This window comes from Streptomyces sp. 4N509B (assembly GCF_052245655.1).
In the GTDB taxonomy this organism is placed as follows: Bacteria; Actinomycetota; Actinomycetes; order Streptomycetales; family Streptomycetaceae; genus Streptomyces.
This window is the reverse complement of record NZ_JBQQBZ010000003.1, coordinates 53,819-109,210: the sequence shown is the minus strand read 5'-3', so window position 1 is coordinate 109,210 and position 55,392 is coordinate 53,819. Positions and strand designations below refer to the sequence as shown.

Sequence of the window (55,392 nt, the reverse complement as noted above, 5' to 3'; positions counted from 1 at the left end):
GTCGGCCGCATCGCCGACGCGGAACGGCTGGCCGCCGCACGCAGCGCGCTCGCCCGACTGCGGCCACGCGAGCGCGAGGTGGTGATGCTGTGCGTCTGGTCGGGCCTGAGCTACGCCGAGGCCGCCGAGGCGCTCGGCGTGCGCGTGGGCACCGTCCGCTCCCGCCTCTCGCGCGCCCGCGACCGGCTGCGCCGCCTGACGGACGAGGAGCTGTCCCGCGCCACGGCCCCTGCGCCGGCCTCCACGCGAACCCCCAGGTCGACCCGCGGGTCGACTACCGGGTCGAACCGCGCCACGACCCCGACCCCCACCACGGATCCCGGCGTGGAACCCCCCGTCCGTGCCGGACAAGTACGAGGTGACCGCCGGCTGTTGGCGGTCCGGTTGAGTGAGGAGAACCGCGGATGACCCGCAACCGCAACCTCTGGTGGCGACGGCGGCATGAGCACGTCGGCCACGAGGAGCTGACGACCCTGCTGCCGCCCCCGGGCGAACCGGTGCTCCCCGACGACCGTGCCCATCGGATCGAGGAGCACCTCATGAACGAGATCACCCGCGAGCCGGCCGGCGAGGGCGAGCGCGCCCCCGCAGGCCAGGGCCGTCGCCCGGCCCGTTTCCCCGCCCGTCGGCTCTCGGTGCTCGCGGCACCGCTGGCCGTCGCCGCCGTCGTCGGCGGCGTCGTCCTCTCCGGCCTGTCCTCGGACGGCTCGGGCGGCGGCCTGGAACGGGACGGCGACGCGCCCGTCAACGGGCCGCTGACGCTGGAGCTCGCCTCGCACCACATCGCCAGGGCGGCGGCCGCGCAGGACGTCCCCGTGCCGGGGCCCGACCAGTACGTCTTCCACGAGGCCCGCGCCAACTCGCTGATCGGAGTGCAGGAGAGGGGTGAGGAGGAGCTCACCTGGTCGATGGAGGAGTGGGGCGACAACGCGCTCTGGATAAGCCTCGACGGCTGGGACGGCATGTCGGCGGGCGGCAGGGAGGAGGACGAGGAGTTCTGCTTCCGCGTCGGATCCCGGTGGGAGACCGAGACGGACGACGTGGCCGTGGTGGTGAACCGAGCCCCGGGCTGTGACGAGACCCCGGGTCCCGACGAGGGCGAGCCCAGGCCGGACGAGCCGGCCTACGGCTCCTACGACTGGGCCGCGTCGCTGCCGACCGACCCCGAGGCCCTGCTCGACGAGCTGTACGAGTGGACCGAGGAGGAGGCCGCCGAGGGTGAGAACACCGACTCGTACCACCACCAGCTGGTGTTCAAGGAGATCTCCCGCCTGGTCACGGACACGCTGATGCCGGCGGCGCAGACCGCGGCCATGTTCGAGGCCGCGGCGCTCGTTCCGGGCGTCGAACTCGTCGAGGACACCACGGACTCCGAGGGCCGGGACGCCATCGCCCTCGCCCGCGACCTGCCGGCCTGGAACGAGCGCGGCGAGCTGCTGTTCGACGCGGAGAGCTACCTGTCCATGGGGTCGCGCAGCTTCTACCTCCAGGATGAGGGCGAGTTCGAGGCCGGCGACCTGATCAGCGAGAGCACCGTCCTTGAGTGGGCCGTGACCGACGAGCTCGGGGAGCGGCCGGGCGCCACCAGCTGACCCGACGACGCACGAGGCGTGTCCGCACGGTCCGGCCCGGCCAGCCGCGACCGTGCGGACACCGCCGTGCGGGCGCCGCCGTGCGCGTACCGTGCGCGGTGCCGTGCTCGGTGCCGTGCACGCGTCCTCGGCCGGCCCTCGCGGCCGCCCGCCCGCTCAGCCGCCCGCGAGTTCGCGGGCGGCCTCGGTCAGGTCCTTGGCGGTGTCGATGGCCCGCCAGTACGCGCCCTGCGGGATCGGGAAGCCCGCCAGCCGGCGCTCCCTCGCGAGGCGGGGGAACGTGGTGCGCTCGTGGTCGCCCCGCTCGGGCAGCAGCCCGGTGAACTCGGCGGCGAAGACGTAGACGCCCGCGTTGATGAGGTACGGGGACGGCGGCGCCTCGATGAAGTCGAGCACGTGCCCGAACCGGTCGGTCTCCACCGCGCCCCACGGGATGCGGGGCCTGGCCAGCGCCAGTGTCGCCGTCGCGTCGCGCTCGGCGTGGAAGGCGGCCATCTCGCGCAGCGAGAAGCGGGTCCAGATGTCCCCGTTGGTGGCGAACCACGGCTCGTCGGGGCGGGGGAGGGCGGCGGCGGCGTACCGCAGGCCGCCGCCGCGTCCCAGGGGCTCCCGCTCGACGACGGTCGTGACCTTCAGCGGCAGCTCGGCGCCGTCGAGCCAGACCTGGAGCACCTCCGCGAGGTGCCCGCAGGAGATGACGGCGTCGGTGACGCCCTCCGCGGCCAGCCACGCCAGCTGGTGGCCGATGATCGGGACGCCGGTGCCGGGGATCTCGACCATCGGCTTGGGCCGGTCGTCGGTGTAGGGCCGCAGCCGGGAGCCCTGGCCGCCGGCCAGGACCACCGCCTGCGTGGGCCCGGCGTCCCCGGAGCCGATGCCTGGCGGATGCTCGCTCGCGCTCATGACCGCAGCCTACGAGACCGGTCCGCGCGGGCGGGGCGCGGGCCGCGCCACCCCGGGCGGCCCCGACGGGCGGCCCGCCCCGGCGGCATCGCCGCTGACCGGGGCGTCAGTTGGCGCGCGCGACGCCCGAGGCGTAGGCCGTGTCGCAGACCGGGCGGGCGTGGCTCTGGGCGCGCTCGGCGCTGCCGTACTTCTCGACCGCGGCCTCGCCGAGGGCCCGCGCGATGTCCTGGCAGTGCGGCGCCAGGGACGGGTCGCGGGTCACGGCCTCCTGGAGGCCGGTCAGCGCGGCCGTCGGGTCCTCGCGGCGGAGGGTGGTGACCAGCTGCTCCTGGAGTGCCGCCTGGGGCGAGAGCGCGGCGCGTTCGGCGGCGGCGGTCAGCACCGGGGCGTCGGCCGGGGCGCCGACCCACGGCACGTTGGCCACGGCGAGTGTCCCGGACAGCACCAGGACGACCGGGAGGACGATGGCGAGACTTCTGCCGAGGTGGCGGATGGCCTTGATCACTGAAGGTCTTCCTCGCGTGATGAGACGGGCGTTGGGAGAAGACGATCGTAGCGAGGAGTAGTGATTTGGTGACATTTGGCCACTCTATTGGGGGACGTGTCGCCGCGGCTTTCCGCAGGGAGGTTGACGTCCGGGTTGACGTCGGGGGTGACGTGGCGGTGTTCGCGGGCCGGCGTCGGGCGTCGGTGGCGAGCACGGCGTCGACGAGGGAACGACCGAGGGCCGGCCCTCCGCCACCCGGTGGTGTGCGGGGAGCCGGCCCTCGGCCGGTGTGTCCGTGTGTCCGTGTGATCCGTCTGATCGGTGAGTCCGTGGCGAGCCGGGGCTCGCTCGGGCGCCGGTCAGTCGCTCAGGCGTGCGCCCGTGCTGGTGGAGAAGACGTGGGTCTCGCCCGGCCGCGGCACGACGTGCAGCGTGGCGCCCTTCTCCGGGATCTCCCGGCCGCCGACGCGGATGACCAGGTCCTTGACCTCGCCGCCGACCTCGGCCGTGCCGTAGACGTACGCGTCGGCGCCCAGCTCCTCGACGACGTTGACGCTGACCGCGAGGCCCGCGGTCTGGTCCTTGTCGGTCTTGGTCAGGCCGGCGGCGCTCTCGCCGTTGACCAGGTCGAAGTGCTCGGGACGGCAGCCGACGACCACGGAGGTGTCGCCCTTGGCCTGCGCCTCGCTCAGCGCCGCGCGCTCGACGGCGACCACGCTGTTGCCGAACTTCACGCCGCCGTCGGTGATCGGCACCTCGACCAGGTTCATGGCGGGGGAGCCGATGAAGCCGGCGACGAAGAGGTTGGCCGGCTTGTCGTACATGGCGCGCGGGGTGTCGATCTGCTGGAGCAGACCCTTGTCGAGCACCGCCACCCGGTCGCCCATGGTCATGGCCTCGACCTGGTCGTGCGTGACGTAGACCGTGGTGACGCCGAGGCGGCGCTGGAGGCCGGCGATCTGCGTACGGGTCTGGACGCGGAGCTTGGCGTCGAGGTTCGACAGCGGCTCGTCCATGAGGAACACCTGGGGCTCACGGACGATGGCGCGGCCCATCGCGACACGCTGGCGCTGACCACCGGAGAGCGCCTTCGGCTTCCGGTCGAGGTACTCCGTGAGGTCGAGGATCTTGGCGGCCTCCTCGACCTTCTTGCGGATGTCCACCTTGTTCACGCCGGCGATCTTGAGCGCGAAGCCCATGTTCTGCGCGACGGTCATGTGCGGGTACAGCGCGTAGTTCTGGAACACCATCGCGATGTCCCGGTCCTTCGGAGGCAGGTGGGTGACGTCACGGTCACCGATGCGGATGGCGCCGCCGTTCACGTCCTCCAGGCCGGCGAGCATCCGGAGGGAGGTGGACTTGCCACAGCCGGAGGGGCCGACGAGGACGAGGAACTCGCCGTCGGCGATCTCGATCTCCAGCTGGTCGACGGCGGGGACCTCGGAGCCGGGGTAGACCCGGGTCGCCTTGTCGTAGGTGACCGTAGCCATGTTTCGTTTTCTCCTTCTACCGGCAGGAACGTGCCGGACGATCCGAGTAGGAAGGTGGTCTGGACCCTTCTGAGGGGGCCGAGGGCGAACCTAACTCGTGGGGATAGCGTTTGTCACGAGGCTGTGCCGAACGCCATGCCGGCGTCCCGGCCCGCTCGTCCGCCGACCCGGGGCGCGTCCAGCCCCGGACCCGTCTCCGTGGCCCGCCCCGGACACCCCGGGCCGTCCCCGACCGCATCCGAAGGATCACGACACGTGCACGACACCTGGGAGGCCGTCGAACGCCTCGCCGAACGCCTGGAGCGCCACGCCGACGCCGCCGCCGTGCCGGTGGAGCAGCGCCGCCTCCTCCAGCTTCTGAAGATCACCGAGGAGGCGGGCGAGGTCGCCGAGGCCGTGATCGGCGTGAGTGGCCAGAACCCCCGCAAGGGGCACTCCCACACCTGGGAGGACGTCCAGGCCGAGGTCTGCGACGTGATCATCACGGCGATGGTCGCGCTGATCCGCCTCACGCCGGAGGCGCGGGCGAGGTTCGAGGCGCACGTGGCGGGGATCGTGGCCCGGGATCTGGTCGGGGGCGAGCAGGCCGAGCGCGATCCGCTGGGTGGGACTCGTTGAGTGGGGTCCGTCGAGTGAGCGAGGGGATCTGACGGTCCGCCAGGTGGGCGCCGAACGTGACCAGCGGTAACGGGAGGCGAACGCGCTTACTGCCAGCCGGCCGCCACGGGTGCCCGTGTACTCTTGAGTCACCTTTGCGGCCGGTCGGCCGTCGGTCAGGCCGCCTTAGCTCAGTTGGCCAGAGCAGCTGTCTTGTAAACAGCAGGTCGTCGGTTCGAGTCCGACAGGCGGCTCTCGTACACCGGTGGTGACCGGTGGTGGAGCGTCGCGTCGAGGCGCGTCGGCGCCGGGCGCGGTGCCGGGGGCCTGGCGGAACCGGCCCGAGAGCCCCGACGTCGAAGCGCCATGAGTACAGGTGACGGGACGCGCCGATGGGGCCGGCGGCCGATCGGTGGCGTGGTGGCGTTGGCCGTGGTGACGGGCGCCGCGCTCACGGGATACGCGTTGGGGACCGGGGGCGGCGACGGGTCCGGCACGGTGGTCGAGGGCGACGGCTGGCGGGGCGTGCTGCTGGAGTCGTACCACTCCTCGGTGACGCTGCCGGACGGCACGTCGGTGGACGCGGAGTCCGGCGTCCCGGACGAGGCGGACGTGGAACGCTTCGAGGAGGCGCTACCGCCCACGGAGGAGTACCCGCACGGGCCGGAGGGCTCGGAGGCGGAGGCGATCGGGCTGGACGAGGGGTACGTCCGCCAGTACACCGAGATGAGCGAGGTGGGCGGCGAGGGGCGCCACTGGCTGCTGGTGGGGGCGCTCTGCGAGGACTTCGTGGAAGAGCCCGACGAACCGGAGCTCTCCGCGCCGGACTGGACCGAGGAGTGGGTGGTCGTACAGGACGGCGGCTCCTGCTTCTGGAACGCGTCGATGGACCTCGCGACGGGGGAGATCGTCGACTTCTCCTTCAACGGGGCCAGGGGTGAGGCCACCGGCTGATCGCGCGCCCGGGCGGTGTGGGGGGCAGGGGGCAGGCTGGTCGTGACTCGTGACGGTTTTCTGTCCTGACGTGGAGGGCTCGTGAACGCGTGCGATGATCTTCCCGGAGGATGAGGCGATCTGAGGGGACACATCGTGACAACGCGGGCCCGTCGTCTACGGGCGGGCGTGGTGGCGGCCGTCGCTCTGCTGGCGCTCACTGCTTGCGGCGGTGGGGAGAGCGACCAGGGCCCTCCCTCGCGAGGCGAGGGCGGTCGGGAGAGCACGGACGGCACCACCGAGAGGAGCGGCGCCACCAGGGAGGGCGGGGAGGCAGCCGCCGAAGAGGGCGAGGAGACGTCCGCCGAGCCGCTCGCGAGCCGACCTCCCGAGGAGGTCGCGACCCTTGCCATGAAGGCGTTCCAGTCCGTCTCCTCGCTGCGCATGACGTTGCTGGGGGACCCCGAGGCGGTCGAGACGGGGTACATACAGGTCGACCGGCGGGGCACCTGCATGGGAACCGCGACCGCGCCGGGTGAGGGCTCGGTCGAGTTCTTCGTACGCGAGGGTGAGGAGGTCTGGATGAAGCCGGACACCGAGTTCTGGCAGTCGGATCCGGAGGGCGTTGACCCGGGCTTCCTCAGCCTGGTCGACGGTCGCTATCTCTACGGCCGTTCGGGCGATCCGGAGATGTCGGAGATGGCCGGGGAGTGCTCCCTGACGGCGATGTGGGCGGAAGCCACTTTGGACGCTGGCCCCGACGACCCGGAGGCGGTGACGGAACTCGGCCCCGAGACCGAGTACAACGGCGTCCCGGTCATCACCGTCACCGGTTCCGACAGCCGTGGCGCCGAGGTGACGATGCTCGTGGCCACCGAAGGCGAGCCCTACCCGGTGTATGTCCACAGCCGGGAGAACGGCAGGGAGATCGAGTACGAGCTGAGCCAGTTCAACGAGCCGGTCGAGTTCGAGGAGCCACCGGCCGACCAGGTCCTGGACGTGGCCGACCTCCGCGGGGGCGACCTCCGGGCCTGACCCCGCGTCCGGCCTCCCAGCGGCGCGGTCGCGGTCGCCGTCGTCGGGTCACTCCAGCGGTTCGCCGGGGAGGGACGCGTAGGCCGCGCGCAGCGCGGCGAGGAGCGGGTGGTCGGTGGTCAGCCGTCGGTCGTCGATGGCGCTGATCGGGCGCACGCCGATCGCCGCGTTCGTCGCGAACGCGGCCCGCACGCCGTGCAGTTCCCGCGTGACCGGCGTGACGGTGTACGGATGGAGCCGCTGGAGCAGCGCCATGGTGACGCCGGGGAGTGCGTCCGCTCGCGGCCACGTCACGACGGCCTCGTCGTCGCCGTGGACGAAGCCGACGTTCCACGTGCAGCCTTCCGAGACGAGGCCCGTGGGGTCGGTGAACAGCGCGTCGTCGTAGCCGTCGAGCCGCGCGGACCGGCGCAGGTGCAGCGCGCCGAACAGTCCGACGTGCTTGACGGCGGGCAGCTCGCGGCGGAAGGCGCAGGTCCGCACCCGCAGGGGAGGCTCGTCGGCGGAGCCGGCGCCGCCGGCGGGCCGGGTGGTGACCAGGACGTGCGGCGTGGCGGTGGCGGCGGGGTCGCCGACGTCGATCGCCGGGTCGAAGACGGTCACGCGCGCGACGAACGAGCCCGTCACCTCGCGGGCGGCCCGGGCGAGCAGGTTCCGGACGCGGTCGGGCGCCAACTCGGCGCCGAACACGGTCCGGCAGTCCCTGACCAGCCGCTCCAGATGGAGGGACAGGCCCCGGACCCTGCCGTCGTCGACCCGCATCGTGGTGAAGTGGCCGTAGTTCGTCAGGGCGAGGGCGCGCAGGTCACCGGAGCCGGCCGGGGCGCCGTCGAGGAGTGCGAGTGCCATGACCGCAGTCTCCCGGACGGGGCCGTCGGGAGGTGGCGTCGGGTGTGGCCGTCGGACGGGTCAGGGGCGCCAGGTTCATGCCATCTGCTGGGCCGCTTCCAGCACCAGCTCCCAGGGGAACGCTCGGGGCGACCCTGGCCCGGGGCGTTGGGGACGAAGCCGCCCTCGCCGTGGAGCACCCGGACGTCCGCCTCGTGGAGGAGGGTCAGGGACCGGGCGAACTGGGGGTGGGCTCCGTAGTCGGTGTTGACGCACGGCATCACGACGAGAGGCAGCTTCTTTCCGACCGCCTCGACCGCGACGCCCGCCACCCAGGTCGGGGGTGATTTCCCCAGGCAGACGTCCCAGCCCTGCCGCTGGGCCGCGCGGGTCGCACGGTCGACGTCCTGCTCGGGCGGCGCGGCGCAACCCAGCGGGGCAGAGCACACGGCTCGTCATGGGGTGAGCTCATCACGCGCAACGACCGGCGCGGGGCCTCCGGGCGTCCCGAGCCTTCTGGCGTCCCGGGCCTTCCGGGCTTCCTGGCTTCCTGGCTTCCTGGGCTCCCGGGATTCCGGGTGTCCTGGTGCGGTGTGCTCTCACACGGTGTCGGCGCTGGTGGGTGGCCGGCGTCGCGCGGGGGCGGGACAACGCGGACGCGGTGAGACCCTCACCGGACCACGGTGCGCGCGCCCGGTTCGGTGGCGCGCCTCCGGGGGCTGGGGCTCGGTGGGTGCCGTGAGCGCGGTGGCGCGAAGGAGGTCGGCGAGAAGGCGGTGTGGGTTCGGCTCCTCGACAGCCGCGGCGGGTCCTACGGTGTGCGGGTACTCACCTAGCGCGGCACAGGGGGCCGAACCGCCCTGTGCGCCCACCAGGCGCAGGCGTAAAGGGTGAGCGCGCAGGCCAGCGCGGCGCCACCGCCCGTCGCCGTGTCCGAGAGAACTCCCTCCACCACCTCTTTGACGGGTGTCGGATCGCCTGGGCCAGCTCCGCCTCGATACTCCTCCATGCTCTGCGTGTTGACCACGGCACCGGCGACGGCGGCAACGGCGAGCGTTGCCATGACGCCCCAGCGGGCCGCTACCGGAAGCCCGGCCCGGACGGTGACGCCGGTGGGTGCGGGCCCGAGGCGGCGCCACAGGTGCGCCACGATGGCGAGCAGCCCTCCGATCGTGCTGAGGTGTTGGACCACCCGCGCCACCGTGAGATCCCCCGTGACGTGGGACCGCATGACGCTCAGGTGAGTGACCACGTAGCCGTCGGCGTGCGTGAAGGAGTCCCACGCCAGGTGGGTGAGGATGCCGATCACGACCGACAGCAGTACCCAGCCTGCCCGGCGTAGGACGTCGCCGCCGCGCTCGGCCGGCTCGACCGGCCTGGCGGGTCGAGCCGGCCGAGCGGGCAGTAGGTCGGCGGCCGGGCGGCGCACCAGCCAGTACAGCGTCAGGAGGGCCAGCGCGTACGGCACGCCCACGGTCAGGCCGGACAGGCTGTGGGAGGCGGTGGCGTTGAGGAACGGCTCGTACCAGGACTGGGCGTTCACGGGTATGCCCGCGGCTCCGAGGAAGTACGGCGCGTCCGGAGCCATGGCTCCGCAGACCAGGGCGGCCGGCGAGAACGGAGGGCGCAGCAGCGGCAGGACGGCTGCGGGGTGGGAGAGCGTGAACGGCATGGACGATCTCTTCCGTGTCGGCGCGGCCCTCGTGGGACGAGTGTCGGGCGCGGTCGGACATCGAACGGCGGACATCGGACAGGGACGGCGCACGGCTACAGGTCGGCAAGTTGAATAACTCTTCCGATGTTATATGACGCCTGACTGACTATCTGGGCGGTCCGCGACGCGGAGCCGCCCACGCGTTGGGGAGGCGGCTGGTGAAGGGGCGCGCTTCAGCGCTGGTTGGACCCGCCGCGAAGGCGAAGCGCGTGCACGCCGACGGCCAGCACGCCGGCCAGCGGCACAGCGGTGGCGATCCCCACAACGGTGAGCAGTTCGCCCCAGCCTCCCCTGTAGGCGTAGGCCACGAACGGCGGGCAGGCCGCGGCCATCGCGGCCGTCTCGGTGAGCCCCGGTGACGTTGACCGCCAGGCCAGCACGAGGCCGGTGGCCGCCAGCACAAGCAGGGGCCACATGCCGTAGTCGGTGCTGACCGGCAGCGCGTCCGCCTGGAGAGCTGCTACCGGCAGCCACGCCGCTGCGGCCATCGCGCCAGCCGCGACGCACACCCCGGGCCCCGGCAACAGATCGGGCGGACACGCCAGGACGACCAGAGTGGTGAGCAGCGCCATGGCTGGGGTGACGAGCGGGTCGCCGAACGCGGGCCCGCTGACGACAGCCGCGACAGCCAGTGCCACGAGTCCGACGGCGACCGCGACCACGCCCACCCGCCACCGTCCCGTCAGCGCCGTGACCGCCCCGACGACGACAAGCGCCGAAGCGAGGAGCAGCACGGACCACGCGTCGGCGAAGAAGTGAGCCGGGCCCGGCGTGGAGACCTCGACGGCGTACCAGCGGCTCAGGTGCGTACCGCTGTCCGCCGCCGCCGCGCCGACCGCGAACGGCGCCGCGCTCGCCAGGAAGCGTCCGGCGGCCGTCACGGAGCTCACGCCCAGCCTGGTCCGCACCCCGTGAGCGGCGATGTCCGCGGCCTCCCGCCACCTGTCCGCGGGGGAGGCGTCCGCGGTGGCCTGCTGATAGACGGCAAGGATCTCCTCACCGCACTCCAGCCGGTACCGCCGCGGATACAGGCGCAGAACCAGCCCGATCACGCCGGCGCGACCGCCCCTCCGGAGGCCCTCAGCCGCCGGCGGGCTTCACGGGCGGTGGCCGCCATCCGATCCGCCTCGACCGCCAGCCTCTCCCGCCCCGACGGCGCGAGGGCGTAGACCTTGCGGGCTCGGCCGTCGACGACCTCCTCGCGGTGCACCTCGATCAGCCCGTCCTTCTGCAGCCGGTCGAGGGCGCCGTAGAGGGTGCCGGTGCGCAGGACCACCCGGTTGCCGGAGAGCGACTTCACCTCCTGAGCGATGGCGTAACCATGCCGCGGCTCATCCGCCAGGGCCGTCAGCACCAGAAGGGTCGGCTCCTGCAGGACGCGCTCGCTCATCGGTCAAACATATGTCGCCCGACGACCTATCGGCAAGGCTGGCTGGGGCGCCGCGGTGCCCCGTTGTCGGCCGCCGTCCTCGCGCGTCCGGCGCGCCGCGCGGGCAGGGCGCCGCCGTCGCCGTGACGGCCAGGCGGGGCCGGTGCACACGGCGCTCATCACCGTGGCCGCCACGGAGTACAAAGCGAGCTGAAACGGCGTCGGCGGCGGTCGAATCCCGAACGGGACGGGCGCGAGCGGGTGCTGTGGACCGGGGCGCGTCTGCGGCCCGTTGACGGGTCGGGGTGGGAGTGGCGGGCGGACCGCGACAAGTTCATCCTCAAGCCCTCCGAAGAGCCACCTCCGGCCGGGGAGGCCGCCGTCGAGGGCCTTGACGTCCCCCGGGGGCACACGAGCGGGTCCGCTTTCGGCCGGGAGCGGCCCGGCGACGGCGCATACCCTCGTTTCGTGGCGGAGCAGACGGACGTGGATCACTACGCGCTGTACGTGGACGACGCGAGGGTGCTGGCGGCGATCGGGGCGCACGTCGTCGCGCGGACGGGGCGGGTCGCCGTGCGGCTGCCCAGGGCCGTGGCCGAGGCCGCCGTGGCGGCGTGGGAGCGGGAGGACGTCGGTGAGGTGCCTGGCGAGGAGACCCTGGAGCAGTGGCGGCTGCGGGACATGGCCGGGGATCTGGGGTTGATCGGTGTCGCCTTCTCGGAGCGAGGCCGTTGGGAGGGCGAGGAGGTCGTCGTCGAGTTGGACGTCGCCTTGGCGGGCGCGGCAGCGAAAGAGTAAGAGGCGTAGGGGCGGTCAGAGGGCGTCGATCAGGGCGGTGGTGACGTCCGCCGTGGTGGCGGTGCCGCCGAGGTCGCGGGTGAGGACGCCGGCCGCGGTGGTGGCGGCGACGGCCTCGCGCAGGCGCGTGGCCTCCGCCGGCAGGCCGAGGTGGTCCAGCATCAGGGCGGCGCTGCCGACCGCGCCGATGGGGTTCGCCAGGCCCTGGCCCGCGATGTCGGGCGCGGAGCCGTGGACCGGCTCGAACATGCTGGGGAAGCGGCGCTCCGGGTTGAGGTTGGCGCTGGCGGCCAGGCCCAGGCTGCCGGCGAGGGCGCTGCCGAGGTCGGAGAGGATGTCGGCGTTGAGGTTGGAGGCCACGACGACGGAGAGGTCCTGCGGGTTCAGCACGAACTTCGCGGCCATCGCGTCGACCAGGACGCTCTCGGTCTCCACGTCCGGGTAGTCGGCGGCCACCCGACGGAAGACGTCGTCCCACAGCACCATGCCGTACTGCTGGGCGTTGCTCTTGGTGACGCTGGTGACCTTGCGGCGGTCCCGGGTGCGGGCGAGGTCGAAGGAGTACCGCATGATCCGTTCGCAGCCGACCTCGGTGAAGAGCGCCGACTGGACGGCGACCTCGCCGCCGTGGCCCCGGGCGGAGAGGTTCCTGCCGCCGAGGCCGGCGTACTCGCCCTCGCTGTTCTCGCGGACGACGACCCAGTCCAGCTCGTGCTCGTCGGCCGAGCGCAGCGGGCTGCGGACGCCGGGCAGGAACTGCACGGGGCGGATGTTGGCCCACTGGTCGAAGCTCTGGCAGATCCGCAGCCGCAGGCCCCAGAGGCTGACGTGGTCGGGGACGTCGGGCCAGCCGACGGCGCCGAAGTAGATCGCGTCGAAGTCCTTCAGGCGCTCCAGGCCGTCCTCGTCCATCATCGTGCCGGTCTCGCGGTAGTACCCGCAGCCCCAGGGGAACTCCTCCCAGGCGAAGGTGAACGCGCCGCCCGAGTCCCCGGCGAGGGCGTCGAGCACGGCGCGGCCGGCGGCGACCACCTCGGCGCCGACGCCGTCGGCGGGGATCGCGGCGATGCGGAAGGTCCGGGGGGCGGTCGCGGGGTCGTTGCCGGGGTCGGGCATGGGAGTGTCCACGTCTGCCAGTGAAGCGGCTGGCGGGCGTCGCGTCCAAGACGCGTTGCCGATGCGGGTCATAGGCCCTGCCGATGGGTGCGGCGGAGCGGCGGAGCGGCGGAGCGGCAGCGCGGGGGAGCGGGGGAGCGGGCGGCGGGTCAGGGGCCGTCCGCGAGCTCGCGGGCGAGGTGGCGGAAGGCGCGGGCGGCCGGGGTCACGTGGTCGCGGCGGCTGACCAGCGCGATCCGTAGCCGGGCGGGGTGGTCGACGGGCGCGACGGCGGCGCCGCAGCGGTGGGCGAGCCCCGCCCACGCCTCGGGCAGCACGGCCGCGCCGACCCCGGCCAGCACCAGCGGCAGGATCGTGGTGCGGTGGTCGACGACGGCGGCGATCTCCGCCGCGCCGTCGGTGATCTCGTCGACCAGGCCGCGCATCATGCTGCCGGGGCGGGAGACCACCAGGCGCAGCCGCGCCAGTTCGGCGGGCGTGACGGGCCGCCCGTCGCGGACGCCGCCGGGGCCGGTCTCCGCGTCGGCGACGACGACGAACGCCTGCTCGCCGAGGGCGACGACGTCCAGGCCCGGCGCGGCGGGCGGCCCGGCGGTGCCGAGCAGGCCCAGTTCGCAGGCGCCGGTGCGGACCAGGCGCAGCACCTCCTCCGCCGTGAAGGCGGCGTGGGCGGTGACCGTGGGCCCCGGGTGGCGGTCGGCGAAGCGGCGGATCAGCGTCGTCAGGGGTTCGATGCCGGGCGAGGGCATGGTGGCGACCTCGACGGTGCCGCGCCGCAGTCCGTTGAGCGCGGCGGCGGCGTCCCGGACGGCCGCCATGTCGCGCAGCGCGCGGCGGGCGGGGGCGAGCAGCTCCCGTCCGGCCGCGCTGAGTTCGACGCCGCGTCCGACCCGGTGGAAGAGGGGGACGCCGAGGTCGGTCTCCAGGCCGGCGATGGCCTGGGAGAGCGAGGGCTGCGCGACGTGCAGGGCGGCGGCGGCCCGGCTGAAGCCGCCGTGCTCGACGACGGCCACGAAGTACTCCAACTGCCGGGCGTCCACGCCGTGTCCGTTCCTCTCCCTCGGGTCCGCCGCGTCGCCGCTGGGCTGCTCGGCCGCTGGGCTGCTCGGTTGAATCCGATGATCCGCCGGTCCGCGCGGGGACTCCTGTCCGTTTCCCGGCTCTCCGCCCCTCCTGCCCCGGTTCGGATTCGCCTGCACGGAACTTCTTCTATTCGTAAAGCCTGCGTGCTAGCTTAACGGATCACGTGAATGGTCACAGTGATCATTGCTGTATTCGTTGGATTGTGGAGGAGGGGCAGCACATGCGGATGCGCGACAGGGTGGCCGTGGTCACCGGCGCCGCTCGGGGCAACGGCCTTGCCATCGCACGGCTGTTGGCCGCCGAGGGCGCCCACGTGGTGATGGGGGACCTGCTGGAGGCGGAGGTGCGGGAGGCCGCCGAGGGCATCGCGGCCGAGGGCGGCGCGGCCACCGGGCTCGCCTGCGACGTCTCGAACCCGGACGACGTGGAACGGCTCGTCGCGGCGGCCGAGGAGCTCGGCGGCCCCCACGCCGTCGTCGCGCAGGCCGGCGCGCGCCACGAGGGCGGCATCATGGCCACCACGCCCGAGCAGTGGGACCACTACATGTCGGTGGACGTCAAGGGCACCTACCTGTGCGCCCGCGCCGCGATCCCCCGCATGCGCCGGCTCGGCGGCGGCAGCATCGTCACCATGTCCGGCACCTTCGGCGTCGTCCCCGAGCCCGGCATCGCGGTGCAGGCGGCGGGCAAGGGCGCGATCCTCGCGTTGACCAGGGCCATCGCCGTCGAGGTGGGGCCGGACAACATCCGGTGCAACGCCATCGTCCCCGGGTACATCGAGACCCCGATGCTCGACCGCTGGGCCAACGACCACCCGGACCCGGCGGCGGCACGCAAGGCCGTGACCAGCATGCACGCGCTGCGGCGGCTCGGCTCGCCCGAGGAGATCGCCGCGATGGCGCTCTTCCTCTGCTCGGACGACTCCTCGTTCTCCACGGGCCACCCGTTCCCGGTGGACGGCGGGCTGTCCATCGGGATGAACAACATCTACGAGTTCGAAGCGCTGCGCGGCAACACCGGCCGCGGGCTCGACGCCTGAGAGGAGCCAGCGGTGCGACTGGACAACATCGACCTGCTCTGTAGGAACACCCAGCGGATGGTCGACTTCTACCACGGAGTGCTCGGCCTCGACTTCTTCCTCCCCTACGAGCCGGGCGACTCCTGGGCGGCGCTCCAGGCCGGCGACGTGACGCTCTACGTCTTCGAGACCACCTCCACGGCGGAGCCGGTCCACCGCGTGCACGTCGCGGCCGTCGACCCGCCGGGCCTGTCCGCGTTCGGCCTGGTCGTCGACGACCTCGACGCCGCCGTGGCGCGCCTCGACCCGCACGTGTCCTGGGCGGGCGACGCGCGCCGTTGGGACCACCCGAGCGGCACGTGGTACCGCTTCCGCGCCTTCTACGACCCGGAGGGCAACGTCCTCAGCGTCACCGAGCCGCACAAGGTCGAGCCGCACAAGGTCGAGCCGCACAAGGTCGAGCCGGGCAAGGGTGCCCCGGACGCCGCCGGGGCGCCCGGGGCGGGTCGGTGATCTGGCCCGAGGGGGCGTCCTCGGCGGGCTGCGTCACGCTCGACCTCGACGCCGACGAGGTGTGGCTGGCGGAGGACCCGAGCGCGGGCCGCCGCCCGGGGCTGCTCTCGCAGGGCGTCTACGGTCCCCGGGTCGCCCTCCCGCTGCTGCTGGACGTCCTGAAGCGGTACGCGGTGCCGGCGACGTTCTTCGTGCCGGGGCGTGTCGCCGAGCGGTACCCGGAGTCGGTCGAGGCGATCCTGGCGGGTGGTCACGAGGTGGCCCACCACGGGTACACCCACCGCGCGCCGGCCACGCTGACGGCGGAGGAGGAGGAAGAGGAGCTGGTCCGCGGGCTGGAGGCGCTGCGGCGCCTCGGCGCCACGGTCCGCGGGTACCGGGCGCCGTCCTGGGACGTGAGCACCAGGACCGTCGGCCTGCTGGCCGCCCACGGCCTGGCGTACTCCTCGAACCTGATGGCCGACATCCTCCCCTACGGCCACCCGGGGACCGGGGTCGTCGAGCTGCCGGTGCACTGGACGCTGGACGACGCGGCGCACTTCTGGTTCGCCCAGACGTCCTTCAGCCGGACGATCGCCACCAACGAGGAGGCGGCGGCGATCTGGACGGCCGAGGCGGAGGGCATCGCGCGGCTGGGCGGGGTGTGCGTGCACACCTTCCATCCGCAGATCATCGGGCGGCCGGGCCGGCTGTCGCTCTTCGAGGACCTCGTCAGGGAGACGGCGGAGAACGGCGCGGTCTGGACCGCCACGGCGGGGGACATCGCGGAGTGGGCCGCGCGCGAGGGCGTCGTGTAGGCCGGGCCGGGCCCGGCCGAGCCGGGGAGCCGCGTGGGCTGGTGGGCAACGCGGGAACGCCGGAACGCGGGGCGTGGGAACGCGGCGGCGCGGCGACCGGTGCGTTTCCGGCGGGTTCGCGGAATGCCCCGTCGGACGTTCCGCCGGAACGCCCGACGGAACGTCCGACGGAATGCGCTAGACGGTGTCCTCCTCCTCCGCTTCCCGTTCCTCACGGTCCTGTCCCTCCCGCGGCACCGGCATGTGAATTTCTCGTTTCGAGTTCTCGGGAACGTCGGGGACACCCCAGCCATAGGCCATCTTGTGAATTTCGAGGATCAGGAAGGTCTGCGTCGAGGTGATGCCCTCGATATGGTGCAGCCGGTTGTTCAGCAGATCGGCGAAGTGGGCTGTGTCCCGGCACACGACCTCCAACAGGAGATCGAGATCGCCGCCGATCGACGCGACGTAACTCGCCTCGGGGAACTTGCTGACGCGGTCGGCGACTTCGCGGACCATCCCGGGCTTCACCCTGATGCCGACCATCACCATCAGGTCGAAGCCGATCTTCAGGGGATCTGCGATTCCCACGACCTGCATGACCTTGTTGCGGACCAGCCGCTGTACGCGATAGCGAACGCCTCCCTCGCTCACCCCGAGATCCGCGGCGATCTGCGTGAACGGCCGACGCCCGTCCCCCTGGAGCTGGGCGATGATCCGGCGGTCGATGTCGTCTAGCTCCACGTCAACACCCTCCCGTTGGCTACGAATTTCGTAAGCAGACTCTAGCGTTCACTATCGAATCCGTAAAGCTGTCTTGACAGCCTTACTTTTTTCGTTGAATGTTCACGTAGGCACCACGAGGTGCGCACCGCGCGGCAGAAGACGTCCGTCGCTCGCGAAGTGGCACCGCAGTTCCACCGGAAGGATGGGCCGTGAGAACCAGAACAACATCACGAGTCGCCACCGCAACGCTCGCGGTCGGCGTCCTCACACTGACAGCGGCGTGCGGGTCCACCCCCGGGGAGAACAACGGCGGTGGCGACGGCGGCGGGGAATCCTCGGACAAGGTGGTCGTCGCCAGTTGGGGCGGTCGTTTCAGCGAGTCGATGATCACCGCGCTCGCCGAGCCGTTCACCGCGGAGACCGGAATCGAGGTGCAGGTCGTCGACAGCCCGGGGAACTACGTCGCCCAGGTGCAGGCCCAGCACGACGCCGGAAACGTGCAGTGGGACATCATCGACTCCGCCGCCGCCTCCGACGCGCAGTACCTCTACGACCAGGGCCTCCTCGCGACCCCCTCCGCCGAGCTGCGCGGGGTCTTCGAGCAGGAACTCGGCGAGGAGAAGCTCACCGACTACAGCTTCACCTTCGCCAACCACGCCTACATCGTCGCCTGCAACAACGAGGCCGTGGAGCAGTGCCCCACCAGCATCGAGGAGTTCTTCGACACCGAGAACTTCCCCGGCCGCCGCATGATGCCGGGCGACGGCTCCTCCTACAGCCAGCTGATGGCCATCCTCTCCCAGGCCCTCGGCAACCCCGCCGACCAGGCCCTGCCCGTCGACATCGAGCCCGCGCTCGACAAGCTCCGTGAGATCAAGCCGGACGTCCGCGTCTGGTGGACCTCCGGCGACCAGATGGAACAGGCCATGCAGCAGGGCGAGGCCGACATGGGCATCATGTACAGCGGTCGCGCCTTCAACCTCGCCGACAACGGCATGGACCTCACGATCTCCTGGTCCGGCGTCTACACCCCCGGCCACACCGCGCTCGTCGAGGGCGGCCCCAACACCGAGGGCGCCGAGCGCTTCCTGGAGTGGATCGCCTCCAACCCCGAGGCCCAGGCCGAGTGGTCGCAGATGATGAACTACTCGGTGCCGCACCCCGAGGCCCTCCGGATGCTGCCCGAGGAGGAGGCCAGCCGCCTCTCGGACTGGCCGGCCAACCACGAGCGGATCGCCCTCCAGGACGTGCCCTGGTACCTGGAGCACAAGGAAGAGATCGACAGCGGCATCCAGCAGATCGTCCAGGGCGGCTGATTCCGGTTGAGCACCACCGGCCTCACCGAGATCGGCCAGAAGCCCACCACGCCCGCCGCCCCCCGGCGGCGGGCGTGGGAGCAGCGGGTGCACGGCGGCGTCGGCCTGTTGCTGGCCGCGCCGCTCGTCATCGGGCTCGCGCTCTTCGTGGGCTACCCGTTGCTGCGGATCTTCCTCGACGCCTCCTCCGGGGGCGAGCCACTGAGCCGCTACGGCGACGTCCTCAGCGGTGAGGTCAGCCGCCGCGCCCTGCTCACCACCCTCGGCAACAGCGTGCTCGTGGTGCTCGTCGCCACCACGCTCGGCATCGCCCTCGCGTGGACCCTGCACGTCACCGAGCGGCGCTGGGTGCGCGTCCTGCTGTGGACGACGGCGCTGGTGCCGTTCTGGATGGGCGTCATCGTCAAGAACTACTCGATCTACCTGATGCTGTCGGCCAACGGCCCGCTCAACACGTTCCTCCAGGACGTGGGCCTCACCGACGGCCCCCTGAACCTGCTCTACACCCAGACGGCCGTCATCGTCGGCATCGCCTACTCCCTGGTGCCCTACGCCGTCCTCTCCCTCTACTCGGCCTTCATGCACATCGACAGGGAACTCCTCAACGCCGCCCAGACCCTCGGCGCCAGCCGCGTCCGCGCGATGGCGTCCGTGGTGCTGCCGATGGCGCGCGGCGGCGTCGCCACCTCCATGGCGCTGGTGTTCGTGCTGTCCATCGGCTTCTACGTCACCCCGATCATGCTCGGCGGCGCGCAGACGCCGTTCATGGCGACGCTGATCTCGCAGCAGATCTTCAACCTCTACGACTACCCGGGGGCGGCGGCCAGCGCCGCCGTGCTGCTGCTGATCGCGGTGGCCGTCGTGGGGGCCGTCTTCGCGACCGTCGGCGGTCGCGCGCTGAAGGCGGCCCTGCGATGAGCGGGACGAGCCGGACGAGCGGCACGAGCGCGAGGAGCGCGCGGCGCACGCGGCGGGCCGGCCGGATCGGCGACCGCGTCCTGCGCGTCGTCGGCGTCACCGTGACGGGCCTCGCGGTCGCGTTCATCCTGGCGCCCGTCCTGCTGACCGTGGTGCTGTCCTTCGCCAACGACGCGATGGTGAGGTTCCCGCCCGAGAGTTGGGGCACCGACCGGTACACCGAGCTGTTCGGCAGCGAGAAGTGGCTGTCGGCGCTGTGGCTGTCGGTCCGGCTCGGCCTGTGCTCCGCGCTGCTCGCGGTGGTGGTCTCCGTGCTGGCGCTGCTGGCGATCCACCGCAGCAGGATGCGCTTCGGCGGCCTGCTGGAGGGCGCCAGCCTGGTCAGTCTCATCATCCCGATCTCCGCCTACGCGGTCGCGATGTACTCGGTCTTCAGCCAGTACGCGATCCTCGGCACCTTCTTCGGCCTGGTGCTCGCCCACGCGGCGCTCTCCGTGCCGCTGGTGATGCTCGTGGGCGGCGCCGCGCTGCGCAGCGTCCCCGCCGAGCTCGAACTCGTCGCCATCACCCTCGGCGCCAGCCGGGTGAGGGCCTGGACCGGCGTCACGCTGCGGCTGGCGCTGCCCGCGCTCCTCGGCGGCTTCGTGATGGCCTTCCAGCACAGCTTCGAGGAGGCCGTGCTCATCAACTTCCTCGGCGGCCCCGGCCTGGTCACGCTCCCGAAGGCGGTCTTCGACTCCGTGCAGTTCGGCAGCGACCCGGTGATCACGGCCATCGCCGCCTCGATCGTGATCGTCTCGTCGGCCCTCGTCGCCGTCCCGCTCGCCCTGGCCAGAGGAGCCAAACGATGACCCCACCCGACACGACGACCCCGGCGGTGGAACTGGTCGGGCTCAGCAAGAGGTTCGGCAACGTCACCGCGGTCCGCGACGTCACCCTGACGGCGGCCACCGGCGAGCTGATCAGCGTGCTGGGCGCCTCCGGCTCGGGCAAGACGACCCTGCTGCGCCTGGTCGCCGGCTTCGAGGCGCCGAGCGAGGGCGAGATCCGCCTCCACGGCCGCGAGGTCTCCAGCCTGAGCCCCGCCGAGCGCGAGGTGGGCATGGTCTTCCAGAACTACGCCCTCTTCCCGCACCTCACCGTCCGCCGCAACATCGAGTACGGCCTGCGGATGCGCGGCTGGGACCGCCAGCGGCGCGCCGCGCGCGTCACGGAGATGCTGGAGCGGATGCGGCTGGCCGACTTCGGCGACCGGCTGCCCCGCCAGCTCTCCGGCGGGCAGCAGCAGCGGGTGGCCATCGCGCGGGCCCTGGCCTACGAGCCGCGGCTGGTGCTGATGGACGAGCCGCTCGGCGCGTTGGACAAGGCCCTCAAGGAGAGCCTGCTCGGCGAGATCCGCCGCGTCCACCGCGAGTTCTCCACCACCATCCTCTACGTCACGCACGACCGCGAGGAGGCGCTGACGCTGTCGGACCGCGTCGCGATCATGCACGACACCCGGCTGGTCTCCTGCGCACCGGTGCGCGAGCTCTACCTCGCCCCGCCCAGCGGCTTCGTCGCGGGCTTCTTCTCCGGCGCCAACGTCATCCCCGTCACCGGGGACCCGGTGGCGCTCGTCCGCCACGGCGTGGAGGACGCGGAGCTCACCATCTCCGGTGCCCGCCACACCCTGCCGCTGCCGGCCGGGGCGACGGCGGCCGGGGCGACGGCGGCCGGGGCGACGGCGGGCGGCGCCGGGGCGGACGGCCTCGCGCTCGTCATCCGCCCCGGGCAGGTCGAACTCGCGCCCGAGGCGGGCACCCCCAGCGTCGAGGGCGCCGTGGCCGACCTCGTCTTCCTCGGCGACGTGGTCCACGTGCGGGTGGCCGTCCCCGGCATCGCCCGGCCCGTGAGCTGCATGGCCGCGCTGCCGGAGGCCGTGGGCCTCGCGGTGGGCGACACCGTCACCCTCGGCCTGCCCACGCGCCACCTGCGGCTGCTGCCGGCCGGCGAGGACGGGGCGGCGGCGTGAGCGGGGAGAGCGGCGTGGGCGGGGAGCGCGGCGTGGGCGGGCCGGCGGACACCGTGTTCGTCTCCGGCGAGGTGTGGACCGGCGACGCCGTCGGCAGCCGCGCCTCGGCCGTCGCCGTCACCGACGGCACCATCACCGCCGTCGGGACCGACGCCGAGGCCATGGCGTTGGCGGGCCCTCGCACCGAGGTCGTCGACCTGACCGGCCGGATGCTCGTGCCGGGATTCGTCGACGCCCACGTCCACGCCATCAAGGGCGGCCTGGAACGCCTCCAGTGCGACCTGCTGCCGTACGCCACCGTGCCGGAGTTCCAGCGCGCCCTGGCCGCCTACGCCGAGCGCGTCCCCGACGCGCCCTGGCTGCTGGGCGGCGGCTGGTCCATGGCCGCCTTCGAGGGCGGCATCCCGCACGCGCGGGCGCTCGACGAGGTCTGCCCCGACCGCCCCGTCCTCCTCTACAGCCGCGACCACCACACCGCCTGGGTCAACTCCGCGGCCCTCGCCGTCGCCGGCATCGACCGCACCACCCCCGACCCGCCCGGCGGACGCGTCGACCGCGACCCCGACGGCACCCCCTGCGGCGCGCTCCAGGAGCGGGCCATGGCGCTGGTCGCCCGGCACATCCCGCCCCTCGGACAGGATGCCCACCTCGCGGGACTGCGGGAGGCCCAGCGCTACCTGCACTCCCTCGGCGTCACCGGATGGCAGGACGCCAAGGTGCTGCCCCAGCCCGACGACGCCGCGACCTACGCCGCGTTCGCCGACCGCGGCGAGCTCACCGCGACCGTCGTCGGCGCCCAGTGGTGGGAGCCGGACGGCGGCCTCGACCAGCTCGACAGGCTCCGCGAGGTGCGCGCCACCCTCGCCCGCCCCGGGCTGCGGTTCGACAGCGTGAAGCTGATGCTCGACGGCGTCTGCGAGACCCACACCGCGGCCCTGCTCGACCCCTACGTCGGCCGGCCGCGCCCCGACGAGCACGGCATCGCCTACTACGGGCAGGAGCAGCTCGACGAGACCGTCGCCGCCCTGGACGCCGCCGGTTTCCAGGCGCACTTCCACGCCGTCGGCGACGCCGCCGTCCGGCAGGCGCTCGACGCCGTCGCGTACGCCCGCGCCCGCAACGGCGAACGCGGGCTGCGCCACCACGTGGCCCACGTCCAGGTCGTCCACCCCGCCGACCTGGCCCGTTTCCGCGCCCTGCGCGTCGGCGTCAACGCCCAGCCGCTGTGGGCCAGGAACGAGCCGCAGATGACGGAGCTGACCGTGCCGTTCCTCGGCGAGGAGCGCGCCGCCTGGCAGTACCCGTTCGGCGGCTTCGCCCGCACCGGCGCCGTCCTCGGCTTCGGCAGCGACTGGCCGGTGTCGACGCCCGACCCGCTCGCCCAGATCCACGTCGCGGTCAACCGCACACCGGTGCCGTCGGGGAAGGCCGGGGCCACCCCGCCCGAGGTCTTCCTCCCCACCGAGCGCATCACCCTGAAAGAAGCCATGACAGCGTTCACGTCCGGCAGTGCCCACCTCAACCGCACCGACCACACCCACGGCTCCGTCGAGGTCGGCAAGCGCGCCGACCTGGTGACGCTCGACCGCGACCTCTTCGCGGCGCCCGAACGGGTCTGGGAGGCCCGGGTGTTGGAGACGCGCGTCGCCGGCCGGGTGGTGTTCGCGGCATGAGCCGTGGTGAGGCACGCGTCGACGGCTGGGCTCGGGAGGCGCTCGCCGGGGTCAGCCCGACGCCGTACTGGCTGGACGACACCGTCCCGGGCAACGGCCCCGCGCCCGCGCGCGCCGCCGCGCTGCGCGGCGGGACGACGGCCGACCTCGTCGTCGTCGGCGGCGGCTACAGCGGGCTGTGGACCGCGCTCCTCGCGAAGGAACGCGACCCCGCCCTCGACGTGGTGCTGCTGGAGGCCCGCACCGTCGGCGGCGCCGCGTCGGGCCGCAACGGCGGCTTCTGCGTCTCCAGCCTCACCCACGGCCTGGCCAACGGCATGGAGCGGTGGCCAAGCCAGATCGCTCGGCTGGAGAAGCTCGGCATGGAGAACCTCGACGCGATCGAGGAGACCCTGGCCCGGCACGGCATCGACTGCGACTTCGAGCGCAGCGGCGAACTGCGCGTCGCCACCGAGGACTGGCAGCTGGAGGAACTGCGCGCCTCCGTGGCCGCCGCCGCCTCCGTCGGCATCCGCCGCGAGCTGCTCGACGCCCGCGCGGTGCGGGCCCTGGTCGACTCCCCCACCTACCGCGGCGCGTTCTGGAGCCCCGACGACTTCTCCCTGGTCCACCCCGCGAAGCTCGCCCGGGGCCTGCGGGTGGCCTGCGAACGGCTCGGCGTGCGCGTCCACGAGGACTCGCCCGTGGTCCGCGTCAGGGACGAGGGCGCCACCCTGCGGCTGACGACGCCGGGCGGCGTGGTGCGTGCCCGGCGCGCCGCCTGGGGCACCGGCGCGTTCCCCGGCCCGCTGCGCCGGCTGCGCCACTACGTCGTGCCGGTCTACGACTACGCGCTGGTCACCGAGCCGCTGACGGACGAGCAGCTCGCGCGGATCGGCTGGTCGGGCCGGCAGGCCATGGCGGACGCCGCCAACCAGTTCCACTACTACCGCCTGACCGCCGACAACCGCGTGCTGTGGGGCGGCTACGACGCCGTCTACCACTTCCGCAACCGGATCGAGGACCGGCTCGACCAGCGGCCGAAGACCTTCGGGCTGCTCGCCGAGCAGTTCTTCGAGACCTTCCCGCAGCTGGCGGGCGAGGTGCGGTTCACCCACGCCTGGGGTGGCGTGGTCGACACCGTCAGCCGGTTCACCGCGATGTACGGCACCGCCTGCCGCGGCAAGCTCGCCTACGCCGTCGGGTACACGGGCCTCGGCGTCGGCGCCACCCGGTTCGGGGCCCGCGTGATGCTGGACCTGCTCGCGGGGCGGCGCACGGAGCTGACCGAGCTGGAGATGGTGCGCAGGAAGCCGCTGCCGTTCCCGCCGGAGCCGCTGCGCTACGCCGGCATCCAGCTGACCCGGTGGGCCATCGCCCGCGCCGACGCGAACGGCGGGCGGCGCAACCTGTGGCTGCGCACGCTCGACCGGCTCGGCATGGGCTTCGACTCCTGACCCTCCGGCCCCTGACCCTCCGGCCCTCGACCCTCCGGCCCCTGACCCTCCGGCCCTCGACCCTCCGGCCCCCGACCCTCCGGCCCCCGACGCACGAGACCGCCCACCGACGATCGGTTGAGACATGAGCAGCGTGAGCAGCGTGAGCAGCTTCCAGTACATCAACGGAGCCTTCCGCGACGGCACGTCAGGCACCACGGGCGACGTCGTCGACCCCGCCAGCGGCACGACGCTGCACACCGTCGCCCTGGCAGGCACCGACGACGTCGACCGCGCCGTCGCGGCGGCCCGCGACGCCCTTCCCGAGTGGTCCCGCGCCACCCCGGGCGAGCGCTCCGCCGTCCTCGCGCGCGCCGCCCGGCTGCTGGAGGAGCGGGCCGAGGAGTTCGCGTGGGCGGAGACCCTCCAGGCCGGCAAGCCGATCCGGCTCAGCCGGGAGTTCGACGTCCCGGGCACCATCGACAACACCGACTTCTTCGCCGGCGCCGCCCGCAACCTCGAAGGGCGCGCCGCCGCCGAGTACTCCGCCGACCACACCTCCATGATCCGCCGCGAGCCGGTCGGCGTCGTCGGCTCGATCGCGCCGTGGAACTACCCCCTCCAGATGGCCGCGTGGAAGATCCTCCCGGCCGTCGCCGCGGGCAACACCATCGTCCTCAAGCCGGCCGAGAACACGCCCGTGACCAGCCTCCTCCTGGCCCGCACCCTCACCGAGGCCGGCCTGCCCGACGGCGTCGTCAACGTCGTCACCGGCACCGGCCAGACCGCCGGCGTCCACCTGGTGCGCCACCCCGACGTGGCCATGGTGTCGTTCACCGGCTCCACCGTCGTCGGCCGGCAGGTCATGGCCGGCGCCGCCGCGTCGGGCCCGAAGCGGGTCCACCTCGAACTCGGCGGCAAGGCGCCCTTCGTCGTCCACGACGACGCCGACCTGACGGCCGCGATCCACGGCGCCGTCGCCGCGAGCCTCATCAACACCGGCCAGGACTGCACGGCCGCCACCCGGGCGATCGTCCACCGCTCCCGCCACGCCGAGTTCGTCTCCGGCGTGGCCGACCTCTACGCCACGGTCCGCCTCGGGCCCACCGGCGAGGAGGCCACGGACCTCGGCCCGTTGATCTCCGGGCGGCACCGGCGGAAGGTCGCCGGCATGGTGGACCGCGCCCGCGCCTACGCGCGCGTGGTCACCGGCGGCGCCGCGCCCGGCGGCGACCTCGCCACGGGCTCCTACTACGAGCCGACGCTCGTGGTCGACGCCCCGGCCGCCAGCGAGATCGTCCGCGAGGAGGTGTTCGGCCCGGTGCTCGCGGTGCTGCCGTTCGACACCGACGACGAGGCCGTCGCCCTCGCCAACGACACCCCCTACGGCCTGGCGGCCTCCGTGTGGACCCGCGACGTCTACCGCGCGCTGCGCGCCACCCGGGAGATCCAGGCCGGCTGCGTGTGGGTCAACGACCACATCCCGATCATCAGCGAGATGCCGCACGGCGGGTACAAGGGCTCCGGCTTCGGCAAGGACATGTCGACCTACTCCTTCGAGGAGTACACCAACGTCAAGCACGTCATGCACGACCTCACCGCCGAGGCGGCCAAGCCGTGGCACCGCACCGTCTTCCGCCTCTGAACCCCGCCGGCCGGGAGATCCTCTCCGCCATCGAGGAACGCCTCGACTCCGCCACCGCCCGGGGCCTGGCCCACGCCGTCGACCACGCCCTGCGCGACGGCCTGCTCGCGCCGGGCACCAAGCTGCCCCCCATCCGGCAGGTGGCCACCCAGCTGGCCCTGTCCCCGACGACGGTCAGCGCGGCCTGGTCGCTGCTCGGCCGCTCGGGCACCATCAGGACCGACGGGCGGCGCGGCACGAGAGTCTGCGCCGCCACCTCCCCCGGGCCGGTGCGGTACCGCAGGGCGGTGGGCCGCCCCGACGCGTTCGACCTGGACCTGTCCACCGGGGTGCCGGACCCGGCGCTGCTGCCCGACCTGACGCGCGCCTTCGGCAGCCTCGGCGCCGACCCGGTGCCCCGCAGCTACCTCGACGAGGCCGTCGAGCCCCGGCTGCTCGCCCTGCTCCGCGCCGACTGGCCCTACGACGCCGAGGCGTTGACCGTGGTGGACGGCGCGATGGACGCGCTCGACCTGACGGTCCGCGCGCTGCTGCGCTTCGGCGACCGCGTCGTCGTCGAGCACCCCTGCTTCCCCGCCCTGGCGGACCTGCTGGAGGCCGGCGGCGTCCGCGTCGTCGGCGTGCCGGTCGACGAGCAGGGGCTGCTGCCGGGGCCGTTGGCCGGCGCGCTGCGGCGGCCGACCGCCGCCGTCTTCCTCCAGCCGAGGGCGCAGAACCCGACGGGCGCCTCGCTCACCGACGAGCGGGCCCGCGAGCTGGCCGCCGTCCTCGACGACCAGGGCGCCGCGCCCGACGCCCTGGTCGTCGAGGACGACTCGGCCGGGGCCATCGCCACCACGCCGCCGACCAGCCTCGGCCGCTGGCTGCCCGCCCGCACGGTCCACATCCGCAGCTTCTCCAAGTCCCACGGGCCCGACCTGCGGTTGGGCGCCCTCAGCGCGCCCGCCGCCGTGATGCGCGAGCTGCTGGCGCGGCGGCAGCTCGGCCAGGGCTGGACCAGCCGCGTCCTGCAACGCATCCTGCTGACGCTGCTCACCGACGCCACCGCGCTCGCGCAGGTGGCGGCGGCCCGCGCGGCCTACGCGCGGCGGCGGCACGGCCTGGCCGAGGCGCTGGCCGAACACGGCGTCACCGTCGCGCCGGGGGACGGGCTCAACCTGTGGCTGCCGGTCAGGGACGAGGCCGCCGCCGTCGGCCACCTCGCCGGGCGTGGCATCGGCGCGGCGCCGGGCTCCCCGTTCGAGCTGCTGCCCGAGCCGGCCGCGCACCTGCGGATCACCTCCGGCCTCGTCGACAGCCGGCTCGCCGAGCTCGCCAGCGAACTCGCCGTCGCGGCGCGGGCCGCCTGAGGCCCCGCCGCCCGGTGGCCCGGTGGCCCGGTGGCCCCGCGTGGGGCGCCCCCCTGGCCGGGGCGGCGACCGGGGCGGCGGTCGGGTCTCCGGCCAGGAGGGCGGTCTGGGAGCCGGCGGCGTCGGATGGTCACCCGGCGGCGTGGCGGTCGGCGACCGCGAGGGCCTCGTCGAGGATCGCGACGCCCTCGGCGACCTCCTCGGCGGTGGTGGTGCACGGCGGCACCACGTGGGTGCGGTTGAAGTGGGTGAACGGCCACAGGCCGCGCGCCCGGCACGCGGCGGCGAACTCCGCCATCGGGGCCGCCGCCGCGCCCGAGGCGTTGAACGGCACCAGCGGCTCCCGCGTCTCGCGGTCCCGCACCAGCTCCACCGCCCAGAAGACGCCGAGCCCCCGCACCTCGCCGACGGACGGGTGCCGTTCCGCCAGCTCCCGCAGCAGGGGGCCGATCACCTCCTCGCCGAGCCGGCGCGCGTGCTCCACGATCCCCTCCTCCCGGAAGATCCGGATGGACTCCACAGCGGAGGCGCAGGCCAGCGGGTGGCCGGAGTACGTCAGGCCGCCGGGGTAGGGGCGGTCGCGGAACGTCTCGGCGATCGCGTCGGAGATGATCACGCCGCCCAGCGGCACGTAGCCGGAGTTGACGCCCTTGGCGAAGGTGATGAGGTCCGGCGTGACGGACCAGCGGTCCACCGCGAACCACTCGCCGCAGCGGCCGAAGCCCGCCATCACCTCGTCGGCGACGAGCACGATGCCGAACTCGTCGCACAGCGCCCGCACCCCCGCCAGGTACCCGGCGGGCGGCACCAGGACGCCGTTGGTGCCCACCACGGTCTCCAGCACGACGGCGGCCACCGTGTGCGGGCCCTCCACCTCGATCGTCTGCCGCAGGTGGGCCAGCGCCCGCTCGGACTCCTCGGCCTCGGTGGTGGCGTGGAACGCCGAACGGTACAGGTAGGGGCCCCAGTAGTGGACGACGCCCGGGGAGCCGGGCTCGGAGGGCCAGCGGCGCGGGTCGCCGGTGAGCGCGATGGCGCCCGAGGTGGCGCCGTGGTAGCTGCGGTAGGCGGCGAGCACCTTGTGGCGGCCGGTGTGGAGGCGGGCCATGCGGACGGCGTTCTCGTTCGCCTCGGCGCCGCCGTTGGTGAAGAACACGCGGTTGAGGTCGCCGGGGGCGAGCTCGGCGATCAGCCGTGCCGCCTCGCCGCGCACGTCGTGGGCGAAGCCGGGCGCCAGGGTGGCCAGGCGGGCGGCCTGCCGCTGGATCGCGGCGACGAGCCGGGGGTGCTGGTAGCCGATGTTGACGTTGACGAGCTGGGAGGTGAAGTCGAGGTACCGCCGGCCGTCGTGGTCCCAGAAGTGGGAGCCGGAGGCGCCGGCCACGGGCAGCGGGTCGATGTGGCCCTGGGCGGACCAGGAGTGGAAGACATGGGCGCGGTCGTCCCGCCTGACCCGCTCGGCGGTGGCGGCGGGCCCGGCCGCGTCGGGTGCGTCGTGCGCGCTGGCCGCGTCGGCTGCGCTGGCCGCGTCGGGTGCGTCGTGCGCGCTGGCCGCGTCGGCTGCGCTGGCCGCGTCGGCCACGTTGGCCGTCTCGGTCGTGCTGGTCGTGTCGGTCACGGGAGCCTCCTTCGACTCGCCTCGGGTGTCTGGCCGGTCTCAGCGGGTCTGCGGGAAGCCCAGGTCGATACCGGACGGGGACGCGGCCGGGTCGGGCCAGCGGGAGGTGACGACCTTCCCTCGGGTGTAGAACGAGATGCCCTCCGGCCCGTACATGTGCGTGTCGCCGAAGAGCGACGCCTTCCAGCCGCCGAAGGAGTAGTAGCCCACCGGCACCGGGATCGGCACGTTGACGCCGACCATGCCGACCTCCACCTCGTTCTGGAAGCGCCGCGCGGCGCCGCCGTCCCTGGTGAAGATCGCCGTGCCGTTGGCGTAGCGGTTGGCGTTGATCAGGGCCAGCGCCTCGTCGAAGGTGTCCACGCGCACCACGGAGAGCACGGGGCCGAAGATCTCGTCGGTGTAGACCGTCATCTCGGGCGTGACGTGGTCGAGCAGCGTCGTGCCGAGGAAGAAGCCGTCGCCCGGCACCTCCGCCTCCCGGCCGTCGACGACGACGGTGGCGCCCTGCGCGGCCCCCGCCGCGACGTAGCCGGCGACGCGGTCGCGGTGCTCGCGGCTGATCAACGGGCCCATGTCCGTGCCGGGCTTGGCGCCGTCGCCCACCGACAGGCCCGGCAGCCGCGCGGCGATGGCCGCGACGAGGTCGTCGGCGACGGAGCCGACGGCGACCGTGACGGACAGCGCCATGCAGCGCTCGCCGGCCGCGCCGTAGGCGGCGGAGACCACGGCGTCGGCGGCCAGGTCCAGGTCGGCGTCGGGCAGCACCACGGCGTGGTTCTTCGCGCCGCCCAGGGCCTGCACCCGCTTGCCGCGCGCCGTGCCGGTCTCGTAGACGTGGCGGGCGACGGGGGTGGAGCCGACGAAGCTGACCGCCGCCACGTCCGGGTGGGCCAGCAGCGCGTCCACGGCGACGCGGTCGCCCTGGACGACGTTGAACACGCCGTCGGGCAGGCCGGCCTCCTGCCACAGCTCCGCCAGGAGCAGCGCGGCCGAGGGCACCTTCTCGCTCGGCTTGAGGACGAACGCGTTCCCGCAGGCGATGGCGTTGCCGCACATCCACAGCGGGACCATGGCGGGGAAGTTGAACGGGGTGATGCCGGCGACGACCCCCAGCGGCTGGCGGAGGCTGTGGACGTCCACGCCGGTGGACGCCTGCGCCGAGTACGAGCCCTTCAGCAGGTGCGGCACGCCCGTGGCGAACTCGATGTTCTCCAGGCCCCTGCGGACCTCGCCGACGGCGTCGTCCAGCACCTTGCCGTGCTCGGCGGTGATGACCTCGGCGAGGTCCTCGGTGTGGGCGCTGAGCAGCTCGCGGAAGCGGAAGAGGACGGCGGCGCGCCGGGAGAGCGAGCTCTCGCGCCAGCGGCGCGCCGCGCGGACGGCGTCGGCGACGGCGGCGTCGACCTCGGCGGGGCCGGCGAGTTCGGTCTCCGCGATCAGCTCGCCCGTGGCGGGGTTGTACACGGGGGAGGTGCGCGCGCCGGTCCCCGGGGTGGGGCGTCCGGACGTCCAGTGCGTGGTCCGCTTCGTCATGGCATCGATCCTGACCTGCGGATTCCCCCCGCCACAACGGCGGAATGTCCTGTCACATAACGACGGCGGGGCGCGGCTCGATCCGGGGGTGGGGGCGGGCCGCCCGCCGGCCGCCGTTCTGGGGGCGGCTCCTGACGGCCCGGCCGACGCCCGGTCCGTCCCCCGTCGCGGCGTCCCACGTCGCCGCGTCGCCCGTCGCCGCGTCGCCCTCGTCGACCACGCGCCAGGCGGGCGGGGACGGGGAGGCCGGCTCGTAGGCGACGGCGCCGGCCGTGTGGTGGCGGGTGGCGTCGCAGGCGCGGACGTCGCCGGGCGGCGCGTCGGCGAGGAGGGCGTGGGCGGTGTCGAGCAGCGCGCCGGTCACGGCCGGGGGGTCGGCCAGGAGCAGCGCCTCGCCCGTGGCCACCACGACCTGGCGCAGGCGGGCCCGCGTGCCGCCGGTGAGGGTGCGGCGCAGCGCCAGCGCCGTGTGGACGGCGTCGCGGGCGTCGGCCTCGGGCGAGCCGGTGGCGAACAGCGCGAGGCCGACGGAGCCGATGGTGGTCAGCAGCGTCCCGCCGAAGCGGGCGACGACGGCGCCGAGCTGTTCCCTCGTCTCCTGGAGGTGGGCGTCGAGCTGGGCGGGCGCGGCCCCCTGGTGTGCCTCGCCCGGGGCGGTGCGGACGAGGACGACGCTCAGCTGCCGGCGGCGCGCCGTGTCGGGGCCCGGCGCGGGCGTGAGGGCCGGGTCGTGGCGGAGGATCGCCTGGTGGAGGGAGCGCAGGGCGTTGCCGGGTTCGAGGCCGAGGGCGTCGGTGAGGGCCGCGCGGGTGCGGGCGTAGACGGCGAGGGCGTCGGCCTGGCGACCGCAGCGGTAGAGCGCCAGCATCAGCTGGCCGCAGGTGCGTTCGCGCAGCGGGTCGTCCTCGACGGCCGGCTGGAGCAGGTCCACGACCCTGGCCGGCTGCCCGCGGCTCAGCTCCGCCTCGACGTAGTCCTCGACGGCGGCGGAGCGGGCGTTGTCGAGGGCGGTCAGCGACGGCCAGTCGATGCCGGCCTCGACGAGGTCGGCGAGCGCGGTGCCGCGCCACAGCGCCAGCGCCTCGCGGAGGGCGGTGGCGGCCCCGGCCGGGTCGCCCGCGGCGAGGGCCTCGCGGCCGGCGTCGGCCAGGTGGTGGAAGCGGTGGAGGTCGACGTCCTGCGGCGCGACGCGCAGCGTGTACCCGGGCGGGCGGGTGAGGAGGGAGACGCCGGGGGCGTCGGAGAGGGCGGCGCGCAGGCCCACGACGGCGTTCTGGAGCACCTTGCGGGCGGTCGGCGGCGCGGTCTCCGCCGGCCAGAGCGCCGCCAGCAGCCGGCGGGTGGGGACGACCCGGTTCGCCTCCAGCAGGAGCAGGCCGAGGGCGGCTCGTTGCTTGGTGCCGCCGAGGGGGACGGGGCGGCCGGCGACGGTGACCTCCAGCGGACCGAGCAGCCGGAACTGCGTGCCGGCGGTGGCGCTGGCGGGCGTGCCGGCGGGCACACCCGTCGGCGCGTCGGTGGGTGTGCCGGTGGTTGTGTCGCTGCGTGTGCCGGTGGGTGTGCCGGTGGCTGTGTCGGGGGAGAACCAGGGCCGCGTGCCGGACAGGGCGCCAGACTGCATGGCAGCCAGGCTGGCGCCCCGTGCTCGGACCGTGCTCGGACGCTGGTCGGAGCCCTCTCGGACCGGGGTGGAACGGGGCCCGGCGCGGGGCCCCGGCCGGCCCCGCCGTCGCGGGACCGGCCGGGACGAGAGGGGGTGGGGGAGGGGAGGGGACGGAGGTGGCGAGGCCGGTCCGTCAGACCGAGCGGCGTTCGACGGCCTTGCGCAGGGCGTCGGCCACGGTCCGCGCGTCGTCCTCGTCGAGCTGCTGGTGGAGGGGGAGCAGCAGCGTCGTGTCGGCGCTCAGCTCCGTCCCCGGCAGCGGCCCGTCGCCCGCCGTGACGCCGCCGTAGGCCGGCACCTTGTGCAGCGGCGGGTACCGGAAGGTGGTGTAGATGCCCTGCTCCAGCAGGTCCGCGGCGACCTGGTCGCGGATCGCGGCGTCGAGCTGCACCCAGTAGAAGTAGTACGAGGTGGTGTGGCCCTCGGGCAGCGCGGGCGGCAGGACGATGCCCTCGGTGTCGGCGAGGAGCTTGTCGTAGACCTCGGCGACGGCGCGGCGGCGGGCGACGAAGTCGGGCAGCCGGCCCAGCTGCACCAGGCCGATCGCGGCGGTCACGTCGTTGCCGATGACGCGGCGGCCGAAGTCCTGCACGTTCAGCTCCCACCAGCGGTGGGAGACGCGGGCGGCGGTGAAGCCGCTGGACTTCGTGAGCTCCAGGCCGTGGTAGGCCAGGCGCCGCGCGCGGTGGGCGAGCTCGGAGTCGCGCACGTAGAGCATGCCGCCGTCACCCGTGACGAGGATCTTCATCGCGTCGAAGCTCCACATCGCGACGTCACCGAAGGTGCCGCACGCCTTGCCGTCCACGGTGGAGGCGACGGCGCAGGCGGCGTCCTCGATCAGCGCGACGTCGCGGGCGCGGCACAGCTCGGCGATCTCGGCGATGTCGCCGGGGTAGCCGCCGTAGTGGAGCAGGACGACGGCCTTGGTGTGGGGCGTCAGCGCCGCCCTGACGTGCTCGGGCCTCGGGTTGAGGGTGCGGGGGTCGACGTCGCAGAAGACGGGGCGGGCCCCGGAGGCCGCGACGGCGTTGCCGGCGGCGACGAAGCTCGCGGAGGGCAGGACGACGTCGTCGCCGGGGCCGAGCCCCAGCAGTTCGGTGGACAGGAAGAGCCCCGCGGTGGCCGAGGTGATGAAGACGGTGTGCTCGGCTGGGACGCCGAGGTGGTCGGCGAAGCGCGCCTCGAACTCCTTGGTCCGCGGGCCGTGTCCGAGCCAGTTGCTCTCGAACACCTCCCCGACGGCCTTGAGCTCCTCGGCGCCAAGGCTGGGCTGGAATACGTTGAGCATCGTGCCGCTCCCCAACTGACTCGGCTGGTCTTCCGGCGCTTTGATGGCGTTTCGATGCTAGGAGGCGGCGGAAACCGGTCGCCAAGGCCGCGGTAACCGCCCGGCAATCCGGGTGCCGGGGCGGTGCCGGGGGCGGCGCCGAGGGCTCCGGCGCGGGCGGGGAGGAGCCGGCGCGAAGGAGTGTTGACGCGGCCCGAGGCCAGAACATAGAAATATCGCGCAACTCCGCACACAATCGATCGACAGGACGCTGATGAGCAACGGCACCCTCCACCACCTCCGTTCCGCCGGCGTCTCGCTGGTGGTGGACTGCTCGGGACGTGGGCTCCCCCGGGTCGTGCACTGGGGCGAGGACCTCGGGGCCCTGTCGGAAGCCGCCCTGGCGGCCCTCGCGCACGTCCAGGTCCCCCAGATCGGCTCGAACAACGTCGACGTCGTCGTCCCCCTCAGCGTGCTGCCGGAGCAGGCCGCCGGCTGGCTCGGCACCCCGGGACTGACCGGCCACCGCGCCGGCGCCGACTTCTCCACCTCCTTCTCCGTCACCGCCGTCGAGCCCACCGACCGGGCCCTCGCCGTCACCGCCGAGGACGTCACCGCCGGCCTCGAACTGCGCCTGGAGATCGAGCTGACCGCCTCCGGGCTCGTGCGGCAGCGGGCCACCCTCACCAGCCGGGCCGAGCCGGGCGAGGCGCCGTTCTCCCTCTCCGGCGTGCTGCTGACCCTGCCGGTGCCCGAGCGCGCCACGGAGCTGCTGGACATGACCGGCCGCCACCTGCGGGAACGCACCCCGCAGCGGCACGCGTTCACCATCGGCACGCACCTGCGGGAGAACCGCAAGGGCCGCACCGGCACCGACGCCGCCACCGTGCACGTCGCCGGCGAGGCCGGCTTCGGCTTCCGCCACGGCGAGGTGTGGGGCCTGCACGTGGCCTGGAGCGGCAACCACCGCTCGCTGGCCGAGCGCACCCACACCTCCGTCGCCCTCCTCGGCGGCGGCGAGCTGCTGCTGGCCGGCGAGGTCGCCCTCGGCCCGGAGGAGTCGTACACCACCCCCTGGGTCTACGGCAGCTACGGCCGCCACGGCCTCGACGAGCTCGCCACCCGCTTCCACGACCACCTGCGCGCCCGGCCCCGCCACCCGCACAGCCCGCGCCCGGTGACCCTCAACGTCTGGGAGGCGGTCTACTTCGACCACGACCTGACCCGCCTCACGGCCCTCGCCGACGCCGCCGCCGAGGTCGGCGCCGAGCGCTTCGTCCTCGACGACGGCTGGTTCCGCGGCCGCCGCGACGACCAGGCGGGCCTCGGCGACTGGTACGTCGACGAGGACGTGTGGCCCGACGGCCTGTACCCGCTGGTGAACCACGTGCGCGGCCTCGGCCTGGAGTTCGGCCTGTGGGTGGAGCCCGAGATGGTCAACCCCAACTCCGACCTGGCGCGCGCCCACCCCGAGTGGATTCTCGCCACCGGGGACCGCATGCCCCCCGAGTCCCGCCACCAGCAGGTCCTCGACCTCGGCCACCCCGAGGCGTACGCGTACATCCTCCAGCGGCTCGACGCGATCGTCTCGGAGTACGAGCTGACGTACCTGAAGTGGGACCACAACCGGGACCTCGTGGAGGCCGGCCACAGCCCCACCGGGCGCGCGGGCGTGCACGCCCAGACCGAGGCCGTCTACCGGCTGCTGGACGAGCTGCGCTCCCGCCACCCCAGGCTGGAGATCGAGTCCTGCTCCTCGGGCGGCGGGCGCGTCGACCTCGGCATCCTGGAGCGCACCGACCGGGTCTGGGCCAGCGACTGCATCGACGCGCTGGAGCGGCAGACGATCCAGCGCTACACCGGGCTGCTGCTGCCGCCCGAGCTGATCGGCTCGCACGTGGGCGCGCCCACCGCGCACACCACCGGGCGCACCCACGGCATGGCGATGCGGGCCGGGACGGCGCTCTTCGGGCACTTCGGCATCGAGTGGGACCTGACCCGGGCCACGCCGGACGACCGCGCCGCGCTCGCGCGGTGGATCACGCTCCACAAGGAGCTGCGCCCGCTGCTCCACGGTGGCCGCGTGGTGCGCGGCGACCACCCCGACCCGGCGCTGTGGGTGCACGGCGTGGTCGCGGCGGACGGCTCCCACGCGGTGTACGCGCTGGTCCAGATGGCGACGAGCGTGGCCTCGCCGCCCGGCCTGGTGCGGCTGCCCGGCCTCGACCCGGAGGCGGAGTACCGGGTGGAGCCGCTGCCGCCGGGGGCGCGGCTGAAGGGGGCTGCCTACACGCCGCTGCCGTGGTGGCGCGACGGGGGCGTCACGCTGACCGGCCGCGTGCTGGGCGCGGTCGGGGTCCGCGCCCCGGTCCAACACCCGGAGCGGCTGGTGCTGGTGGAGGCGCGGCGCGTCACGGACTGACTGACCGTGGCCGGCGGTGGTGGCCTCGTCAGGGGATGAGCACCACCTTGCCGATGGTGGCGCGCTCGGCCAGGGCCCGGTGGGCGCGGGCGGCCTCGGCGAGCGGGAAGTGGTGGACCAGCGGCGTGAGCGTGCCGGCGGCGGCGTGTGCCAGGGACTCCTCCTCCAGCGTGCGGAGGTTCTCGATGCCGCCGATCCTCTCGAAGAGCGCCGGGCCGAGGACGGTGCGCGTGGTGACGCCGCGCTCGGCCGCCTCCGCCTCGGGGAGGCGGGCGACCAGGTCGACGGCCTTCCCCGCGCCGCCGTTGCCCGCGCCGCCGCTGTTGCCCGCGCCGCCGCCGTTCCTCGGCGGACGGACGCCCTCGGCGGCCCAGCCGTAGGCGAGGTGGACGCCGCCTGGGGCGAGCAGCCGCAGGCCGGTGCGGGCCAGCTCGCCGCCGACGCCCTCGAAGAGGTACGTGGCCGGGCGCTCGCCCAGCCGGCGCCGGACCACCTCGGCCCAGTCCCCCCGGGTGTAGTCCACCGCGAGGTCGGCGCCGAGGTCCGCCACGGCGGCCGTCTTGGCCGGCCCGCCGGCCGCGCCGACGACCCGCGCGCCGACGTGCCGCGCGTACTGCGTGAGCAGCGAGCCGATCCCGCCCGCGGCGGCCAGCACGAGGACGGTGTCGGCGGCCGTGAGGTCCGCGAAGCGGAGGACGCCCATGACCGTCCTGCCCGTGCCGACCATGGCGACGGCGTGGTCGGGCGAGAGGCCGTCGGGGAGCGCGTGGAGCCGCTCGACGCCGGTGACGGCCCGCTCGGCGTAGCCGCCCGGCGCCTGGCCGAGGTGGGCGACGACGCGGCGGCCCAGCCAGGAGGCGTCGACGCCCTCGCCGAGCGCGTCGACGGCGCCGGCGACCTCGCGGCCGGGGATGGTGGGCAGCTCGGGCAGCGGCCAGGGGCCGCCCGCGACGCCCTCCCGCAGCGCGGTGTCCACCAGGTGCACGCCGGCCGCGGCGACCGCGATCCGCACCTGGCCCGGGCCGGGCTCGGGGTCGGGGACCTCCTCGTGGCGGAGGTTCTCCGGCGGTCCGAAGGCGTGCAGTCTGACGGCGTGCATGGGGACACTCCCTCTCGTGTGTCGCTGGGCCGCCGTGCCGTGTCGTACGGGTGCGACGGCCCCGCCCGTGTGGCCCGGTGTCCGGGCGCGCGCCACCCATCCTCAAACCTCAAGCGAACCTGAGGTCAAGAGCGCGAGCCTCCGGCTGTCAGTGGTCCGGTGCAGCATGGGACGCGTGGTGAGAGCACGAGGAGACGCCAGGCGCGTGGTGAAGCCGCCCCGTCCGCCGGAGTTCACGCTGCCGGAGCTGGTGCCGTTCGACGGCGGCACGCTGGAGCCGGAGGGGGACTACGACGGGGTCGAGTTCGCCGACGTGGAGCTGACCGGCGCCGACGGCCGGGGCGCGAGCTTCCTCGACTGCGCGCTGCGGCGCTGCGTGCTGTCCGAGGCGGAGCTGCGGCGCGCCCGGCTCGTGGACTGCCTGCTGGAGCAGCCCTGCGGGGTCGGCACGGCCCTCGGCGAGGCCCAGCTGCGGGACGTGGAGATACGCGAGGCGCGGCTCGGCGGCGTGCAGCTGAGCGGCGCCACGTTGAACCGCGTCCTGGTCCGGGGCGGCAAGATCGACTTTCTGAACCTGCGGCAGTCCCGGCTGACCGACGTCGCCTTCGTCGGCTGCGTGCTGGTGGAGCCGGACTTCGGCGGCGCCACGCTGGAGCGGGTGTCGTTCCAGGACTGCGAGCTGCGCGGCGTCGACCTCACCCAGGCGACGCTGCGCGAGGTCGACCTGCGGGGCGTGGCCCTGCTGGAGGTCGCGCGCGGCGTGGACCGCCTGGCGGGCTCGGCGATCACCACCTCCCAGCTGCTGGACCTGGCGCCGCAGCTCGCCGCTCACCTGGGCGTTCGCGTCGCGGAGCCCGAGTAGCGCCGGGCGGGCCGGCCCCGGGCGGCACCCCCGGGCACGTCACACGTCCGGGTGATCGTCCGCCTCCTCCGCGTACCCGGGCTGGCCTAGTCTGGGAGTGTCGCTCTCGTACGAAGGAGGGTCCGCCATGGCACTGACGGCTGCGGAGCACGAGCTCAATGCCGACACGGAGGAGCGGCAGACCAGCGCTGCGCTGGAGGACCACTTCGAGGGATTGAGCGCGACAGCCCCGGAAGGGTGGCGCGTCGAACTGATCGAAGGGGGCATCCACGTCGTGCCACCGGCCAACGGAGAACACGAGTCGATCCTGTCCGAAGTGCTGCGTCAGGTGACTCTCCACGCCGCGGACACGTCGTTGCGGCTGTTCACCGGCATCGGATTGCGGCTGCCCGGTCAGACTCCGCAGGACAAGGTGATTCCTGATCTCGTCGTCGCCCCCCGGGGAAGCTTCGCGTCGGCGCAGGAATGGCACGATCCGGCGCCGGCGGTCCTCGTCGCGGAGATCACGTCGAAGTCCACGGAGGAGAAGGACCGGAGCATGAAGCTTCGGGCGTACGCCCGCGTGGACATCCCCCACTACCTCCTGGTGGATCGCAAGATGTGGACTGCGACGCTGTTCAGCGAGCCTGCCGGAGGAGTGTTCCAGCGTCGCCGGACGGTTCCCGTCGCAGAGAGGCTCGCACTTCCCGAGCCGCTTGGTTTCGAGCTGGACACGAGCGTGTTCGCGTTCTGAGAGGAATCCTCGATGGAATGTCCATCCTGCGGCAGCACCAACGTCACCCCGAGCGGTGCCCTCGACGGATACTGGAACTGCATGGACTGTGACCACCGCTGGCGTATCCGCTAGGAGCTGTCCCCACGGGGACGTTCTCGGGGATGTCGCCGCCCGGAGGCGTCGGGCTCAGGCCTCCGGGTGCTCGTCGAGCCGCTCGGCCAGCGCCTCGGCCGCCTCCCGGTCCTCCTCGAAGAAGGCGGCGCGCAGTTCGCCGTTGGGCTGGTGGACGTGGACCATGTGGCCCCAGGGATCGACGACGTACCAGCCGCGTTCCTCGCTGTGCCGGGCCTCGTGCATGGTGCCCATCATGGCCAGACCCACCCGGACGGCACAATCCGTCGACGGTCCACTACGCTCGCCCGCGTGACCACGCGGCAGGCCCCCCGACCAGTGACGACGCGCAACGCGCGCTTCCAGCAGTGGCAGGCGCTGCTGTCGAACCGGACGAAGCGGCAGCGGCTCGGGGAGTTCCTCGTGCAGGGCGTCCGTCCGATCACCCTCGCGGTGGAGCGCGGCTGGCCGGTCCGAGCGCTGCTGATGGACGCCGAACGCGCCCCGTCGCGCTGGGCCACGGGCGTCCTGCGCGACTGCCCGGCCGCCGAGCGGTACGCCCTCGCGCCCGAGCTGCTGGCCGAGCTGGGGGAGAAGGGCGACGGCGCCGAGCTGGTGGCCGTGGTGGGGATGCCGCCGGACGGGCTCGACCGTGTCCCGGTCGGCCCCGACTTCCTCGGCGTGGTCTTCGACCGGCCCGTCAGCCCCGGCAACATCGGCACGCTGGTCCGCTCGGCCGACTCCTTCGGCGCCTCGGGCGTGATCGTGACGGGCCACGCGGCCGACGTCTACGACCCGAAGGCGGTGCGCGCCAGCACGGGCTCGCTCTTCGCCCTCCCCGTGGTGCGCTGCCCGGGGCCGCGCGAGATCGCCGCCTGGCTGGACGGCGAGGCGGCGCGCCTGGGCCAGCCGGTGACGGTCGTCGGGACCGACGAGGCGGGCGCGACGGAGCTGGCCGAGGCCGACCTGACCGGGCCGGTGCTGCTGGTGGTGGGCAACGAGACGGCAGGGCTCAGCGCCGCGTGGCGCGAGCTGTGCGACACCATGGTCCGCATCCCGATGACCGGCTCCGCCAGCTCCCTCAACGCGGCGAGCGCCGCGACGGTGACGCTCTACGAGGCCGTGCGGCAGCGCCGCCACCACCGCGACGCCGCGTGACGCGGGCGCGGCGGCCCGCGCCAGAGACCCCGCGCCCGAGGCGCGTCCGCGACGGCGGCGCGTCACCGCCAACGCCGAAAGACCCCCCGCCGGAACGGTGGGGGGTCTTCGCGTGGGTCAACCGCCGAGCGACGAGCCTGCCGCGGACGGGCCGGCTCCGGCCCTGCTCCGGTTCGGCGCCGGTCCGCTCAGACGTTGACGCCGAAGTCCTGGGCGATGCCCGCGAGGCCGGAGGCGTACCCCTGGCCGACGGCGCGGAACTTCCACTCGGCGCCGTTGCGGTAGATCTCGCCGAAGACCATGGCGGTCTCCGTGGAGGCGTCCTCGGTCAGGTCGTACCGGGCGATCTCGGCGCCGCCGGCCTGGTTCACCACGCGGATGAAGGCGTTCCGCACCTGGCCGAAGTTCTGGCCACGGGCCTCGGCGTCGTGGATCGAGACGGGGAAGACGATCTTGTCGATCTCGGCCGGCAGGCCGGCGAGGTTGACGTTGATCTGCTCGTCGTCGCCCTCGCCCTCACCCGTGAGGTTGTCACCGGTGTGCTGGATGGCCCCGTCGGGGGAGGTCAGGTTGTTGTAGAAGATGAAGTGCCCGTCGGAGACGACCTTGCCAGTGGCGTTCAGCCCCAGGGCACTGGCGTCCAGGTCGAAGTCCGCCCCTGTGGTCGTCCGAACGTCCCAGCCGAGGCCGACCGTGACGGCGGTCAGGCCCGGCGCCTCCTTGCTCAGCGAGACGTTGCCGCCCTTGCTCAGGCTCACACCCATGGTCTGGATCCCCTTGTTTCGTTGCTCAGCTCGGTCAGTCGCGTAGGACCGCACTGCGATGACGACTGCGATGACGCTGACGTTACTCTCACCGCTCCCAACGATGTCAGGGGGTCGCGTGGTTCCGCTGGCACTTCCGGGAAAAACCAGGGTGCGTTCCGTCGCCCGGCTCAGGATCATGGAACGCATGTCCCGTCACACCGCCCGCCGCGGGCATGTCATCCGCGGCTCGATCCGCCTGCCCGAGTCCGAGCTTCGCTGGCGGTTCTCGCGCTCCTCGGGGCCGGGCGGTCAGCACGTCAACACCACCGACAGCCAGGTCGAGCTCCTCTTCGACCTCGCCGCCACCCGCGCGCTGCCCGAGGCGTGGCGGCGGCGGGCGCTGGAGCGGCTCGCCGGCCGGCTGACCGAGGACGGCGTGCTCGTGGTGCGGTCGTCCGGGCACCGCTCGCAGTGGCGCAACCGCGAGGCCGCCGCCCTCCGCCTGGCGCGGCTGCTGGAGGAGGCCGCCGCGCCGCCGGCCCCGGAGCGCCGGCAGGGCCGCACGCCGCGCGCCGCCAAGGAGCGGCGGCTGCGGACCAAGCGGCACCGCTCCGAGCTCAAGCGCGGCCGGGCGGCGGGCCGGGGCGGCGACCCCGACGGCTGAGGTGGGCGGTCAGCGCTCGCCGAGCCGGCGGTAGGCGCCGAGGTAGTACGTGAGCGGGCCGCCCGTGGTGGCCTGGAGGCTGGTGGCGAGCACCCTGGCCACCACCAGCGTGTGGTCGCCGGCGGCGACGCGTTGCTCGGTCCGGCACTCCACGGCGGCCAGCGCGCCCTCGACGAGCGGCGCCCCGCTGACCTCGCCCAGCCGGTGCGGCACCTCCTGGAAGAGGAGCCGGTCGCTCAGCCGGCCCTTCATCGCGAACCGGCCGGCGAGGGTCCGCTGCTCCTCGGTCAGCAGCGAGGCCGCCCACAGCGGCTGCCGCTCCAGCAGCTCGTCCATCCGGGAGCCGGTGCGGACGCTGACCAGCACCAGCGGCGGGTCGAGCGACACCGACAGGAACGCCGTCGCCGTCATGCCGGCCGCCGCGCCGTTCGGTCCGTCCTCGGGGTCGTGCGCGGTCACCAACACCACGCCGGCCGCGAGTCGGGCCATGGCTGCGCGGAACTCGTCCTCGGTCACCCCTTCAGGATGCGCGGGACGCGGAACGGTGGCTTCGCCGGGCTGACCGGTTCTCGTGGGGAGGGACACGTGAAGCAAGCTAACCGCCCGCCCGCCCGCCGCGCATCGGGCGGAGGAACCAGGACCCGCCGTGTCCGGTCCGAGACGGGACGGGACCTCGGGACGAGGCCGGAGGACGGGAGCCGGCCGCGGAGGGCCGGCGGCCCCGGCGGCCGGACCCCGCCGCCCGGCCCGGTCGCGCCGCCCCTGGTCGGGTCGCGTCGCCCCGGGTGGGGGGCGGATCGCGGCCCGGAGGGCGGACGGGAGAGGATGCGGGGGAGGACCGCCCGAGAGAACGGGCAGGTGGGGCGCGGGCCGAGGCGAGGACCGAGGCCCCGCCGGGGGCCGGAGGGCGCTCACGGCGTCCGCCGCCGACGCCACCGGCCGAAATCCTTCTACGTCCCGCTATCGAACCCTCTCTCAGTGTGACATAGCTCACAGTTACCAAATAATCACTGACCCTGTGTACCTAGCGGGCAGCTCCCTGTGATTCAGTGGCCTTGGTATCTGCACGTGCATCCGGGCCGGGGGAGTGATGGAAACGGATACTGAGCCGTACGTGCGCCTCGCCTCGCTGCGTGAGCTGCACCAGGTTGTCGCGCAGCTGAACACCGCGCGCAGCATGGCGGACACTCTCCAGACCATCGCCGACGGCGCGGTCGCCGCCCTCGGCTTCGAGCTCGCCGCGGTCAACCTCGTCACCCCGGACGGCGACCTCCTCGTCGCCGCCGTCGCCGGCAGCGAGAACGCCGAGGCGGCCCTGGCCGGCCGCACCGGATCGCGCGAGTCCTGGGAGCGCCGCCTGGCGATGGGGGAGCGCTGGGGGGAGCTGCGCTTCATCCCGTACACGCAGGGCTGGGTCCTCGACCACGACGACGTCCCCCAGTGGCACATCACGGGACCGGCCCCCAGGACCCCGGACGAGTGGCACCCCATGGACCGGCTCTTCGCGCCGATGTACGCCTCGGACGGCGAGCTGCTCGCCGTGCTGGAGGTGGACAAGCCGCGCAACGGCAAGCGCCCGGGGCCCTGGGGCTGCGAGGCGCTCCAGCTCTACGCCTCCCAGGCCGCCATAGCCATCTCCAACGCCCGCCTCCGGGGCAACATGCAGCGTGCCCTCGTCCGCCTGGAGCAGGAGCAGCAGGCGCTGCGCGCCAGCGAGGAGAGCTTCCGGCAGGCGTTCGAGTACGCGCCCAGCGGCATGGCCATAGCCGAGATCGGGGGCGAGAACCACGGCCGCCTGATCCGCGTCAACGACGCGCTGTGCCGTCTCCTGGGACGATCGGCGGCCCTGCTGCGCCGCATGAGCTTCGCCGAGCTGGTCCACCCCGAGGACACGGCCGTGCTGCTGCGCACCGCCGCCGAGGGCGGCCGCGCCGAGCTGCGGCTGCTGCGCCGGGACGGCTCCTACGTCTGGGTCTCGCTGCGGAACTCGGTCGTGGCCGACGTCACGGACGGCCCGCAGGTGCTGCTGACGCACGTCGAGGACATCGAGGACCGCAAGCGGCACGAGCTGGCGCTGGCGCACCGCGCCAGCCACGACTCGTTGACCGGCCTGCCCAACAGCGCGGAGCTCCGCTCCCGCCTCGGCGCCCGCATCTGCGACGTGCCGCAGGACCGGCTCGACGATCCGTCGGCGCAGCCGCCGAGCTCCACCGACGCCTTCACCGGCCTCGGCACCCCGCCCCCGCGCGGGTACGACCACCACGAGCACGTCCGCCCGCCCGAGGCGCCCGGCGGCGACGGCAAGGGGCTCGCGGTCCTCTTCTGCGACCTCGACGGCTTCAAGTCGATCAACGACCGCTTCGGGCACCTCTGCGGCGACGCCGTGCTGGTGGAGGTCGCCCGCCGCCTCCAGGCGGGCGTGCGGGACAACGACACGGTCGCCCGCCTCGGCGGGGACGAGTTCGTGGTGCTCGCCGACGGCCTCGGCCCGGCCGACGCCTCGGACCTCGCGGTCCGGCTGCGCTCCGCGATCATCCCGCCGATCCGCGTCGAGGGCAGGTCGGTGCGGGTGGGTGCGAGCTTCGGCATCGGCTGGGCGGCCTGCGGCATGACCACCGGGGAGATCCTCCAGTCCGCCGACCAGCGGATGTACGTGGAGAAGCGTTCGAGGTCACAGGCGCGCCGCCGCGCGGGCTGACCGGGACGGACCGGCCGTGTCAGTCGAACGGGGTAGGCTCGCGCCTGAAGCCCCCGGCGTCTGGGAGCCGGGGGAGCGGGCGGGGTCGGGGAACCACGACGCCTGACGAGGGCCAACCGAGGAGCGAGTTCGATGAGTGCGGGGAACAACGGCGCGGGGATGCCACCCAACCACGCACCCGACGACGATCCCTTCGCGTACCTCTACCGCCCGGAGGGCCCCCAGGCCGACGGCCAGCAGGCGCCGCCGCCCCGGCAGCCCGAGTCGTACCACCAGGTCCGTCCCGTCGGCGGGCGCACGTACGGCGGGGGGCAGGGCAGCCCCAGGACCCAGCCGATGGGCGCCGCCGGATACGGCCAGCCGCCGCAGCCCGACGCGCACTACGCGGCGCCGGAGACGCAGGGCGGCGCCGGCGCTCCCGGTGGCCGCCGCCGCATGCCGCCGCCCGAGCCGCCCCGGCGGAACGGCCTGCTGATCGGCGCGATCGCCGTGGTCGTCGCCGTCGTCGTGGGCGTCGGCGCGGCCATCCTCTTCAGCGGTGACGAGACGGAGCCGAGCGCGGGCGGGGACCCGACGGGCTCGGAGACGCAGGGCTCGGACGGCGAGCCGGGAGACGAGGACCCCGGGGACGGCGAGTCCAGCCCGCCCGGGGCCGGGGAGCCTCCCGTGGCGGACCTCGCCGCGCTCCAGCTCGGCGGGGGCGCCCGCCTGGAGTCCGGCATCGCCGGCGCCAGCTCACCCGAGGGGAACTACGTCTCGGGCCTCGTCCAGGGCTCCACCATCACGTGGACCTTCGACTTCGAGGGCGACCCCGGGCAGTACGTGCTGTACACGACGTACGCCACCGTCAGCGACGACCAGACCCTCGCCTTCTCGGTCAACGGCACCCCCCGCGACGACCGGATCAACCTCCGGGACTTCAACGGGGGCGGCAGCGACGAGTGGGAGGAGAGCTGGTACAACACGTACAACTACGTCGACCTCGAACAGGGATCGAACACCCTCGAGTTCAGCTGCCCCGAGTCCTGCGACGTCCTGATCGACCAGCTGTACTTCACCGAAGAGGTCGTCGGCTAGCAAACGTCGGCTGGCAAGGGGCCGCCGGCCAGCCCGCCGACGGGGCGCCGGCCTACGAGCCGGCCGTCGCGCCCCCCGTGGCCGGCGGCGGCACCACCCACCGCCCGCGGCGCATCACCCCCACCACGTGGAAGCCGTCGTCCAGCACCACGAGGTCGGCGTCCATGCCCTCCTCCACCGACCCCACCCGGTCGTCGATCCCCAGCAGCCGCGCCGGCGTCTGCGACACCGCCCGCACCACGTCCGTGACCGGCAGCCCGTCGACCGTCACCGCCCGCCGGAACGCCCGGTCGAGCGTCAGGGTCGACCCGGCCAGCGCCCCCGGTCCGTCGCCCTCGCCCGCCGCGTCGAGCCGCGCCACGCCGTCCGTCACCCGGACCCGCAGCGGGCCGAGGGGGTAGACCCCGTCGCCCATCCCGGCCGCCCCCATCGCGTCGGTGACGAACGCCACCCGCGCCGCGCCCGCCGTGCGGAAGGCCATCCCGAGCACGGCCGGGTGCACGTGGACGCCGTCGTTGAGCAGCTCGACCGTGACCCGCTCGTCCTCCAGCAGCGCCGTCACAGGCCCCGGCGCCCGGTGCCCGAGCGGCGGCATCCCGCTGAAGAGGTGCGTGGCGACCCGCGCGCCCGCCTCCACCGCCTCCCGCGTCGTGTCGTAGTCCCCGTCGGTGTGCCCGACGGCGGCGATCACGCCGCGCTCGCGCAGCAGCCGCACCGAGTCGAGCCCGCCGGGCAGCTCGGGGGCGAGGGTCACCATGCGGGCCGTGCCGCGCGCCGCGTCGATCAGCCTCCCCACCTCGGCGGGGTCCGGCGAGCGCAGCAGCGCCGGGTCGTGCGCGCCGCGGCGGCGGTCGGAGATGAACGGCCCCTCGAAGTGGATGCCGGCCAGCTCGCCCTCCTCCACCAGCTCCGACAGCACGCCGGCCTGTGTGGCCAGGTCCGTCAGCGCGCTGGTGACGGTGGAGGCGAGCATGGTGGTCGTGCCGTGCCGGCGGTGGGTCTCGATGACGGTCATCGCCTCGGGCACGGTCCCGGCCGAGAACGAGGCGCCGCCGCCGCCGTGGACGTGCGCGTCGACGAAGCCGGGGACCAGCCAGTGGCCCGAGAGGTCCACGACGGCCGCGCCACCGCCGTCCGGACGGTCCGCCGGGGACGGCGCCCTGGGTGCCTCGCCCCGCCCCACGGCGACGATCCTGCGGTCCGTGACCGTGACCCGGCCGCCCTCGACGACACCGTGCGGGCGGACCACCCGCGCCCCGGCGAGCACGATGAGGGCAGGGGCGTCGGAGGCGTGAGAGGGCGTCATGCCCACAGTCTCGCGCACCCTCGGCACAGAGGACTAGTCCACTCGTCCGCCGGTGGCTTTTCGAGGTGGCGACCAACGAGGGCCGTCCCGTTGCCCCCGGACGGGCTCACGCCGCCCCTTTCGACGCCCTCACGATGCCCCCGCGACGCCCTCACGATGCCCCCGCGACGCCGTCGCGATGCCCCGACGGCGCCCCCCTGACGCCCTCCGACGCCCCGCGACCGCCGCTCCCCGGCCCTCGGGACGCGGGCGGTTCCTCCCGTCGCGGTGTCGTCGATCGCCGGTCCGTCAGGCCGAACTCCCCTCCCCGCCACCGTCCTCGGCAGGCCCATATGTGATGGGGGTGGCGAAATCGTCACGATGGAGCGGCTGTTGTGAAACCGATATACCTCTGAGTGCTGAGCTCACCCGTGTGGGGAGGGAAACTCGACAGGATCGCCGGCTGACACGAACGGATCAGACCGGGCGACAGCATGTAGCGAGTCAGGGCAAAGGGGATGTGAACGTGCGACGTCGCCGATTCTTGGGGATGGGTGCGGGCCTGACCGGGGCCGTCTCCGTGGCGGCCACCACCACCGCCTGTGGGAGCGACTCGGGCGACCAGGAGGTGGTGCTCCGCCTGCTGGCCACCGAGTACGGCGAGGCCGCCGACAGCGGGTCGACCGAGGCGTACTGGAACGACCTCGTCGCGGAGTTCCGCGAGGAGAACCCGAACATCCTCATCGATGTCTCGGTCATCCGGTACCAGGACGCCAACAGCGAGGTCGCCCGCCTGGCGGAGGAGGGCAACCCCCCGGACATCGCCCAGATCTTCGCCTTCGCCGAGTTCGCCGAGGCGGGCCAGCTCCACCCGGCCAGCGAGCTGCTGACGCTCCCCGTGATCGCCGACTTCGTGCCCCAGATCGCGGTCGCCGGCGAGCTGGAACGCGTGCAGTACGCGCTGCCCTTCGCCTCCACCGTCTTCCGCCTCTTCTACAACAAGCAGCTCTTCCGCAGCGCCGGCCTGGACGACGAGCAGCCGCCGACCAACTGGGAGGAGATGCTCGAAGCGGCCGTGGCGCTGCGCGACGCGGGCGTCCCCACCCCCATCGCGCTGCCGTTCGCCCCGGAGGAGGGCCAGATCGAGGCCATGGCCTGGATGCTGGCCGGCGGCGGCGGACTCACCGACAACACGGGCGTCTACTCGATCAACAACGAGGCCAACATCGAGACGTTCACCTGGCTGCGGGACGAGGTCGTCGCCAAGGGGCTCGCCGGCTCCGGCATTCCGGCCGAGACCCAGCGCGCCACCTCCTACGTGGACTTCTCCGCCGGCGAGGTCGGCATGGTCATGGCCGACTCGCTGCTGCTGCGCCAGGCCGACGTCGGCGGCGTCGACTACGGCGTCATCCAGGTGCCGGGCCGCCACGGTCCCACCCCGTCCGCGCTCGGCCAGGCCTCGTGGGTGATGGGGTTCAACACCCACGGCCACGGCGAGCAGATAGCGGCCTTCCTCGACTTCGTGTACACCAACACCACGGTCGCCAGCCTCCACGAGCGCTACGACTTCCTGCCGGTGACCACCCCCGGCGTCTACGACGTGCGCGGCAGCGAGGACCCGGAGCGGCAGCGCCTGGTGCCGTTCATCGAGGAGCTGGACACCGCGACGTTCTTCCCCATCGGCAAGGTCTCCTGGACGACGGTCGGGGTCTGGCTCTCCGAGCGCATCGGCGAAACGTTGCGGCCCGACAGCGACATCCCGCGGATCCTCGGCCGGCTCCAGGACGAGGCGCGCGAGCTCGACGGGGCGCAGTGAGCCGTCGGCCCGCGCGGTGAGCCCACCCCGGGCCGCCCGGGGCCGCCCGGGGCCGCCCGGGGCCGCCCGGCCTACACTGCGGACGTGAGCCAGCAGCCCGAACCCGCGGAGCCCGAGAAGCCGCCCGAGCCCGCGGAGCCGCCGGACCCGCCCGAGCCGTCGGAACGGCCCGGGGCCGCGGGCACGTCAGGGCCGGGCGAGCTGACGGAACGGGAGCGGGCCGTGCTGGCCCTGGAGCGCCGCGGCTGGCCGGGCGCCGGCAGCAAGGAACGCGCCGTCCGCGAGCGCCTCGGCATGTCCCCGACCCGCTACTACCAGCTGCTCAACGCCCTCCTCGACGACCCGCGCGCCCTCGCCCACGACCCGGTGACCGTCAACCGCCTGCGCCGCCTGCGCCAGGCCCGCCGCGGCGGGCTCACCCGGCCCGACGAGCCGCCCCGCCCCTGACGCGGCGCCGGGGGTCGGCCGGGGCGGCGGCCGAGGTGGCCGGGACCCGCCGGTCCTTCGGCCGGGCGAGGCCGGGCCGGCGGTAGAGTCCGGCACATGGGCTCTCCCTCCTCACCGGCCTCCTCCGAGACACTGCCCACTCCCAGGACCGAGGCGGGCCGCGACGGCCTCGCCGCCCTGCTCGCCCAACCGGAACGCGCCCTGGTCGCCGTCGACTTCGACGGCACCCTCGCACCGATCGTCCCCGACCCCGAGCAGGCCCGCGCCCACCCCGACGCCGTGCCGGCGCTCGCCCGGCTGGCCGGCCGCGTCGCCGCCGTCGCCGTGATCACCGGTCGCCCCGCCGACGTGGCGGTGCGGCTCGCCGGCCTCGCCGGCCACCCCGAACTCGCCGGCCTCGTCGTCCTCGGCGCGTACGGCGCGGAGCGGTGGGACGCCGCCACCGGCACGCTGCGCCGCCCGCCCGCCCACCCGGGCGTGGCCGTGGCGCGCGAGGAACTGCCCGCCCTGGTGGGCGGGACCGGCGCGGCCGTCGAGGACAAGGGCGGCGCTCTCGCGGTCCACACCCGCCGCGCCCCCGACCCGGCCGGCGCCTTCGCGGCGCTGCGCGAGCCGCTGGCCCGGCTCGCCGACCGGCTCGGGCTGGCGCTGGAGCCCGGCCGGCTGGTGCTGGAGCTGCGCCCGCCCGGCATGGACAAGGGCGGCGCGCTGACGGCGCTGGTGGGCGAGGTCGGCGCCCGCGCCGTGCTCTACGCGGGAGACGACCTCGGCGACCTGGCGGCGTTCGACGCGGTGGCCGCGCTCCGCGCCTCCGGGGTGGCCGGTCTGCGGGTGTGCAGCGGCAGCGCGGAGGTCGCCGAGCTGACCGAGGCCACGGACCTCACCGTCGACGGCCCCGAGGGGGTGGCCGCCCTGCTGGCGGCGCTGGGCGACGCCCTGTGACGGAGACGGCCGGGCGGTCTCCGGCGGCCGGGCCGCCGGAGGCTCAGGACGAGGAGACGGCGACGACGATCGCGAGGATGAGGACGATCCAGCCGACGATGCCGAGGTAACCGAAGATCAGCCCCGTCAGCGCCTGGCCGTCGCCCTGCTCGTGCCGCTGGCGGATCTCGGTGCGGGCCTTGTGGCCCAGGACGATCGCGGGGATCGCGGTCAGGCCCCAGGTGACGGGCGTGAGCAGGCCGCAGATGAGCGAGGCGGTGGCGTTCCCGTTGGTCGGCGGGGGGACGACCAGGGGGTAGGGCTTGTACGGCCGCTGGTACGCCATGGGTGGGGGCGGCGGGACGTACGGCTGGAGCTGCGTCGAGGGCTGCGGCTGCGGCTGGGGCACGGGCCCCTGCGGCAGGTCGGCGACGACGGCCTGCAGCTCGCCGTAGGTGACCGCCTCCTGCACGCGGGTCAGCCGCGCGTCCAGCTCGTCCTGGCTCAGCCGCCCCTCGGCGAACCCGGCCTTCAGCACGTCCGAGGCCCGCTCCCGGTCCGCGTCCGAGGCCCGCATCATCGACGACTGGCCGTACGGCTGCGCGCCGTACGGCTGGGCCCCGAAGGCCGGCTGAGCGTAGGGCTGCTGACCGTACGGCGGCTGCCCGTACGGTGGCCCTCCCGGCGGCCCGTACGGCCGCCAGCCATGCTGTGACATCGCCAGCCCCTCCCCACCCCTCGCACCGGATTGTCCCCATCCTCCGTCCAGAGAGACGACCCGGACAAGGCCCGGAGTTCCCCGAGCCGGGTTCGTCCGGTGTCCGGGCGCGCGGCGGGCCGCCGCGCCGGGAGGGGGCGGCGGCCGTGACGAGGCCCTACGGGCGGAGCGCCGCGAGCTGGTCGAGGAACCAGCGTTTCGGCGGCAGCGCCGTCGCGGCGGCCGCCAGCCGCTTGGACTGCTGGGCGCGCTCCTCCGCCGGCATCGTCAGCCCCTGGTGCAGGGCCCTCGCCGTGGCCGCGATGTCGTAGGGGTTGACCAGCAGGGCCAGCTCGCCGAGCTCCTCGGCGGCGCCCGCCTCGCGGGAGAGGACCAGGGCGCAGCCGCGCTCGGAGATCAGCGGGATCTCCTTGGCGACGAGGTTCATGCCGTCGCGGATCGGGTTGACCAGCGCGACGTCGGCCAGCCGGTACGCGGCGAGCGAGCGGGCGAAGTCGTCCTTGACGTGGAGGATGACGGGCGTCCAGCCGGGGCGCCCGAACGCCGCGTTGATCTCCTCGGCGACGCGGGCGACCTCGGCGGTGTAGTCGCGGTAGACGGCCAGGTCCTGCCGCGAGGGGTAGGCGAAGGCGAGGTGGACGACGCGGCCGTGCCACTCGGGGTGGTCGGTGAGCAGCCGCCGGTACGCCAGCAGGCCGCGGACGATGTTCTTCGACAGCTCGGTCCTGTCCACCCGGACGATGGTCCTGCGCTCCTCGCCCGCCCCGCCCCCGGCCTGGCCGCCCCCGATCTGGGCGCCCCCGATCTGGGCGCGCAGCTCCGCGAGGCGCTCGTCGACGTCCGGGCGGGCGGCGCGCTCGCGCAGGAAGTCCCCGTCGGTGCCGAGGCCGTGGACGCCGAGCCCGACCGCGCGGCCGGCGTGGGTGACGGCCTCGGGCGACACCTCGGCGCCGAGGACCGCGGCGCAGCAGTCGGCGAAGGCGCGGGCCCAGCGGCGGGTGAGGAACGCGACGCGGTCCGCGCCGAGCATGCCGGTGAGCAGCTGGCGGGCGATGCCGTCGGGCAGCACGCGGAACAGCTCGGGCGGCGCCCACGGGGTGTGGGAGAAGTGCCCGATCCGCAGGTCGGGGCGGCGCTCGCGCAGCAGGCCCGGCAGGAGCGTGAGGTGGTAGTCCTGCACGAGGACGGCCGCGCCCTCGGCGGCCTCCTCGGCGACGGCGTCGGCGAAGGCCGCGTTGTACGCCTCGTACGCGGCCCAGTGCGCCTCGAACGTCTCGTCGAAGACCGGTTCGAGCGGCGTCTGGTACAGCAGGTGGTGGACGAACCACAGGACGGAGTTGGCGACCTCGCTGTAGGCCGCGTGGAAGGTGGCGGCCGGGATGTCGAGCATCCGCACGGCCTGGCCGGCGGTGTCGGTGGCGTCCAGGCGGACCGGGGAACGGCGGGCCGCCTCGCGGTCGCCGTCGCCCAGGCTCGCGCAGACCCACAGCCCGGCCTCGTCGCCGAGCGCGCTGAGGCCGGAGACCAGCCCGCCGCCGCCGCGCCGCGCGGAGAGCGAGCCGTCCTCGGCCAGCGCGTAGCTGACCGGGCCGCGGTTGGACGCCACCACCACGCCGGGACGGACGACGTCGGTGGTCATCGGGGGCCTCCCTGACGGGGTGGGGGACGCGTGACGGAACGGGTGACGCGGTGGAACGGGTGCGGTCGAACGGGTGACGCGGAGCGCGGGCGCGTCGGCGTGGTGCGGCGTGGTGGGGTGCCGGGAGCGGCGCGAGCGCTCGCGCGAGGTCTAGCCCGCCGCGCGAGCGTTGAAACGCCTCCCGCGCGTGTCTCCCGTCACGTCCCGTCGCGCTCCGTGGTGTCCCCCGCGCCGCGCCCCGGCTCCCCAGCGGGCGGCGTACTCGGGAACGCTGGTCATCGGCGGGCGCTCCTCGGTGTGGATCGGGTGGGTCTGGGGCGCGAAGCCGCCCTCCTCGGTCCGCTGGAACTGGGTGATCCCCGCGCCGGGCCCCGTCTGGACCGGCTTCGGGCCCGGCATGCGGCTCTCCGCCGTCCGCATGATCGCCGCGGCCATCCGGCCGAGCGCCTGCCCGTCCTGGTGCCGGTGCCTGCGGACGCCCACGTCGACCTGGGCGAGGGCGTCCAGGCCCGCCACGTTGAGCGTGTCGATCAGCAGCCCGAGCTCCACGCCGTACCCGACGGGGAACGGGAGCCGCTCCAGCAGCGAGCGGCGCGCCGCGTACTCCCCGCCCAGCGGCTGCACCACGCCGGCCAGCCGGGGCCAGTGCAGGTTCAGCAGCGGGCGGGCCACCAGCTCGGTGACGCGACCGCCCTGGTGGGCGCCGGAGGGCTGGTCGCCCAGCGGCCGGTCGTAGACGGCCTTGACCATCTGCACCTCGGGCTCGGTGAGCAGGGGCCCGAGGATGCCCGACACGAAGCGGGAGTCGAACTCCCGCAGGTCGGCGTCGACGAAGCAGATGATCTCGCCGCTGGTGGCCAGCAGCGAGCGCCACAGCACCTCGCCCTTGCCCGGCACGCTGGGCAGGCGGGGAAGTATCTCGTCCCGGTGGACGACCTTGGCGCCCGCGGCGGCGGCCACCTCGGAGGTCCTGTCGGTGGAGCCGGAGTCCACCACGAGCAGCTCGTCGATCAGTGGCACGGCCTCCATCAGGTCGCGCCGGAGCGTCTCCACGATGGCGCCGACGGTCGCCTCCTCGTTCAGCGCGGGGAGGACCACGCTGACGCCGGCCGCCGCCCCCGCCTCACGCTTCGCGTCCAGCAACCGCGCCAGCGAGCGGTCAGCGGCAATCCAGGACCGGCGGCTCAGCCACTCCTCTGCCTCTTCCAGCACGAAAGTCGCTCCTGTTCGCATATGGCCACTTATAACCCGTATGGCCGTGTCTGCCCCTTATGGGTGGTGTCCGAACCCACCCGGACCGCATTTTTTCGCCGAGTTCCCCGCTCGTCCTCTCGCTGCTTGGAAAATGGCCCTTCCTGGCCGGAACGCGGCTCCGCGCCGTCTCGCGTATCGGACGGCCCGGGATATTGTGCGGGGCGTCCGTTACAGTCTCGGGCAGCGTAGGTGTCCTCCGCATATCGGAGACCGTGAACACCCAGCGCGCACGGCCGGACACGCAACGGCAGTGCCACCGTACGTACAACCGCATACCGCTCATCCAGAGGGGCAGAGGGAACGGCCCGTTGAAGCCCCGGCAACCCTTCCGCCGGTTCTCGTGACGACGCGAGGCTCCCGGTGGGGAAGGTGCCAATTCCGTCCCGTGGCGAGAGCCGCCGCGGGGAAGATGAGGAGAGAAGGGCCTCGCACCCATGTCTGTGCTCACCACGCACGCCTCCACGCCCGACGCCGCCGACTCCACCGCGTCCGCCGGCTCCAGCGACCCCGCCGCCTCCGGCGTCGACCTCGGACCCGCCGTCGCCCTCTCCTGTCGGGAGTGCGGCGAACGCTTCCCGCTCGGTCCCGACTTCGCCTGCGCGGCCTGCTTCGGCCCGCTGGAGATCGCCTACGAGCTGCCCACCGGCGACCCGGAGGCGCTCCGCGCGCGGATCGAGGCGGGACCCCACAGCATCTGGCGCTACGCCCCGCTGCTGCCCGTGCCCGCCACCGTCGCCGAGCGGCCGAACCTCAACCCCGGCGGCACCCCGCTGGTGAGGGCCGACCGCCTCGCCGCGGAGCTGGGCGTCACCGGCGAGCTGTACGTCAAGGACGACTCCGCCAACCCCACGCACTCCTTCAAGGACCGGGTCGTGGCCTGCGCCGTCGAGGCGGCCCGCGCCTTCGGCTTCACCACCCTCTCCTGCTCCTCGACCGGCAACCTGGCCGGCGCCGTCGGCGCCGCCGCGGCCCGCGCCGGGCTGCGCTCCTGCGTCTTCATCCCGAGCGACCTGGAGCAGGGCAAGGTCGTGATGGCGGCGGTCTACGGCGGCCAGGTGGTCGCCATCGACGGCGTCTACGACGACGTCAACCGCTTCTGCAGCGAGCTCATCGGCGACCCGGTCGGCGAGGGCTGGGGCTTCGTCAACGTGAACCTCCGCCCGTACTACGCGGAGGGCTCCAAGACCCTCGCCTTCGAGATCTGCGAGGCCCTCGGCTGGCGCCTCCCCGACCAGCTGGTGATCCCCATCGCCTCGGGCTCCCAGCTCACCAAGATCGACAAGGGTCTGAAGGAGCTCATAGCGACCGGCCTCGTCGAGGACCGCCCGTACCGGATCTTCGGGGCCCAGGCCGAGGGCTGCTCCCCGGTCTCGCAGGCCTTCCGCGCCGGCCACGACGTGGTCCGCCCGGTGCGGCCCGACACCATCGCCAAGTCGCTGGCCATCGGCAACCCGGCGGACGGCCCCTACGTGCTGGACATCGCCCGCCGCACCGGCGGCGCGGTCGAGGACGTCACCGACGAGCAGGTCGTGGACGCGATCGGGCTGCTGGCCCGCACCGAGGGCATCTTCGCCGAGACGGCGGGCGGGGTGACCCTCGGCGTGACCCGGAAGCTGATCGAGTCCGGCGCCCTCGACCCCACGCTGACGACCGTCGTCCTGAACACGGGCGACGGCCTGAAGACCCTCGACGCGGTGGCCCCGACGGCGGGCGTGACCGCGACCATCCGTCCCACCCTGGAGTCGTTCCGAGAGGCTGGCCTCGCATGAGCGTTACCGTCCGCATCCCGACCATCCTGCGCACGTACACCGGCGGCAGCGCCGAGGTGACCGCCGAGGGCGGCACCCTCGCCGAGGTGCTGGCCGACCTGGAGAAGAACCACCAGGGCATCGGCGCCCGCGTGCTGGACGACCAGGGCCAGCTGCGGAGGTTCGTGAACGTGTACGTGAACGACGACGACGTCCGCTTCGAGCAGGGTCTCGACACCCCGACGCCCGACGGCGCCGGCGTCTCGATCATCCCGGCCGTCGCCGGCGGCTGACCGCGCGCCGACCGGTCGGTCGACCGCTCGGTCGACGGCTCGGTCGACCGGCGGCCGGACCCTCCGGCCGACCCCTGGTCCGGCCCCCTGTCCCACCCCACCGTGCCCCGAGGTACCCCCACCTCGGGGCACGGTGCTGTCGTGGAGCGGGATACAGTGGCCACACTCGCCATACCTCGTCACACGCCTCCACACACATATGAATTCGCGACACATCGCGCGAACAGTGGGGCTGAAAATGGTCGCAACGATTGTCCCTTTGGCGTCGATCTGGCAGATCGAATGGTTCAACTTTCATGTAGAATGGGCCATTTGACCGATCTGAGG

The 55,392-nt window shown here is 73.9% G+C and carries 51 protein-coding genes, 1 tRNA gene and 1 riboswitch (1 of these 53 running past the window's edge); of the genes, 30 read left to right on the top strand and 22 right to left on the bottom strand.

What is annotated here, in order from left to right; genetic code table 11:
- Together ACTWP5_RS04830 and ACTWP5_RS04825 are read left to right on the top strand one after the other, a co-directional pair.
- Positions 1 to 408 carry the 3' portion of an RNA polymerase sigma factor gene (locus ACTWP5_RS04830; protein WP_443219456.1) on the top strand. Its footprint begins 330 nt before the window's first position, so 408 of the gene's 738 nt are visible here — the last part of the coding sequence; the start codon falls outside the window, past its left edge; its stop codon occupies positions 406 to 408.
- Positions 405 to 1,592, top strand: coding sequence for a CU044_5270 family protein (locus tag ACTWP5_RS04825; RefSeq protein WP_443219455.1), 1,188 nt, complete (start codon positions 405 to 407; stop codon positions 1,590 to 1,592). The genes ACTWP5_RS04830 and ACTWP5_RS04825 overlap by 4 nt, the downstream gene beginning before the upstream one ends.
- 156 nt (positions 1,593 to 1,748) lie before the next feature.
- Here ACTWP5_RS04825 and ACTWP5_RS04820 read toward each other — a convergent pair whose 3' ends face one another.
- The 3 genes from ACTWP5_RS04820 to ACTWP5_RS04810 all read right to left on the bottom strand — a co-directional run bounded on the left by ACTWP5_RS04820 (position 1,749) and on the right by ACTWP5_RS04810 (position 4,475).
- Positions 1,749 to 2,495 (bottom strand): nucleotidyltransferase family protein, encoded by a 747-nt coding sequence (locus ACTWP5_RS04820; RefSeq protein WP_443219454.1) that lies wholly within the window; start codon positions 2,493 to 2,495, stop codon positions 1,749 to 1,751.
- A 106-nt stretch (positions 2,496 to 2,601) separates the two neighbouring features.
- Complete coding sequence (locus tag ACTWP5_RS04815; RefSeq protein WP_443219453.1) at positions 2,602 to 3,003, bottom strand: hypothetical protein; 402 nt, start codon at positions 3,001 to 3,003, stop codon at positions 2,602 to 2,604.
- Between the two features lie 341 nt (positions 3,004 to 3,344).
- Entirely contained in the window at positions 3,345 to 4,475 is a 1,131-nt protein-coding gene (locus tag ACTWP5_RS04810) for an ABC transporter ATP-binding protein (protein ID WP_443219452.1), read from the bottom strand.
- A gap of 255 nt (positions 4,476 to 4,730) precedes the next feature.
- Here ACTWP5_RS04810 and ACTWP5_RS04805 point away from each other — a divergent pair, with 255 nt between their 5' ends.
- The 4 genes from ACTWP5_RS04805 to ACTWP5_RS04790 all read left to right on the top strand — a co-directional run bounded on the left by ACTWP5_RS04805 (position 4,731) and on the right by ACTWP5_RS04790 (position 7,040).
- The gene (locus tag ACTWP5_RS04805; protein WP_443219451.1) at positions 4,731 to 5,093 is read left to right on the top strand and encodes a MazG-like family protein; all 363 of its coding nucleotides are present in this window, start codon (positions 4,731 to 4,733) and stop codon (positions 5,091 to 5,093) included.
- A 159-nt stretch (positions 5,094 to 5,252) separates the two neighbouring features.
- Positions 5,253 to 5,326 (top strand) — tRNA-Thr (locus ACTWP5_RS04800).
- A 112-nt stretch (positions 5,327 to 5,438) separates the two neighbouring features.
- Complete coding sequence (locus tag ACTWP5_RS04795; protein ID WP_443219450.1) at positions 5,439 to 6,026, top strand: hypothetical protein; 588 nt, start codon at positions 5,439 to 5,441, stop codon at positions 6,024 to 6,026.
- A 135-nt stretch (positions 6,027 to 6,161) separates the two neighbouring features.
- Positions 6,162 to 7,040: a hypothetical protein gene (locus ACTWP5_RS04790; protein ID WP_443219449.1), complete on the top strand. Its 879-nt coding sequence runs from the start codon at positions 6,162 to 6,164 to the stop codon at positions 7,038 to 7,040.
- A gap of 48 nt (positions 7,041 to 7,088) precedes the next feature.
- On the opposite strand, the gene ACTWP5_RS04785 is transcribed toward ACTWP5_RS04790, so the two are convergent.
- The 4 genes from ACTWP5_RS04785 to ACTWP5_RS04770 form a co-directional block, all read right to left on the bottom strand.
- Entirely contained in the window at positions 7,089 to 7,889 is an 801-nt protein-coding gene (locus ACTWP5_RS04785) for an aminotransferase class IV (RefSeq protein ID WP_443219448.1), read from the bottom strand.
- An 811-nt stretch (positions 7,890 to 8,700) separates the two neighbouring features.
- Positions 8,701 to 9,540: a DUF4184 family protein gene (locus tag ACTWP5_RS04780; protein ID WP_443219447.1), complete on the bottom strand. Its 840-nt coding sequence runs from the start codon at positions 9,538 to 9,540 to the stop codon at positions 8,701 to 8,703.
- A gap of 215 nt (positions 9,541 to 9,755) precedes the next feature.
- Complete coding sequence (locus ACTWP5_RS04775; RefSeq protein ID WP_443219446.1) at positions 9,756 to 10,634, bottom strand: hypothetical protein; 879 nt, start codon at positions 10,632 to 10,634, stop codon at positions 9,756 to 9,758.
- Entirely contained in the window at positions 10,631 to 10,972 is a 342-nt protein-coding gene (locus ACTWP5_RS04770) for a PadR family transcriptional regulator (protein WP_443219445.1), read from the bottom strand. Before ACTWP5_RS04770 ends, ACTWP5_RS04775 begins: the two co-directional genes overlap by 4 nt.
- Before the next feature lie 447 nt (positions 10,973 to 11,419).
- On the opposite strand from ACTWP5_RS04770, the gene ACTWP5_RS04765 reads away from it, so the two are divergent.
- Positions 11,420 to 11,749 carry a hypothetical protein gene (locus tag ACTWP5_RS04765; RefSeq protein WP_443219444.1) on the top strand — a complete coding sequence of 110 codons (330 nt, stop codon included), beginning with the start codon at positions 11,420 to 11,422 and terminating at the stop codon, positions 11,747 to 11,749.
- Between the two features lie 15 nt (positions 11,750 to 11,764).
- On the opposite strand, the gene ACTWP5_RS04760 is transcribed toward ACTWP5_RS04765, so the two are convergent.
- Together ACTWP5_RS04760 and ACTWP5_RS04755 are read right to left on the bottom strand one after the other, a co-directional pair.
- On the bottom strand, positions 11,765 to 12,865 hold the full coding sequence (locus ACTWP5_RS04760; protein WP_443219679.1) for a tartrate dehydrogenase: 1,101 nt from the start codon (positions 12,863 to 12,865) through the stop codon (positions 11,765 to 11,767).
- Positions 12,866 to 13,014: 149 nt separating this feature from the next.
- The gene (locus ACTWP5_RS04755; RefSeq protein WP_443219443.1) at positions 13,015 to 13,905 is read right to left on the bottom strand and encodes a LysR family transcriptional regulator; all 891 of its coding nucleotides are present in this window, start codon (positions 13,903 to 13,905) and stop codon (positions 13,015 to 13,017) included.
- Between the two features lie 263 nt (positions 13,906 to 14,168).
- Here ACTWP5_RS04755 and ACTWP5_RS04750 point away from each other — a divergent pair, with 263 nt between their 5' ends.
- The 3 genes from ACTWP5_RS04750 to ACTWP5_RS04740 are packed head-to-tail and all read left to right on the top strand — an operon-like array spanning position 14,169 to position 16,276.
- Entirely contained in the window at positions 14,169 to 14,987 is an 819-nt protein-coding gene (locus ACTWP5_RS04750) for an SDR family NAD(P)-dependent oxidoreductase (protein ID WP_443219442.1), read from the top strand.
- A 12-nt stretch (positions 14,988 to 14,999) separates the two neighbouring features.
- Complete coding sequence (locus ACTWP5_RS04745) at positions 15,000 to 15,479, top strand: VOC family protein (protein WP_443219441.1); 480 nt, start codon at positions 15,000 to 15,002, stop codon at positions 15,477 to 15,479.
- Positions 15,476 to 16,276, top strand: a complete 801-nt coding sequence (locus ACTWP5_RS04740) for a polysaccharide deacetylase family protein (RefSeq protein WP_443219440.1) — start codon at positions 15,476 to 15,478, stop codon at positions 16,274 to 16,276. Before ACTWP5_RS04745 ends, ACTWP5_RS04740 begins: the two co-directional genes overlap by 4 nt.
- A 177-nt stretch (positions 16,277 to 16,453) precedes the next feature.
- On the opposite strand, the gene ACTWP5_RS04735 is transcribed toward ACTWP5_RS04740, so the two are convergent.
- Positions 16,454 to 16,999, bottom strand: coding sequence for an Lrp/AsnC family transcriptional regulator (locus ACTWP5_RS04735; RefSeq protein WP_443219439.1), 546 nt, complete (start codon positions 16,997 to 16,999; stop codon positions 16,454 to 16,456).
- A gap of 191 nt (positions 17,000 to 17,190) precedes the next feature.
- Here ACTWP5_RS04735 and ACTWP5_RS04730 point away from each other — a divergent pair, with 191 nt between their 5' ends.
- The 8 genes from ACTWP5_RS04730 (at position 17,191) to ACTWP5_RS04695 (ending at position 27,308) form a co-directional block, all read left to right on the top strand.
- The gene (locus ACTWP5_RS04730; RefSeq protein WP_443219438.1) at positions 17,191 to 18,297 is read left to right on the top strand and encodes an extracellular solute-binding protein; all 1,107 of its coding nucleotides are present in this window, start codon (positions 17,191 to 17,193) and stop codon (positions 18,295 to 18,297) included.
- 6 nt (positions 18,298 to 18,303) lie between these two features.
- Positions 18,304 to 19,215 (top strand): ABC transporter permease, encoded by a 912-nt coding sequence (locus ACTWP5_RS04725; RefSeq protein ID WP_443219437.1) that lies wholly within the window; start codon positions 18,304 to 18,306, stop codon positions 19,213 to 19,215.
- Positions 19,212 to 20,066 (top strand): ABC transporter permease, encoded by an 855-nt coding sequence (locus ACTWP5_RS04720; protein ID WP_443219436.1) that lies wholly within the window; start codon positions 19,212 to 19,214, stop codon positions 20,064 to 20,066. The genes ACTWP5_RS04725 and ACTWP5_RS04720 overlap by 4 nt, the downstream gene beginning before the upstream one ends.
- Positions 20,063 to 21,226, top strand: a complete 1,164-nt coding sequence (locus tag ACTWP5_RS04715; RefSeq protein ID WP_443219435.1) for an ABC transporter ATP-binding protein — start codon at positions 20,063 to 20,065, stop codon at positions 21,224 to 21,226. The genes ACTWP5_RS04720 and ACTWP5_RS04715 overlap by 4 nt, the downstream gene beginning before the upstream one ends.
- Positions 21,223 to 22,899 carry an amidohydrolase gene (locus ACTWP5_RS04710; RefSeq protein ID WP_443219434.1) on the top strand — a complete coding sequence of 559 codons (1,677 nt, stop codon included), beginning with the start codon at positions 21,223 to 21,225 and terminating at the stop codon, positions 22,897 to 22,899. Before ACTWP5_RS04715 ends, ACTWP5_RS04710 begins: the two co-directional genes overlap by 4 nt.
- The gene (locus ACTWP5_RS04705; protein ID WP_443219433.1) at positions 22,896 to 24,335 is read left to right on the top strand and encodes an NAD(P)/FAD-dependent oxidoreductase; all 1,440 of its coding nucleotides are present in this window, start codon (positions 22,896 to 22,898) and stop codon (positions 24,333 to 24,335) included. The genes ACTWP5_RS04710 and ACTWP5_RS04705 overlap by 4 nt, the downstream gene beginning before the upstream one ends.
- Positions 24,336 to 24,459: 124 nt before the next feature.
- The gene (locus ACTWP5_RS04700) at positions 24,460 to 25,959 is read left to right on the top strand and encodes a gamma-aminobutyraldehyde dehydrogenase (RefSeq protein WP_443219432.1); all 1,500 of its coding nucleotides are present in this window, start codon (positions 24,460 to 24,462) and stop codon (positions 25,957 to 25,959) included.
- Positions 25,932 to 27,308 carry an aminotransferase class I/II-fold pyridoxal phosphate-dependent enzyme gene (locus ACTWP5_RS04695; protein ID WP_443219431.1) on the top strand — a complete coding sequence of 459 codons (1,377 nt, stop codon included), beginning with the start codon at positions 25,932 to 25,934 and terminating at the stop codon, positions 27,306 to 27,308. Before ACTWP5_RS04700 ends, ACTWP5_RS04695 begins: the two co-directional genes overlap by 28 nt.
- 130 nt (positions 27,309 to 27,438) lie before the next feature.
- On the opposite strand, the gene ACTWP5_RS04690 is transcribed toward ACTWP5_RS04695, so the two are convergent.
- The 4 genes from ACTWP5_RS04690 to ACTWP5_RS04675 form a co-directional block, all read right to left on the bottom strand.
- Positions 27,439 to 28,926 (bottom strand): aspartate aminotransferase family protein, encoded by a 1,488-nt coding sequence (locus tag ACTWP5_RS04690; protein WP_443219430.1) that lies wholly within the window; start codon positions 28,924 to 28,926, stop codon positions 27,439 to 27,441.
- A gap of 39 nt (positions 28,927 to 28,965) precedes the next feature.
- A complete protein-coding gene (locus ACTWP5_RS04685; RefSeq protein ID WP_443219429.1) occupies positions 28,966 to 30,462 on the bottom strand; it encodes a CoA-acylating methylmalonate-semialdehyde dehydrogenase in 1,497 nt (498 codons plus the stop codon).
- Between the two features lie 52 nt (positions 30,463 to 30,514).
- Entirely contained in the window at positions 30,515 to 32,083 is a 1,569-nt protein-coding gene (locus ACTWP5_RS04680) for a BTAD domain-containing putative transcriptional regulator (protein WP_443219428.1), read from the bottom strand.
- 175 nt (positions 32,084 to 32,258) lie between these two features.
- Positions 32,259 to 33,413, bottom strand: a complete 1,155-nt coding sequence (locus ACTWP5_RS04675) for a DegT/DnrJ/EryC1/StrS family aminotransferase (protein ID WP_443219427.1) — start codon at positions 33,411 to 33,413, stop codon at positions 32,259 to 32,261.
- A 253-nt stretch (positions 33,414 to 33,666) separates the two neighbouring features.
- Between ACTWP5_RS04675 and ACTWP5_RS04670 the strand changes: the two genes are divergently transcribed.
- Entirely contained in the window at positions 33,667 to 35,814 is a 2,148-nt protein-coding gene (locus ACTWP5_RS04670) for an alpha-galactosidase (protein WP_443219426.1), read from the top strand.
- A gap of 28 nt (positions 35,815 to 35,842) precedes the next feature.
- Here the strand turns inward: ACTWP5_RS04670 and ACTWP5_RS04665 are convergent, their stop codons facing one another.
- Positions 35,843 to 36,913: a zinc-binding dehydrogenase gene (locus ACTWP5_RS04665; protein WP_443219425.1), complete on the bottom strand. Its 1,071-nt coding sequence runs from the start codon at positions 36,911 to 36,913 to the stop codon at positions 35,843 to 35,845.
- 205 nt (positions 36,914 to 37,118) lie between these two features.
- On the opposite strand from ACTWP5_RS04665, the gene ACTWP5_RS04660 reads away from it, so the two are divergent.
- Both ACTWP5_RS04660 and ACTWP5_RS04655 read left to right on the top strand, forming a co-directional pair.
- Positions 37,119 to 37,775 (top strand): pentapeptide repeat-containing protein, encoded by a 657-nt coding sequence (locus ACTWP5_RS04660; RefSeq protein ID WP_443219424.1) that lies wholly within the window; start codon positions 37,119 to 37,121, stop codon positions 37,773 to 37,775.
- 127 nt (positions 37,776 to 37,902) lie between these two features.
- Complete coding sequence (locus ACTWP5_RS04655) at positions 37,903 to 38,508, top strand: Uma2 family endonuclease (protein ID WP_443219423.1); 606 nt, start codon at positions 37,903 to 37,905, stop codon at positions 38,506 to 38,508.
- Positions 38,509 to 38,676: 168 nt separating this feature from the next.
- On the opposite strand, the gene ACTWP5_RS04650 is transcribed toward ACTWP5_RS04655, so the two are convergent.
- Positions 38,677 to 38,847, bottom strand: coding sequence for a hypothetical protein (locus ACTWP5_RS04650; RefSeq protein WP_443219422.1), 171 nt, complete (start codon positions 38,845 to 38,847; stop codon positions 38,677 to 38,679).
- Positions 38,848 to 38,913: 66 nt separating this feature from the next.
- Here ACTWP5_RS04650 and ACTWP5_RS04645 point away from each other — a divergent pair, with 66 nt between their 5' ends.
- Complete coding sequence (locus ACTWP5_RS04645) at positions 38,914 to 39,759, top strand: TrmH family RNA methyltransferase (RefSeq protein ID WP_443219421.1); 846 nt, start codon at positions 38,914 to 38,916, stop codon at positions 39,757 to 39,759.
- Between the two features lie 188 nt (positions 39,760 to 39,947).
- Here ACTWP5_RS04645 and ACTWP5_RS04640 read toward each other — a convergent pair whose 3' ends face one another.
- Positions 39,948 to 40,523: a TerD family protein gene (locus tag ACTWP5_RS04640; protein ID WP_443219420.1), complete on the bottom strand. Its 576-nt coding sequence runs from the start codon at positions 40,521 to 40,523 to the stop codon at positions 39,948 to 39,950.
- A 187-nt stretch (positions 40,524 to 40,710) separates the two neighbouring features.
- Here ACTWP5_RS04640 and arfB point away from each other — a divergent pair, with 187 nt between their 5' ends.
- Entirely contained in the window at positions 40,711 to 41,169 is a 459-nt protein-coding gene (gene arfB, locus ACTWP5_RS04635) for an alternative ribosome rescue aminoacyl-tRNA hydrolase ArfB (protein WP_443219419.1), read from the top strand.
- A gap of 9 nt (positions 41,170 to 41,178) precedes the next feature.
- On the opposite strand, the gene ACTWP5_RS04630 is transcribed toward arfB, so the two are convergent.
- Entirely contained in the window at positions 41,179 to 41,754 is a 576-nt protein-coding gene (locus tag ACTWP5_RS04630) for a flavin reductase family protein (protein ID WP_443219418.1), read from the bottom strand.
- A 505-nt stretch (positions 41,755 to 42,259) separates the two neighbouring features.
- On the opposite strand from ACTWP5_RS04630, the gene cdgB reads away from it, so the two are divergent.
- On the top strand, positions 42,260 to 43,867 hold the full coding sequence (gene cdgB, locus ACTWP5_RS04625; RefSeq protein WP_443219417.1) for a diguanylate cyclase CdgB: 1,608 nt from the start codon (positions 42,260 to 42,262) through the stop codon (positions 43,865 to 43,867).
- Positions 43,868 to 43,999: 132 nt separating this feature from the next.
- Positions 44,000 to 44,944, top strand: a complete 945-nt coding sequence (locus tag ACTWP5_RS04620) for a hypothetical protein (RefSeq protein WP_443219416.1) — start codon at positions 44,000 to 44,002, stop codon at positions 44,942 to 44,944.
- A 52-nt stretch (positions 44,945 to 44,996) separates the two neighbouring features.
- Here the strand turns inward: ACTWP5_RS04620 and nagA are convergent, their stop codons facing one another.
- Positions 44,997 to 46,250, bottom strand: a complete 1,254-nt coding sequence (gene nagA, locus ACTWP5_RS04615; RefSeq protein WP_443219415.1) for an N-acetylglucosamine-6-phosphate deacetylase — start codon at positions 46,248 to 46,250, stop codon at positions 44,997 to 44,999.
- Positions 46,251 to 46,779: 529 nt separating this feature from the next.
- Between nagA and ACTWP5_RS04610 the strand changes: the two genes are divergently transcribed.
- From ACTWP5_RS04610 to otsB, 3 genes are all read left to right on the top strand, one after another.
- The gene (locus tag ACTWP5_RS04610) at positions 46,780 to 48,045 is read left to right on the top strand and encodes an extracellular solute-binding protein (RefSeq protein WP_443219414.1); all 1,266 of its coding nucleotides are present in this window, start codon (positions 46,780 to 46,782) and stop codon (positions 48,043 to 48,045) included.
- 84 nt (positions 48,046 to 48,129) lie between these two features.
- The gene (locus tag ACTWP5_RS04605) at positions 48,130 to 48,492 is read left to right on the top strand and encodes a DUF3263 domain-containing protein (RefSeq protein WP_443219413.1); all 363 of its coding nucleotides are present in this window, start codon (positions 48,130 to 48,132) and stop codon (positions 48,490 to 48,492) included.
- 96 nt (positions 48,493 to 48,588) lie between these two features.
- Positions 48,589 to 49,434, top strand: coding sequence for a trehalose-phosphatase (otsB, locus tag ACTWP5_RS04600; RefSeq protein ID WP_443219412.1), 846 nt, complete (start codon positions 48,589 to 48,591; stop codon positions 49,432 to 49,434).
- 43 nt (positions 49,435 to 49,477) lie between these two features.
- On the opposite strand, the gene ACTWP5_RS04595 is transcribed toward otsB, so the two are convergent.
- The 3 genes from ACTWP5_RS04595 to ACTWP5_RS04585 form a co-directional block, all read right to left on the bottom strand.
- Positions 49,478 to 50,131, bottom strand: a complete 654-nt coding sequence (locus ACTWP5_RS04595; RefSeq protein WP_443219411.1) for a DUF1707 and DUF4190 domain-containing protein — start codon at positions 50,129 to 50,131, stop codon at positions 49,478 to 49,480.
- Between the two features lie 157 nt (positions 50,132 to 50,288).
- On the bottom strand, positions 50,289 to 51,770 hold the full coding sequence (locus tag ACTWP5_RS04590) for an alpha,alpha-trehalose-phosphate synthase (UDP-forming) (protein WP_443219410.1): 1,482 nt from the start codon (positions 51,768 to 51,770) through the stop codon (positions 50,289 to 50,291).
- Between the two features lie 150 nt (positions 51,771 to 51,920).
- Complete coding sequence (locus ACTWP5_RS04585) at positions 51,921 to 52,982, bottom strand: glucosyl-3-phosphoglycerate synthase (protein ID WP_443219409.1); 1,062 nt, start codon at positions 52,980 to 52,982, stop codon at positions 51,921 to 51,923.
- A 318-nt stretch (positions 52,983 to 53,300) separates the two neighbouring features.
- Positions 53,301 to 53,440, top strand: a riboswitch (SAM riboswitch).
- 18 nt (positions 53,441 to 53,458) lie between these two features.
- Between ACTWP5_RS04585 and thrC the strand changes: the two genes are divergently transcribed.
- Both thrC and ACTWP5_RS04575 read left to right on the top strand, forming a co-directional pair.
- The gene (thrC, locus tag ACTWP5_RS04580) at positions 53,459 to 54,793 is read left to right on the top strand and encodes a threonine synthase (protein WP_443219408.1); all 1,335 of its coding nucleotides are present in this window, start codon (positions 53,459 to 53,461) and stop codon (positions 54,791 to 54,793) included.
- Entirely contained in the window at positions 54,790 to 55,065 is a 276-nt protein-coding gene (locus ACTWP5_RS04575) for a MoaD/ThiS family protein (protein ID WP_443219407.1), read from the top strand. Before thrC ends, ACTWP5_RS04575 begins: the two co-directional genes overlap by 4 nt.
- Positions 55,066 to 55,392: the final 327 nt, after the last annotated feature.

What these genes read in the sequence shown, in the direction of transcription:
- ACTWP5_RS04720 (WP_443219436.1), top strand. Translation starts at nt 19,212, where the DNA reads ATGAGCGGGACGAGCCGGACGAGCGGCACGAGCGCGAGGAGCGCGCGG.
- otsB (WP_443219412.1), top strand. Translation starts at nt 48,589, where the DNA reads ATGGGCTCTCCCTCCTCACCGGCCTCCTCCGAGACACTGCCCACTCCC.
- cdgB (WP_443219417.1), top strand. Translation starts at nt 42,260, where the DNA reads ATGGAAACGGATACTGAGCCGTACGTGCGCCTCGCCTCGCTGCGTGAG.
- ACTWP5_RS04715 (WP_443219435.1), top strand. Translation starts at nt 20,063, where the DNA reads ATGACCCCACCCGACACGACGACCCCGGCGGTGGAACTGGTCGGGCTC.
- ACTWP5_RS04595 (WP_443219411.1), bottom strand. Translation starts at nt 50,131, where the DNA reads ATGTCACAGCATGGCTGGCGGCCGTACGGGCCGCCGGGAGGGCCACCG.
- ACTWP5_RS04700 (WP_443219432.1), top strand. Translation starts at nt 24,460, where the DNA reads ATGAGCAGCGTGAGCAGCGTGAGCAGCTTCCAGTACATCAACGGAGCC.
- ACTWP5_RS04650 (WP_443219422.1), bottom strand. Translation starts at nt 38,847, where the DNA reads ATGCACGAGGCCCGGCACAGCGAGGAACGCGGCTGGTACGTCGTCGAT.
- ACTWP5_RS04685 (WP_443219429.1), bottom strand. Translation starts at nt 30,462, where the DNA reads ATGACGAAGCGGACCACGCACTGGACGTCCGGACGCCCCACCCCGGGG.
- ACTWP5_RS04770 (WP_443219445.1), bottom strand. Translation starts at nt 10,972, where the DNA reads ATGAGCGAGCGCGTCCTGCAGGAGCCGACCCTTCTGGTGCTGACGGCC.
- ACTWP5_RS04750 (WP_443219442.1), top strand. Translation starts at nt 14,169, where the DNA reads ATGCGGATGCGCGACAGGGTGGCCGTGGTCACCGGCGCCGCTCGGGGC.
- ACTWP5_RS04785 (WP_443219448.1), bottom strand. Translation starts at nt 7,889, where the DNA reads ATGGCACTCGCACTCCTCGACGGCGCCCCGGCCGGCTCCGGTGACCTG.
- arfB (WP_443219419.1), top strand. Translation starts at nt 40,711, where the DNA reads ATGTCCCGTCACACCGCCCGCCGCGGGCATGTCATCCGCGGCTCGATC.
- ACTWP5_RS04610 (WP_443219414.1), top strand. Translation starts at nt 46,780, where the DNA reads ATGGGTGCGGGCCTGACCGGGGCCGTCTCCGTGGCGGCCACCACCACC.
- ACTWP5_RS04825 (WP_443219455.1), top strand. Translation starts at nt 405, where the DNA reads ATGACCCGCAACCGCAACCTCTGGTGGCGACGGCGGCATGAGCACGTC.
- ACTWP5_RS04655 (WP_443219423.1), top strand. Translation starts at nt 37,903, where the DNA reads ATGGCACTGACGGCTGCGGAGCACGAGCTCAATGCCGACACGGAGGAG.
- ACTWP5_RS04795 (WP_443219450.1), top strand. Translation starts at nt 5,439, where the DNA reads ATGAGTACAGGTGACGGGACGCGCCGATGGGGCCGGCGGCCGATCGGT.
- ACTWP5_RS04705 (WP_443219433.1), top strand. Translation starts at nt 22,896, where the DNA reads ATGAGCCGTGGTGAGGCACGCGTCGACGGCTGGGCTCGGGAGGCGCTC.
- ACTWP5_RS04680 (WP_443219428.1), bottom strand. Translation starts at nt 32,083, where the DNA reads ATGCAGTCTGGCGCCCTGTCCGGCACGCGGCCCTGGTTCTCCCCCGAC.
- ACTWP5_RS04575 (WP_443219407.1), top strand. Translation starts at nt 54,790, where the DNA reads ATGAGCGTTACCGTCCGCATCCCGACCATCCTGCGCACGTACACCGGC.
- ACTWP5_RS04665 (WP_443219425.1), bottom strand. Translation starts at nt 36,913, where the DNA reads ATGCACGCCGTCAGACTGCACGCCTTCGGACCGCCGGAGAACCTCCGC.
- ACTWP5_RS04675 (WP_443219427.1), bottom strand. Translation starts at nt 33,413, where the DNA reads ATGCTCAACGTATTCCAGCCCAGCCTTGGCGCCGAGGAGCTCAAGGCC.
- ACTWP5_RS04670 (WP_443219426.1), top strand. Translation starts at nt 33,667, where the DNA reads ATGAGCAACGGCACCCTCCACCACCTCCGTTCCGCCGGCGTCTCGCTG.
- ACTWP5_RS04810 (WP_443219452.1), bottom strand. Translation starts at nt 4,475, where the DNA reads ATGGCTACGGTCACCTACGACAAGGCGACCCGGGTCTACCCCGGCTCC.
- ACTWP5_RS04620 (WP_443219416.1), top strand. Translation starts at nt 44,000, where the DNA reads ATGAGTGCGGGGAACAACGGCGCGGGGATGCCACCCAACCACGCACCC.
- ACTWP5_RS04760 (WP_443219679.1), bottom strand. Translation starts at nt 12,865, where the DNA reads ATGCCCGACCCCGGCAACGACCCCGCGACCGCCCCCCGGACCTTCCGC.
- ACTWP5_RS04780 (WP_443219447.1), bottom strand. Translation starts at nt 9,540, where the DNA reads ATGCCGTTCACGCTCTCCCACCCCGCAGCCGTCCTGCCGCTGCTGCGC.
- thrC (WP_443219408.1), top strand. Translation starts at nt 53,459, where the DNA reads ATGTCTGTGCTCACCACGCACGCCTCCACGCCCGACGCCGCCGACTCC.
- ACTWP5_RS04590 (WP_443219410.1), bottom strand. Translation starts at nt 51,770, where the DNA reads ATGACCACCGACGTCGTCCGTCCCGGCGTGGTGGTGGCGTCCAACCGC.
- nagA (WP_443219415.1), bottom strand. Translation starts at nt 46,250, where the DNA reads ATGACGCCCTCTCACGCCTCCGACGCCCCTGCCCTCATCGTGCTCGCC.
- ACTWP5_RS04640 (WP_443219420.1), bottom strand. Translation starts at nt 40,523, where the DNA reads ATGGGTGTGAGCCTGAGCAAGGGCGGCAACGTCTCGCTGAGCAAGGAG.
- ACTWP5_RS04820 (WP_443219454.1), bottom strand. Translation starts at nt 2,495, where the DNA reads ATGAGCGCGAGCGAGCATCCGCCAGGCATCGGCTCCGGGGACGCCGGG.